Origin of the sequence: Streptomyces sp. NPDC020681 (assembly GCF_044334895.1) — a bacterium.
GTDB lineage: Bacteria > Actinomycetota > Actinomycetes > Streptomycetales > Streptomycetaceae > Streptomyces.
On record NZ_JBIRTX010000008.1, the window covers coordinates 113007 to 170677 of the forward strand.

Sequence of the window (57671 nt, forward strand, 5' to 3'; positions counted from 1 at the left end):
GCCGGCCTTGACCGTGTACTCGCCGTCGCCCTTCTTGACCGGGGCGGCCGGGCGCTCGGAGCGGGTGGTCGGGACCTCGGCGCGCTTCGGGGCGGGCTTCGCCTGCTGCGTGGGGGCGGCAGAGGCGGTGTCGCCGGCGGAGTTGGCGGCGTTGGACAGGCCGACGCCACAGCTCGGCCACGCGCCCTTGCCCTGGCCCGCCAGGACCTTCTCGGCGATCGCGATCTGCTGCGACTTGGAGGCCTGGTCGGCGGTGGCGGCGTACGCGGTGCCGCCGTACGCGGCCCAGGTGGAGGCCGAGAACTGCAGACCGCCGTAGTAACCGTTGCCGGTGTTGATGGACCAGTTGCCGCCGGACTCGCACTGGGCGACCTGGTCCCACTCGGCGTTGGTCGCGGCGGAGGCCGAGGTGGCGCCGAGCAGCGGGGCGGCGACGGCCACACCGGTGACGCCGGCGAGCGTGGCTATACGAACGGCCTTGGACGGGCGACGGTGCTTGCCCTTGCTGGAAAGCAGCATGGAACTTCTCCTCACCGACGCCTACGAGGTGAGCTGTCGGGTTCGGGCCAAGTGAGTTGCCCGGCCGCGCGTCTGGCACGCGGCTTTACCCCTAGTCGGTCCTTGGCCGTTGCGTACGTCTCTCAACAGCCGGGCCCGGCGCTTACCTTGGTTCCCCCGCTCCTGCCTTCGGCGCTCTGAGCGACGAGTACTCCCCCCGACCGACGGCAGGATTCGGCGTGACGGTCGACGGTGCCCGCGGCGGCGAGCGGTCCGACCGTAAACACACGGCTCCCCGATGTTCAAAGGCGGAACATCGGGGAGAAATCGCCCATCCCGCCCCTTAGGTCACCTGCGTTTCCGCAGGTGAAGTGCGGAATTCCGGATTCGGCCGGGCGAGATGGGTCAGTTGGGACAAAGAGACCCTTGTCTCACTTTCACGAAACCGGACAAAGGGTCCCTAAACGCCGCCTCAACTGCCGTTACTTCAGGCCGAGATCGAGGCTCTGGCCAGGAAGGATGAGGTCCGGGTCAGCGCCGACGGTCTCCTGGTTGGCCTCATAGAGAGGCTTCCAGCCGCCGGTGAGCTTCTGCTCCTTCACGATGCCCCAGAGGGTGTCGCCGGGCTGGACGGTGTACTCGCCGGCAGCGGCTTCGGACGAACCGTCCGCGTTGTCGGAATTACCCGCGTCTTCGCGCGCACTGTCGTCACTTCGCGAGGCATGACGACCACTTTCGCGCTCATTGTCCGCATTGCCCGACTCGGCGGTTTCGGAGTCTTCGGGAGCGGGCTCGCCGCGGTGCTTGCCGCCGGCGGAGTCCGCGGCCTCGCCGCCGGTCGCCGGCTCGGCGGGCTTCCCGGTCGCGTCGCCGGCCTTGGTGGAGTCTGCGGGCTTCGACGCATCCGAGGCGTCCGAGGTGTCCGACGCCTCCGGGTCGGCCGATTCGGCGGGGGCGCTCGGCGAGGCCGAGGGCGGGATCGAGACACCAGGGTCGACACCGGTGTCGGCGCCGTCGTTCCGCAGCCCGGCGAGCGCCGAGCAGGTGGCCCACGCCTCGGGCCCCTGTACGTCGAGGACCTTCTCCGCGATCGCGATCTGCTGCGAGCGGCTGGCGAGATCGGCACGGTCGGCGTACGCCGTACCGCCGAAGTCCTCCCAGGCCTCCTGCGAGAACTGCAGCCCGCCGTAGTACCCGTTGCCGGTGTCGGCGCTCCAGGCGCCGCCGCTCTCGCACTCCGCGACCCGGTCCCAAGTGGCGGCGTCGGCGGCGGAGGCAGAGCCCGCGCCGAGGAGAGGTATCGCGATGGCCGATCCCGTCACCCCTGCCGCGACAACTATCGCCGGAGCCTGGCGGGGTCGTCGGTGTCGACCATTCCCGGAGAGCATGCGGTGACCTTTCACGTGTGACTGCAGATGTACGCGTGTGACGGCAGATGACTGCTGAGACGAGCGTGAAAGTAGTCGCAATCGATCGCACATCACAAGTCGATGCAGCGGAGATCACGTGAAAGTCACAGACTTGACAGAGCGTCAGTTCTGTCGAGCGGTGAACTCAACGGGCAGAGTGCGCAATCCGCGCATAATGAGACCCCCACGCCACCGCAAATCGGCCGGATCGGCCGCAAGCCGCAAGTCCGGCATTCTGCGGAGCAGAGTCGCGAGCGCTGTCTGCCCCTCCAGCCGCGCGAGCGGTGCGCCGAGGCAGTAGTGGATGCCATGTCCGTAGCCGAGATGCTGGTTGTCGCGCCGGGACAGATCGAGGACGTCCGGCTCGGCGAACCGCTCGGGGTCGCGGTCGGCGGCGGCGAGGACGACGAGTACGGGATCGCCGGCCGCGATCCGCTGCCCGCCGATGACCAGCGGCTCGGTCGCGAACCGCCAGGTGGCGAGCTCAACAGGCCCGTCGTAGCGCAGCAGTTCCTCGACACCGGTCTCCAGCAGGCCGGTCTCACCGGCGGCGAGGGACGCCTGAAGCCGCTCACGCTGCTCCGGATGGCGCAGCAGCGCGTACACGCCGTTGCCGATCAGATTGACCGTGGTCTCGAACCCGGCGAACAGAAGAATGAAGGCCATCGCGGCGGCCTCGTTCTCGGAGAGATGCTCACCGTGGTCGCTGGCCCGGATCAGCCCGGAGATCAGGTCGTCGCCGGGATCCTCCCGCTTACGGTGAATCAGCTCGGCGAGATATCCCCGCATCCTCTTCACGGACCGCGCGACGCCACCACGGGGCCCGCCGCCGTGGCGGATCATCATCCCGGCCCAGTCGCGGAAGTCGTCCTGGTCCTCGCGCGGAACGCCGAGGAGGTCGCAGATGGCGTAGATGGGCAGCGGGAAGGCGAACTCGTGGATGAGGTCCGCCTCCCCTTTCTCCGCGAACCCGTCAATGAGCCGGTCCGTCAACTCCTGCACACGCGGGGCGAATTCGGCGACCCGCCGCGGAGTGAACGCCTTGGAGACCAGCCGCCGCAGCCGGGTGTGGTCCGGCGGATCGATGTTGAGCAGATGCGTCATCAACTCGGCCTTGCGCTCGCCCGGAATGCCCGTCTTCCCCTTGGCGTGCGCCGGCTCGTCGTGATGCGCCGGATTCTTCGACAGCCGCGGCTCGGCGAGCGCCTGCTTGGCATCGGCGTACCGCGTCACCAGCCATGCCTCGACGCCGCTGGGCAACCGGGTCCGGTGGACGGGCGCGTGATCGCGCAGCCAGGCGTAGGCGGGGTAGGGGTCGGTGGCGAACTCCCAGGTGAACAGCTCGGGCTGAGCGCTCACTCCCGCGCCTCGTGCGCCTCGGACCCCTCGTGCCCTTCCGCTGCGAGAATCGCGTCGCGGTAGGCGCGGGCCGCGGCGCGCAGAGCGGCTTCCGGGTCGGCGCCGGAGGACTCCGCCTTCAGTGCGAGGGCGAGCAGCTCGTAGCCGATGCCGTCGCCGGACGGCACGGGCACGGTGAGCCCGGACGTACGGACGCGGGAGGCAAGCTTCGCCGCGAGCGCCAGGCCCGGCTGGCCCAGCGGTACGCCGTCGGTGACCGAGTCGCGCTGCTTCTCTATCGCCTTCGTACGGAGCCAGTGCTCCTTCACGTCCTCCGGGGTCTCGGCGTGCTCGTCGCCGAAGACATGCGGATGGCGGTGGATCAGCTTCTCGACGATCGTCCCTGCGACATCGTCGATGGAGAACGGCGCGGCCCCATCCTCCTCGCTGCCTTCCTGCGCGATGCGCGCGTGGAAGACGACCTGCAGCAGCACATCCCCCAGCTCCTCCCGGAGCTCGTCGCGGTCGCCGTCCTCGATCGCCTCGACGAGCTCGTACGCCTCCTCGATGCCGTACTTGGCGAGACCCTTGTGGGTCTGCGTGGAGGACCAGGGGCACTCGTTGCGGATGCGGTCCATGACCTGGACGAGGTCGAGGAGACGGGCGCCGGGAAGGTCGTACGACCCGGGCAGCAGCTCCAGGTCGGGCATCTGGACCCTGCCGGACCCGGCCATGCGCGCGAGCCCGTCGGTCAAGGCTTGGTCGCCCTCGCCGGCGGGGACGACCACGATGGTGGTGCCGCCCTCGCAGGCGCGGACGAGTTCCTCGGCGCTCGGCGCGGTGATCTCGACGGTGATGCCGGCCTCGCGGAGATACGGCAGCTGAGGGTGCCCGTCGTCGGCGCACAGCACCCGGCCGGCGGCGTGCAGCGTCTGCCACGCGGGCCAGGACAGCAGTCCTGGCGCGACGCGGTGGCTGGCGGTGAGCAGGACGATACGGCCGGGAGCGGGTGCTTCTGTGGTCACCCTCCGAACCTACCTCGGGCTAGGCGCCCGACTCGACGGGCTGCTGTTCCTCGGTGACCTGCGCGATCCAGGGGGCCTTGTAGTCGCCCAGCACCAGCTTCCTGTCGTCCCAGGTGCCGAACCGCGGGTTCACGTCGATCTTGAGCGACTTGGCGGCGGCGATGAAGGCGTCGTTCAGCTTCTGCTGGCCCTCGGGGGTGTTGGTCGCACCGAGGGAGGCGGCGAGCTTGCTGACCATGACGTTCCGACGGGCGATGTCATTGAGCTGGTCGGGAGTGACACCCTGTTCCAGATACATGGCGGCGAGCTGCTCCTCCCCACCGGACTGCTGCACCAGGGCCGCCCGCTCGTCCTGGATCTCCTTGCGGCTGACGGTGACGCTCGCGTCGTCGGCGGCGCGCTGGACGACCTCCGCGACGATCATGTCGTACAGCTTGGCGCGGCTGAGCTGCCCGCTGCCCTTGATCAGCTGCGCGGCCTGGGGCGAACGCTCCTGGGCGGTGCGCACATCCTCCGCCTCCGCCTGAACGGTGGACACCTCGATCCGCTCCCCGCCGACGACGGCGGCCGCGCCGGGGTGAGCCTCGTTGCCGCAGGCGGCGAGGAGGGGCGCGGCGACGAGGAGCGCGACGGAGACGGTGAGGGCGGTGCGACGGCGGCGGTGCAAAGGAGCCTCCCGGCGTGATTGTGCTTCGGTGCACAAAGTGCCTGCGGTGATCGATGTTAGGCAGTCTCAGTGGTGGCGGCCACTGATTCACCAAACGATTCGCCCACGGTTGCCGATGCGCCCCGTAGCGGTCAGGGGGCCGCGCACCGGCGTCCACGGCCCCATTCCCCGTCCGTCGAGCCGCTCAGGGCACGACCGACCACGAGACCACGCAGTCGATCGCCGCGTCCATCGAGGCCACCTCACGCTCGGACCCGCTCAGCTTGGTGGACCTGACGCGAAACGCTCCGCCGGCCAGCGGGACGATCCAGAACTCCTCCGAGGCTCTGTCCTGGGCATCCCGTCTGAGGACCAGCGATCCGTGGCTGACGACGGGGAAGAGCACGCGCAGCCGATCTTCGGCATGCGCGGCCCGCAGCAGCGGGCGTTCCTTCTCGAAGATCTCGCGCGAGAGCAGGCGCTCCCACTGGACCGTGACCGGATCCCCGGCTTCGTACGCCTGGGCCAGTGCGGTGTAGCTCATGAACGGGAACCCATCGTGCAGTTCCCTGAGCGTGGCACCGCCGCGCCAGGCGCCCGCCATCCTGACGACCTGCGCGAGATCGTCCGTACTGCCCTCCGCCCACGCATGCACATCGTTGGCGATGCTGACAGAGAACAGCCGTCGGTCCACCCCCAGGCGCACCGAGATCGCTCCCCTGTCTGTCGCCACATCAGCTGCGATGAAGCGGCCGTGACCCCACCGGCCGGGGGTGGTGCGGATCTCTCCCAGGGCGACATCGTCGGACCCCGCGATCCGGCTCATCGCCGCAGCGAGACCACCGAACCGGATGAGGTCGGGGTACAGATCACCGTCCAGGACGTCCGAGGCTCCGGGCCGTGCCGGTTCCTGATCTTCCGCCGCCATACTCGGGAACTCCTCCTTGGCTATCGCCGGCGCCCACAGCCGCACGACGGGCTCGAGTCGGTGACGTGCGGGCGGAGACGAACACCCTGATCCTTCTTGGGGTTGAAGGGGAACCGGCTGCCCCAGTCCGGTTCATCGATCCGCACGCTGTCTCCGGCCTTGTCGTACCACTTGATGCTGTTCCAGTCCCGCTCCCCACTGACAACTGCTCTGGCAATCATCAGCATTTCCTCTTCCGTCGCCTTCGGGGAAGCTCCATGGCGTCCGAGCGCCCTCTCCACCGCTCCTTCGAAGCCATCGGCGGAGAACCCCTTCATGTTCACATGCAGAGTCACGTTCCTGTCCCTGATGGCGTTGTCCACCGGCCCACGCCACGTATCGACGTGCTCGTCCAGGAAGTGCTTGAAGCCTCTGTCCTTCGAGAACTGCCTGTGGTCACCGTCGTCACGCATTCCGAGCGCGACGTCGCAGTTGTGGACGAGGACCGCCGCAGCCCCGGCCGCCACGAAGTACGTGTGCGCCGTGTCCACCGTCAGGTTGTAGACCGCTGCCTGCTGCGTCCACGCCCGGACCGCGTCCACCTGGACCCAGGTGCCGCTGGACGTCTGCAGCCACTGGCCCGGCTTCAGTTCGCCGGCCTTGAGCCACTTCTTCAGGGACGGGGACCAGAAGGGGTGGCCTTCCGTCGCGGTGATCTTGGAGGTGGCGGTGCCTCGCTTGCCGTCCGTGTCGACCGTCAGCTCGACCAGGTGCTTCTCGCCCTTGCCGACGATCGTGTCGGTGACCTCCTCCTTGGAGGTCTTGCCGGTCGTCGGGTCCGTGGCCAGGACCTCGTCACCCTCTTCGACCTGTTCGATGGGTTTGGACGAGCCGTCGGCCATCGTGACCAACGTTCCGGCGACAAAGCTGTTCGAGGCCAGGCACTCCGCCACGCCGACGGCCGTCTCGACCTTCTCGACCGTGTCCTCGACCTTGCCGATCTTGTCGGCGTACTTCGCCGCCTTCGTCGCCATCCGCCCGGCCTTCGCCGCCCGGACCAGCCCCGCACCGACACCTCCCAGCGCCGCCCCCGCCACCGTCGCCACCGCCCAGGCGCATGCCTCCATGTCGCCCTTGGTGACGCAGTTCTTGATGTCGTTGTAGCCCGTCACCTCGGCGACCACGTTGCCAACCGTCTTGACGCCTTCCCAAACCTCGCCCCAGTCGACCGAGTTCTTGACGTCCTCGACGATCGCGCCGACCTGTTCGACCGCCGCCTGGCGGATCGAGTCGACCGCCTTCGCCGCGTCCATGATCACGTCGCGGGCCGAGCTGAGCAGCATGGCGGGGAGGCGGGGGTCGGCGGTGACCACCATCGCGGCGACCGTGATCAGCGGTTTCACCGCGGCGACGATTTCCGGGATCGGGTTGTGCTTGGCGACATAGGCCGCCGCGTCCTTGGCCTTGCGGGTGATCGTCGCCTTCATCTCGTGGACCGCCTGCCGGGCCTGGGCCGCTTTTTCTCTGGCCCATTGGTTGAAGCCCTGTCTGCGGATGTCCTTGGCGATTCTGATGCCCGCGTCGACCACCCGCTTCAGGCCGGAGGCCTTGTACGCCCACTTCAACCCCGCGCCCGCGAACCTCGTGGCGATCCTCAGCGCGGAGAGCGGGTGGCGCACCGTGTAGACCACGGCGCGTCCAACGGCCTTCGCGCCCTTGACCGCCGCGCGGACGTACTTGTTCTTCTTGACCTTGTTCCAGGTCTTCTTGCACCAGCCGCAGCTCGGCCAGTGGCCGTCCGGGTCGGTGTAGTCCATCGGCGCGCCCGCGCCGTAGGTGTAGCGGTTCGCCAGGATCGAGGCGCCCGACGCGTAGTTGTACGAGTCGCGCGAGTCGAAGACGCCGGTGCCCGGGTCGTACCAGCGCGCGCCCATGTTCACCTGGTCGGTGTCCGGGTCGGTCCAGTCGCCCTGGTAGCCGGCGTTGCCCGGCATGTCCGTCTCGGCCATCGCCGCGCCGAACGGGTCGAACGCCGTCGACGTCGTCAGCGAGGTCGCCGCGCCGTTGGTCGGCGACATGTTGCCGACCACGTCGCCGTGCTTGTCGTCGAGCGTGAGCTGCGCGGGACCGGAGCCTTCGGAGACCGAGAGGAGCTCGTCCGCCGCTCCGCGCCCGTACGTGGAGCCGTTGTCCTTCACCGGGTCGGGCGTGAAGCCCGCGTAGGCGAAGTCGACGCCGTTGCGCGCGGAGACCCGGTCCAGCGAGTCGTAGGTGTACTCCGTGCCGGACTCGCCCGCCTTGGTCATGCGGTCGAAGGCGTCGAACGTGAAGTTCTCGGTGAGTCCGGAGCTGGTACGCGTGGACAGCGTGCCGCGCGCGGTGTGGTCGTACGTGTAGTCCCCGTCGGAGAGCAGCCGGTTGCGTTCGTCGAACGTCGCGGTCTTGTCGCCGTTCTTGACCCGGTTGCCGCTGTCGTCCCAGCCGTACTCCGTCGTCTTGCCGTCGCCCGTCCAGGACGTGAGCCGGCCCGCGTCGTCGTAGTCGTAGGTGTTCGCCCCGGCCTTGGCCGTGCCGACGGTCGTCTTGGAGGTGAGGTGGTCGTCCGAGTCGTAGCCGTAGTCGACGGCCGCGACCGTCGTGCCGCCGCTGCTCTTCGTGGTGTCGGTGTCGATGCGGCCGAGGTCGTCATAGGTGAAGGAACGCGACTGTCCCGCACCGTAGTTGACGTTCTTGACCGCGCCCGCGCCGTCGTAGCCGTAGCTCTGCGAGGTGCCGGTGAGCGGGTCCTTCGCCGAGTTCAGCTGCTGCTTGACATAGCCGAACTGTGCCGTGCCCGCCGCGTCGGTGCGGCTGGTGAGCTGGCCGTCGTTGTTGTAGTCGTAGCTCGCCGTGCCCGAAGGGCCGTCCGCCTTCAGCAGTGCGCCGCGGTCGTTGTACTCGTAGGTGTTGTCGCCCTTCGGCGACGACGCCTTGGTGAGGCGGCCCGCCGGGTCGTACTGGAACCGCTTCTCCGGCGTCGTGGTCTCCGCGCCCGAGCCGGTCTCGCGGACCAGCTCACCGGCCTTGTCGTACTCGCGCTCGCGCAGCACGCCGCCCGGTGCGGTCAGCTTCACGGCCTGGCCGGCCTTGTCGTACGCCGTCGTCCAGGTACGGGACTCGGGCGCGGGGTCGCGCGCGGTGGACGGTTCGATCACCGATTCGGCGAGGCCCAGGCTGTTGACCGTGTAGACGGTCTTGTTGCCGCGGCCGTCGGTGTACCGGGTGCGGTTGCCGAGCGCGTCGTAGCCGAAGGACGTGGTGATCGACTTGGTGTCCGAGACCGGTTCGGTCTGGCCGGTGAGGCGGCCGAGCGCGTCGTACGCGTAGCTGGTGGTGCGGTTCAGCGGGTCGGTCGACGTGGTGAGGTTGCCGACCGTGTCGTATCCGTAAGTGACCTTCCGCAGCTGGCTGTTGGTGGCGTCGAGGTCCGCGTCCTGGACCAGCCGGCCGAGCCCGTCGTAGAGCTTGGACGAGGTGCGGCCGAGTCCGTCGGACATCCGGACCTGGCGGCCGATCATGTCGTAGCCGAGCTGAGTGCTGACACCCGACGGGTCGACCGAGCGCGTCAGCTGGCCCAGCGCGTCATAGGTGAACTGGGAGACGCCGCCGCCGGGCGCGGTCTGCTTGACCACATTGCCCGAGTCGTCGTACTCGTGGCGGGTGGTGAAGGCTCCCGGCTGCGGCTTCCGCTCGATCTGGGTGGAGGTGACCGGGCGGTCCAGGTCGTCGTAAGTGGTCTCGGCGCGCGAGCCGTTCGGGTCGGCGACCGAGAGGACCTCACCGGTGCGGGTGTAGCTGTACTTCCACTGTGCGCGCTCGTCGCCCGTGCCGACCGGTGTGTCCTTGACGGTCATCCGGTTCTGGCGGTCGTAGCTGAACTTGGTGACGCGGCCCAGCGGGTCGGTCGTCTCGGTCACATTGCCGAGCGCGTCATAGGTGTTGGTGACCGTCGGAGTGACGGGCTGGGCCGAGCCGGGCGCCGTGTAGGCGGGCGCGGTGCTCGTGACCGTCCGGCCGAGCCGGTCGTAGGTGGTGCGGTTGACGTTGCCGAGCGCGTCGACCGACTCGGTGACGGCGCCGAACGTGTCGTAGCCGGTGTAGGTGGTGGGCCGGGACGAGACGGGCGCGGAGCCGTTCGACTCGGTCTGGACGGCGGGCGCGGTGACGGACAGGGAGCGGCCCAGTTCGTCGTAGGCGTACTCCGTCTTGTTGCCGCCCGAGTCGGTCTTGGACTTGATCAGGCCGCGCTGGTCGTACTCGTAGACCGTGGAGCGCGGGCTGGCGCCGTTCTCGACGGTCTCCTGCTTGGCGTTGCCCGCGTCGTCGTAGACATAGCGGACCGTCTCGGCGGTGACGCTGGTCGGCCACGGCACGTTGGACGGCTGGCCGCTGGATGCCGTGGTCTCCACATTGCCGGCGAGGTCGTAGGTGAAGGTCGTCCGGCGCGCGAGCCCGGTCGGGTCGGTGACCGTCGACTTCTCACGGCCCACGGCGTCGTAGGTGTGCTCGGTGACCAGCTTTCCGTTGTTCGACGTCTCGGTGAGGACGTTTCCGGCGCCGTCGTACGTGTTGGACTCGATGACGATGTCGCGCTTGCTGCCGTCGGGGTTGTGGAAGTCCTTCATGGTGATCGACTTGATGAGGTCGTCGCCGTAGTACTGGTAGAGCAGCGTGCGGCCCATCGAGTCGGTGTGCCGGGCGACCCGGCCGCCCATGTCGTACGCGTACGACTGGAGCACCGTGCTGTCGTCGTCGCCCCCGTCGTCCTCCCAGTCGCGCAGCCGCGTCTCGGCGAGCATGTTGCGCGCGGTGTAGGCGTACGAGAAGTGGTTGCCGTTGGCGTCGACCATCGAGGTCTTGTTTCCGAGGACGTCGTAGGTGTACGTCGTCTCGCTGCCCTCGGCGTCGATCGCCTTCTCGGGACGGCCGCGGTCGTCGAGCTCGAAGGTCATCACGCGCGACGGGTCGCCGCCGAGGAGGTCGCTGATCTCCGTGCGCACCACACTGCCGTCGGCGTCGTACGTCGTGACGGTCCGCTGCTGGTGCCTGGCCTGGGTGACGGCGTTGGTCGCCGCCGGGTCGGTGGTGGAGACGACCCGGGAGAGCTTGTCGTACGCGAGCGTCACGGTGATGCCGGACGGCTGGGCGTCCGTGACCACGGTCTCGGTGAGCTTGCGGCCCAGCGCGTCGTAGGTGAACTTCGAGACCTCACCGGACGGTTCGGTCACCTGCGCGAGGTCGCCGCTCTTGAAGTACTGGTAGCGGGTGATCTTGCCGCGCGGGTCGGTGGTGGTCAGCGGCAGCCCGGTGGGTGTGTTGCCGCCGCCGATCGCCGGCTCGGCGCCGGTGGTGTAGGTGTGCCTGACCGAGCCGCCGTCGGGCGAGGTCTGCTGCTGGAGCGCGCCGCTCGGGAAGTACTGGTACGTGGTGCGGAAGCGGTTGTCCGTCGGGCCGGACGAGCGGCCGTCGCGGGTCTCGGTCGGCTGGTCCGCCTTCAGGTCGAAGTCGTCCGTGGTCGCCGGGTAGGTGGTGTACGACGTCTGGCAGTCGTCCTTGGCCCGGCAGGTGGTACGGCTGGTCACATTGCCGCGGTCGTCGTAGCCGAGGCCGACCTTGTCGCCGTTCTCGCTGACGATGCCGGTCTGGAAGCCGTTGTCGTTGTACTCGAACAGGCGGATCGCGACGCCGTCCACCGGATGCCGGATGAAGTCGGGCTCGCTGCCGCCGTCTCCGGGCGGATTGGTGCAGAAGGCCGGGTCGCCCGGATCCGGCTGCGTGCAGATCTCGTCGGGCGGGGTGGTGCCGGACGGCGAGGGCGACGGGCCCTCGCGGGCGACGAGCGCCATCGGCTCGCCGTAGCGCAGCATCCGCGAGGTCATGCCGTCGTACTCGTAGAAGTACGGGGCGTCCAGCGGGTCGTGGACCTCGACGGTGCGGCGCAGGTCCTTGTCGTTGCCGAAGACCGCAGGCGTGCCGATCTTCCAGGTGCCGCCGTGGGTGTCGGTGTACTCCTCGACGCGGTCGCGGGAGGTGTCGTACTGCACCTCGGAGGCGACGCGGCCGGACGGCAGCGTGGTCTTGGTCAGGACGTCGGCGGTGCGGGTGCCTTCGAGGTAGTGGTTGGCGGCGGCCGCGGAGCCGAGCGGGTGGTGGTAGACGGAGACGTCGTCGATGGTGCCCGCGAAGGACTTGGCGCCCGCGGTGCCCCAGCCGGGCCAGGACGCGGGGGTCGAGGCGTGGGCCGCACCGATCTGGTTGAACGTCAGGTCGGTGCCGACCAGCTGCTTTCCGGTGATGGTGCCCGACAGCTTGCCGTCCAGGTACATGGACTGGGTGGAGCCGGAGACGGACAGGACCGCGTGGTGCCACTTGCCGTCGTTGACGTTCTTGGTGATGTCGGTGATGGGCGCGACGGTGCCGGTCCAGAACTGGCCGCGCAGTTTGCCGTCCGTGCCGACGTACAGCGCGGGCACACCGACGCCGGGCGCGGTGCCCCACGCCTTGTTCTGGTAGCCGATCAGCGGTCCGCCGACACCGGTCGAGATGGTCTTGAACCACACCTCGACGGCCGAGTCGCGGCTCTTCTTCAGCGTGCCGGACGGCAGATCGACGCGTGAGCTGGTGCCGTTGAAGGTCGCGGCGGTGCCGGGGTCGCCGGTGATCGCTCCGGCCGCTCCGAGCGTCACATTGGAGTAAGTGCCGCGGTCCTTGCCGAGGTTGGCCTCGATGGTGCTGTTGGCGGCGGCGCCCTCGTCCTCGCCGAGGCGCCAGTACGACTCCGGGCGGGAGTCCAGGACGGCGGTGCGGTAGTGGCTGCCTGCGCCGTAGCCGTACTGAGTGCAGCCGGTCAGCGGGTCGCAGACCTTGTTGAGCACATCGCCGGTGTAGGTGTAGTTCCAGCTCAGCGGAGCGCCGTCGACGGCGTTCGTGGACACCTTGGTGACATGCGCGCCGGTCCAGGTGAAGGTGAGCGAGCGGGAGTTGCGCGGGTTGACCGCGGTCTGGAGCTTCCCGCCGGAGTACGTGTAGTTGACGATGTTGGAGTACTTGTCGGTGATCTTCACCAGCAGGCCGGACGAGCTGAAGTCGTAGGTCGTACCGGACTTGTCCTGGAGCTTGTAGGTGCCGGCGGTCGCGTCGAGGGTCAGCTTGGAGAACCGGCCGGGCGGCGGCGCGAAGGTGCCGTCGGCGTTCTTGCCGAAGCGGACGTCCTGGCCGTCCGGGTAGCGGATGACCACATTGCCGCTGCCGTCGTCGTCCGGAGTGAGCCGCATGTCGTAGCGGGTCGACCAGCCCGCGCCGAAGGCGAGGTCACGCCGCGGGTCGAGGCTGTTGTACGTCCGCAGGAGATGGAGCTCGGGGCCGACACCGCTGATCGAGGCGTCGATCGCCGCGGTGGTGAAGTTGCCGACGTTCGGGTCGAACTCCTTGCCCTGCGCCTCCGAGAGCCGCGAGGTGATCTCCGGCTGCGGGACGGCGGCGACCAGGGCGACCTGCGCGGTCGGCACCTCGTTGGAGGCGTCCTTGACGAAGCCGCGCCAGAGATAGGTCTTGCCCCACTTCAGCCGTCCGGCCGGGACCGGATAGGCGGAGCTCGTCTGGTAGGCGGACGTGGTGCAGCCGGTCGGCTTGCCGTCCTTGTCCGCCTCGCATATCTCCCACTTGTACTGGAGCGTGGAGCCGGGCGGCGCGTCGATGTCGATACCGGCCGCCCACAGCTGCGGGGTGAGCGTCTGCGCCTGGTAACCGTTCGGCGGGAACTGCTCCTTGACCACCGGCGCGATGTCGAAGACCTGGAGCGTGAGCCGGCCCGGCGGCACCTGCTCGTCGGTGAAGACCTTGCCGCCGTGGCGGACCATCGTGAAGTCGAGCATGTACACGCCGGGCGGCAGAGCCTTGATGGTGGCGTCGACCGTGGTCTTCGCGCCGTACGCGACATTGCCGGTGAGCGTGCCCGCGCGCTGCTGGGTGACCAGCTTGCCCTTGGAGTCGTACGCCCGGTACGCGAGGTAGTACGTGCTCGGGGTCCAGGTCTCCGCACCCTTGTTGGTGACGTTGGCCTTCACCTTGCCGGCCTGGTTCTGCAGGACCGGCGGGTCCGGGACGGGCTTGGGGAAGGAGTACGTCGCGCTGTACGGCGAGTGCGTGACGAACAGCTTCGGCGGGTTGGCCGTGCTGTGGCCGGTCAGCTTCTTGAACGAGAGCGAGTCGGACGCCGAAGCCCGCAGCGACAGACCGTTGTTGGCCTGTGTGCCGTCCACCCAGCGCTGCACCAGCTCGCGGCCGCCCTTGCCGAGGTCGAACAGCTCACCGGCCGCCGGGCAGGCGGACTGCGACTGGCCGAAGCCGACATGGCCGTACGCGAAGGACTTGGAGGCGAGCGAGGCGCCCACCGAGGGACCGGGGAAGGAGGTGCCTGTGCCGGCCGTCCAGGACCCGGTCACCGGGTGGACGGAGACGGAACGCGGCTTGCAGGACGCCGAGTCGAAGTTCACGATCTGCAGCTGCGCGCCGAAGATCCGGTGCCGCCGCAGTTCCGTGTCCAGGCCCGGGAAGCCGAGGAAGGAGTAGGTGGCGCCGGTCGGGCTCTTGCCGACATGGAGCTCGCTGGAGCCGACGACGGAGGGGCCGCCGTCCCTGACGTACATGGAGGTGGAGGCGGCGGTGGTGTCGACGGACGGGTCGAGAAGGACCGGGAAGGCACGGGCCGGGTCGTTGAGCCAGCCGCGGTCGACCGACACCTTGAGCGCCTGGCCGCCGTCCTGCTCGACGAGTTCGTACCGCACTGCGTGCGAGACCGCGCCCTTGGCGTCCTCCATGAAGCCGGCCGGGACGACGGCCTTGGTGCGGCCCTCGGCGTCGGCGAGGACGATCCCGCCGTTGCCGGCGCGGGCGGTCAGACCCTTCAGGGTGAGCGGGAAGACGAACCCGGAGGGCGCGTCGGCTGACTTCAGGACCAGGGTCTCCTTGACCCCGCCGGCCTGCGAGTCCAGCCAGACATCGGTGCCGGGCAGGACCTCCTCGTACGCGACCCTGTTGCCGTCCGCGCTGCCCTTGGCGGCGGCGGCGCCGCTCACGCCGTAGCCGAAGGACTCACCGGAGGGGAAGGTGACCGCGGCGAGCTGCGCGGCGTCCGCACGGCCGGCGATCTTCACATTCACGGAGTCGGCGGCGTTGTCCCAGCCGCCGTCCTCCTCGACGAGAGCGGCCTCGATGGGACGCCAGATGCCGCGCGCGTCCTGGTAGTTGATGGGCGTCGTGGACAGCTCGCTGGTGCGGGTGCCGTCCTCGTTCTCGTACGTACGGCTGCGCTGGTCGCGCTCGGAGACGATCTCCTTGCTGGTCCTGCGGTCGAAGCCCTTGAGCTTCGGCGCCGGGGCCGCGCCGACCTCCGCGGTGTTGCTCCGTGCGGCGGGCCGGGCGACGGCCGGGCTCTTCAGCGGGTACTTGGCGCGCAGCGACTGCGGGGCCTCGGTGTTGCCGGGCCCGCCGACGAGATGACCGCGCCCCTCGGCACTGCCCCAGCGCTGGCCGGGGCCCTTGGCCGCGTCGGGCGCGTCGGGGAGGAACGGGAAGCCCACGCCCGCGATGGCCAGCGAGCCCACGGCCAGCACCATCGCCACTGCGACGCCGATGACCTTGGCCCAGCGGCTGCGAACCAGCCTGGCCATACGGAAATTGCGCGCGAGTCTCCGGTACACCGGCGTCCCCCCACAGAACGTATTCGAATGAGCACACGAATCCTGCCGGGTTGTGATGACCATGTCGACTAGGTGCGGTGACCATTCACCCGAGGTTCACCGGACCGTGATCAACTGTCCACGATGTCTGTGACCGGGCTCACCAACTGCCGTGCTGTCGCGCCCACTTGACGTCGTTTCTGGTGATCGTCTGGCTAATGTGTCGATGCCAGGAGACCGATCCAACGCTCCTGGCTCATGAAACTGCCAAAGGGGGGCACTTCATCATGTCGATCACCACGTCCCGCGCCCGTCGGCGCTGGATCACCGCGGCCGCGACGGCCGCCACCGCGCTGCCGCTGCTCGTGGCACTCCCGGGCACGGCACACGCCGCCGACTCGGCGACCTGCCCGGCCAACGGACGCACATACGTCACCAACGCGGCCGGCGATCTTCTGCAGTACAAGATGGCGAACCCGCTCGCCGGATCGACGTTCTCCGGCTACGAGAAGGTCGGCGCGGGCTGGGGGGGTTACGGCAAGGTACTCGCCGGTCCGAACGGCGAGTTCTACGCCTTCAAGTCGGACGGCACCTACTACGGACACCGCACCGAAGCAGGCACCTGGGACGTCAATCCCAAGAGAGTCAGCACGGCTCTCGGCTGGCTCGCGAACGCCGCGGACCGCGAGCAGGCCACCGTCGACCGGGCGGGCTGGCTGTGGGTGGCCGACAACCTGGGCCAGCTGTACGCCTACCGGTACGACTCCACGATCAACGGTCTGAAGTCCCTGAAGATCCTGGACAAGGGCTGGGACCGGTACAACCTGATCACCGCGGGCGACTCGGGCGTCCTGTACGGCCGGGCGACCGACGGCAAGCTCTACCGCTCCCGCTACGACTTCACCAGCCAGCGCTGGATCGAGCGGCATGTCCTCGTCGGCTCCGCGGCCTGGGGCAACTTCAAGACCATCACCGCGGGCGGCGGCGACACCGTGGTGGCCGTGGAGACCTCCGGCGAGGCGCTGTACTACCGCTACGACGAGAACACCCGCACCTGGCCGGTCGTCGCGAAGGAGGTCGCCGCCGGCGGCTGGCAGAACTTTCCCAACGTCACGTCCCGGCCCGACAATTGCAGCCTGACCGGCAACCACACGCCCGCTGCGCCTTCGGTCCCGCTGGAGAACTACAGCCGCACCACGGTCGTCCAGGGTTCCAACGGAAAGCTGGAGCTCGCCTACACCGACAACATCGGCCGCCTCGTGCACGGCCGCATCGCCGACCCGTCCGATGTCAACAGCGTCCAGTGGACGACGATTTCGGAGAACGAGGCCTTCACGGGCCGGCCGACGATCAGTGAGCAGCCGGACGGCCGGGTCGTGGTCACCGCGCACAACACCTCGGGCGGCATCTGGCAGCGCACCCAGAAGGACCCGGGTGGCGTCGACTGGTCCGCCTGGACCGACCTGGCCGGGGCCATGGCCCAGCACGCGGTCACCGCCAGGACGTCGTCCGGGCTGCTGGTCCAGTTCGCCGTGGACGCGAGCGGCGCGCCCTGGTACCGGATCCAGCAGAAGACCAACGCGGAGTTCCTCGGCTGGATGCCGCTCTCCGGCACCAGCTTCACCGGTCCGCTCAGCACCGTTGCCGTACGTGACGGCATCCAGCTCTTCGGCAGGAACGCGGACGGCACGCTGTCCACGGCGCTGTTCAAGGAGGACGGAACCCTGTCGGCCTGGACGGCCATCGGCGGCCAGACGTTCAGCGGCACTCCGGCCGTCGTGATCTACCCCGGCTATCGCATCCGGATCTTCGCGACCGACGCCGCCGGCAAGCTCGTCACCACCACGCAGTCCGCCGAGGCCGGTCCGTACGGCGAGTGGACCCACGTCGGCGACTCGGCGCAGGAGAACGGCTCCCCGATCGACCCGCTGACCGTCGAAGGGTCCCCCAGCGCGGTCATCTCACCGGTCACCGGCAAGACGGAGATCGTGGTCCGCGGCGCCGACGGCCATGTCTACAACACCGGTGAGACCGCACAGGGCAGCGGCTCCTGGCGGACCTGGCAGAAGGTCGGCCAGGAGACCGCGGCCACCGAGCCCACCGCCTTCACCTACACGAACGCCACCGGTCCGACCTGGGCCTACGTCTTCCGCACCACCGACAACCAGACGCGCATCTACCAGGTCTCCTGAGCGTGCCCCTTCGTCCGGGGGCGGCCGGACCGGCCGCCCCCGGACGTCCCACGACACCCACACACCAGACACCAAGACGGGGAGAACGCATGACCGACGCGAGCCGGGACCGGCTCAGGCGCAGGACCTTCATCCGGCTGGCGGGAGGCGCCGCGACCGGGGCCGCCCTGGCGTTCGGCGGCCCCTTCGCCGTGCCCGCGCACGCCGACGACGTCCCCACCGCCCTGCCCTTCGACTTCAGGACCAGCGGCTACACCTGCGCGGCGGACGTGCCGGACGTGATGCAGCCGTGGCGGGACCGGAAGGCCGAGCGCGTGGACACCGCGCCGCACGACGCCGACGGGGTCAGGATGTTCGAGGTGGACGGGGTGCTGTACGACCACCCGGTCGGCCAGATCCAGTTCGGTCTCCAGAACATCACCAGCTACCGGCAGACGAACGACGTCTTCTACCTCGACCGGGCCAGGGCCCAGGCCAAGCGGCTGATGGACCGCCGTACGGAGGCACGCGGCGCCTGGTACTTCCCGTATCCCTTCGACTGGGCGCATGCCGTGCACACGGGGATCGCCTACCAGGCACCGTGGTATTCGGGCATGGCCCAGGGCGAGGCGCTGAGCCTGTTCGCACAACTCGTGCAGCTGGACGGGGTCTCGGAGGAGGAGCGGGCCGGTTACCGCATGGCGGCCGACGGTGCGTTCGCGTCGCTGCTGCGCGGGGACGACGCAAAGCCCTGGGTGGTCGCCAAGGACGGTGCCGGGTATCTGTGGATCCACGAGTACCCGATGGACGCGCCGGGCACGTCGGACTACACGTACAACGGCTTCATGTACGCGGCGCTCGGCCTGTGGGACTACCACCGGCTGACCGGGAACCTGCTGGCGCAGCAGCTCTTCGACGGCGCGCTGACGACGTTCGACGCGTACTTCGGCGCCATGCGCAACAAGAGCTGGATGTCGGACTACTGCCTGACCCACAGCATCCCGACCGCGTCCTACCACCCGGTCCACATCAATCTGCTGCGCCAGTTGCACTGGCTCTCCGGCAGCGTCCGGCACGCCTACCTGTCGGACGTGCTGATGGACGACTATCCGCACCCGAACCTGGGCACGGACGGCGGCACGGTCGCCTTCGCGGCGGGGCCGTACTCCTTCTACAAGTTCGACGGCGCGGGAGCGGTCACGGCGACGAAGGACGTGACCTTCGCACGCGACACGCAGGCGCCCGCCTCCCTGCGGGTGCGCATCGAGGGCCGTGGCGTGCACTACCTGATCAAGGAAGGCGCGTACACGGGCTGGTACGTGCCGGAGTACTTCCCCAAGGTGTATCTGCTCGGCGAGTGGTTCCGGTCCGTGTACCGGCCGCAGCGCGTCGCCACGTTTCCCGCGAACCAGAGCATCACCTGCTACAAGGTGGCGGCGGACGGTGCGGTGGAGGCCACGAAGACGGTGGAGTTCGCCAAGGACTCCAACGCTCCCTTCGACCGGAGGTCGATCGTCAACGGCCGGCCCATGGTGCAGATCACCGCCGGCGCGCTCACCGGCTTCTGGGCTCCGTGCGCCCAGGTCCTCACCGACGGACGCTGATCCTCAACGCCGGACGCCGACCGGAGCGGGCTCCTCGCGGGCTCGCTCCGGCTCCGGTCGCAGCATGATCGTCCGGGACACCACGAACGTGATCGGGATCGCCGCCGCCGCCGCGATCAGCGGCGCGTACCGGCTGCCGAAGTGCAGCACGTCCACCAGCAGATAGACCCCGGTCGTCGTCACCACGAAGTTCGCCGCGTTCGTGAGCGGGAACAGCAGGAACTTCCGCCAGGTCGGCCGGGTCCGGTAAGTGAAGTACGAGGTCAGGAAGAAGGACCCGACCATGCTGAGCAGGAAGGCGATCACATGCGCCGCGACATACGGCAGCCAGGTCAGCAGGGCCAGATACAGGCCGTAGTACGTCCCGGTGTTGACCACTCCCACCAGGGCGAATCTGACCATCTGGACCCGGACCGTCATCGTCTTACGAGCTCCCCGTTGTTCTTCTGCCGATCGTCGCCCTGCTGGCGCGGAAGGCCCACGTTGGTGGCCTTCACCAGGAAGTGCGGCCGGCGCTTCACCTCGTAGTAGATACGGCCGACATACTCGCCGACCACCCCCAGCATCAGCATCTGTACGCCGGCGAGTGCGGTGACCACCACGAGAAGGGTGACATACCCGGGGGTGTCCACGCCGTTCACCAGGGCAACACCCACGATCCAGGCGGCGTACGCCATGGCGATGGTGACCAGCAGCAGGCCGAGATAGACCGCGGCGCGCAGCGGCTTGTTGTTGAAGGAGAGCAGGCCGTCGAGGCCGTAGTTGAGCAGTTTGCCGAAGCTCCATTTGGACCGGCCCTGCTCACGCACCGCGTTCTCGTACTCGAAGGTCGTCGTGCGGAATCCGACCCAGGCGAAGAGACCCTTGGAGAACCGGTTGTATTCGGTGAGTTCCAGGATCGCGTCGACGGTGCGGCGCGACAGCAGCCGGAAATCGCCCACGCCGTCGACGAGTTCGACGTCGACGAGCCGGTTGATCAGCCAGTAGTAGGCGCGCGCCGTGAGCGTGCGGGTGACCCGGTCGCCCTTGCGCGTGCGGCGGGCGATGACCTGGTCGAAGCCCTCCTCGTGCAGCTTGAGCATGCGCCGCACCAGCTCCGGCGGATGCTGGAGGTCGGCGTCCATGATGACCACCGCGTCACCGTCGGCATGCTGGAGGCCGGCGAGCATCGCCGCCTCCTTGCCGAAGTTGCGGCTGAAGGACACATAGCGGGTACGAGGGTCGGCCTCGGCGATCTCCTCGAGGAGAGGGAGCGTCCGGTCCTGGCTTCCGTCATCGACATAGACCAGCTCGAATTCCTGCCCCAGCAGGACGAGTTCCGCGGTCACATGGTCGTGGAAGCGGCCGATGATCTCCTCTTCGTTGAAGCACGGGACAACTATCGAGATCAGCACGGAAGAACAACAACCCACCCGCATGTCAGCGGTGGATTCCCCACGTTACTTATAGGCGACCATTTCGTGAACTGAGCGGCCCATGTGATGTTTTGCCGGAAGTCGCTGGCATATTCGAGGAATCATGTCGACTCTGCATTCCGTGCGCGGCCGTGCCGCCGCCCTCGCCGCGCTGATCACCGTGACGGCCGTGTGCGCCGGTGACGCCGTCGCCCGCAGCTTCCCCTTCGGGGAGAAAACCCGCAGCGTGAACGACCTCGGCAATCAATTTGTGCCGTTTCATGCGCATCTATGGGATCTGCTGCACGGGCGGGCCGACGGCGGACTGCTGCTGAACTGGCAGTCCGGATACGGCACCAGCTTTCTGCCGGACCTCGGGACCTATCTGACCAGTCCCTACTCGGTGCTGGTCGGCGTGTTCCCGAGAGACCGGATCGATCTCGCGGTCTATGTGGTCACACTGCTGAAGATGGCCACGGCGGCCGCGGCCATGGCCTGGCTGCTGCTGGCCCTGCGCAAGGACAGCGGCGGCCGCTGGTGGATGGCCGGGGTGCTCGGTGCCTCGTACGCGTTGTGCGGCTGGTCCGTCGTCGAGGCCTCGTACAACCCGATGTGGATGGACGGCCTGGTCGCCTTCCCGGTGCTGTGCCTGGTCGGCGAGTGGGCACGGACGGCTCGGCGGCCGGTGCTCGGGCCGCTGCTGGTGGCCGTGGCGTGGATCGCCAACTTCTACACCGCGTACATGGCGACCATCGGCGCCGCGCTGGTGCTGGTGATGCGGCTGCTGCTGGAGGAGCCGAACGCACGGATGCGGATACGGGCACTGCTGCGGGCCACCCGGACCGTGCTGCTGGGCATCGCGCTGGCCGGGCCCGTGCTGATCCCGGTCTTTCTCGGCTCCAAGCACGCCTATCCGGGCTGGACGAAGGAGTTCGCGCCGGCCGGCTGGGCCGATGTGTTCGCGCGCACCCTGCCCGCGACGTACAGCTTTTTCACTCCGGCGATGTTCATCGGCGGCGGCGCGCTGCTGCTGGCCGCCGCGCTCGCCTTCAACGGCGCGGTGCCGCGGCGCGAGCGCATCGTGTGGACTTCACTCGCGGTGGCGACCCTGCTGTCGCTCCAGTTCGGGCCGACCCATCTGGTGTGGCATGTCTTCGCCACTCCGAACGGCAGCCCCTACCGGCAGACCTTCGCCTTCGCCGGAATTCTGGTGATCGCCGCCTGGACCGGAGTCTCGTACGAGTGGCCGGGGCGGCGCGCCCTGCTCGGCGGCGGGGCCGTGGTGGCTCTGATCGCGCTCGGGGCGTCCGGCAGCGACCTGGTCACCGGCTGGACGTTCCCGCTGTTCGCGGCCGGGCTCGCGGCGGTGGCCGGCGGTCTGGTGCTGGCGCGGCGCGGACGGTTCGCCGTGCTCGCCGCGGTGCTGCTGGCCGGTGCGCTGGTCGGGCAGGCCGCGGCCACCACCGCGTACGCCGACCGGCAGAAGCTCGGCAGGCTGGACGACTACCCGGCCTGGGGCGCGGCGCACGACGAGCGGGCGGCGGCCGTGGCGAAGGCGGACGGCTGGCCGGAGTACCGCACCGATGTGGGCCGCGACCAGATCACCGGCAACGACCCGATCCTGCTCGGCGGCCAGGGCGGCGGCTACTACAGCAGCCACACTCCGGACGTCTTCACCCGCACGATGGCCGCGCTCGGTGCCGGCTGGACGTCCAACGGACGCAGCATCCAGTCGCTGGACAATCCGGTCACCGACGCGATCTTCTCGGTCGGCGCACGCGGGCGCACCGCGCCCGGCAAGGACCCTCAGGTGACGCGGGCGGCGGAAGTGCCACCGCTGGTGACCGTGCGGCCCGCGGGCCCGGAGGCTCCGTACGACTGGAACCCGTTCCGCAACCAGGAGTTGCTGCTCGGCTCGGACGTCTACGGCGATCCGGTGGACGGCTCCTGCCCGGTCGGCACCGAGGTCTTCCTCTGGGCGCCGAACTTCACCGGCAAGGCCAGGCTCGGCGACTCCGGCTGGGTCACCCTGCGCGGCGGTCAGCCCAAGCGGCGGGCCGCGCTCACCTCGCTCGGCACGGTCGACTCGCCGGGCGAGAAGGTCGGTTACAGCAAGGACCCGAACCGCACGACCCTCGGCTGCCTGGACCACAACAGGCTCACCGCCGCCGTGGACGGGCTGAAGAAGACCGGCGCGGTGTCGGTCGACGTCGGAGACAGCGGTGTACGGGCGGAGCTGCCGCCGGGATCCACCGGCCGCGCGGTCCTCGCCGCGCCCCGGATCGCGGGCTGGAGCTGCAACGGCAAGCCGGCCGACTCCTACCAGGGGCTTGTCTCCGTGCCGCTGGACGGGAAGACGACCACGGTCGACTGCTCCTTCCGCCCGCCGGGCCTGAAGGCGGGCGCGGCGATGGGCGGGGCCGGACTGGCGGTGCTCGCGCTGATCGCGCTGCTGCCGAGGTTCCGTCAGCGGACGCGGCCGCGGAGCGCGGACGGCACCGGGACCGCGACCGGGACCGGGACCGGAGACGAGACCGGCACCGGTAAAGGTGGCAATGCCACACAGATCGCCGGGAAGTCCAACGAACCGGCAGGTCAAGCTCACTGACTGTTCATCAACAAGTGACCTTGCGATGGATCTTGTTCATGTGAAGGCCACCGCACCGTTCACCGTACGACGCCTAACGTCCAGTCCATGACGAGGACTTCACCGCGTGCCCACATAAGACGCACGTCTCTCACCGCTGCTCTTGCCGTCGCCCTTCCGCTGCTTGTCGCGCTGCCCGCGGGCCCTGCGCACGCGGCCGCGGCCCCGGTCACCTGCAACGGCATCGGCCCGACCTACATGCTCGACACGGCCGGCAAGCTGATCCGGTCGGACATGCCCGACCCGCTGAACGGCTCGGCCCTGCCGGCCGGTGGCGTCATCGACACCACCTGGACCGGCTACGGGCACATGCTCGCCGGTCCCGGCGCGTCCTTCTACGGGATCAAGTCGGACGGCCTCTACTACTCCCACCGCATCACCGCCACCACCACGTGGGACGTGCACCACCGCAAGATCAGCACCGGCTTCGCGGAGTTCGACAACGCGGGCCGCACGGACGACATCACCATCGACCGCGGCGGCTACATCTGGACCCTGGCCGGCGACACCCTGCGCTGGAACAAGTACGACGCCGCCACCCAGACCTTTGTGACCGGCAGCGGAAAGATCGTCGCCCAGGGCTGGGACCGCTACAACGCGATCTACGCCACCGACAAGGGTGTGATCTACGGCCGTTCGGCGACCGACGGCAAGCTCTACCGCTCCCGCTACGACGTGACCAGCCAGCGCTGGATCGAGCAGCACGTCCTGGAGTCCGCCGCCGACTGGTCCGACACCAAGTGGCTGACCTCCTACGGCGGCGACACGCTCTTCCGCGTCAAGGGCGGCGGCGCGGTCACGTACTACCGCTTCGACGAGGGCATCCGGGACTTCCCGGTCTACAACAAGCAGGTCGAGGCCAGCGGCTGGGCCGCCTACAAGGCCGTCTCCGGTGCGCCCGACGGCTGCCGGATCGATGTCAACCACACCCCGGCCTCGCCGTCCGTGCCGCTGGAGAACTACAGCCGCACCGCCGTCATGCAGGCGGCCGACGGAAAGCTGGAGCTGGCGTACACCGACAACATCGGCCGCCTCGTGCACGGCCGGATGGACCCGGCGGACCTCAACAGCGCGCAGTGGACGGCGATTTCCGGCAACGAGGCCTTCACCGGCCCGCCGTCGCTGTCCGAGCACACCGACGGCCGTGTCGTCGTCACCGGCCATCTCACCTCCGGCGCCGTCTTCCAGCGCAACCAGACCGCCAAGGGCTCGGCCGACTGGGGCGGCTGGATCAACCTCGCGGGCGCGATGGCGCAGCACGCCGTCACCGCCAAGACGCCGACCGGGCTGATGACCCAGTTCGCCGTCGACGCCAACGGCAAGCCCTGGTACCGCATCCAGCAGCGCGCCAATGTCGACTTCATGGGCTGGATGCCGCTGTCCGGCTCGGGCCTCAGCGGTCCGCTCACCGCCGTCACCGTGCGGGACGGGATCCAGCTGTTCGGCACGAACGCCGACGGCACGCTGTCCACCGCCCTGTTCAAGGAGGCCGGCACCCTCTCGGCGTGGGCCTCGCTCGGCACGCAGGCCGTCACCGGCACGCTCTCGCCCGTGGTCTACCCGGGCTACCGCATCCGCGTCTTCGCGACCGACGCCAACGGCAAGGTCGTCACGGCCGTCCAGGCCGCCGAGGGTGGCGCGTACGGCGAGTGGAGCGTCCTGCCGGACGTGGCCAAGGAGCCCGGCGCGCCGGATCCGCTGCCGGATCCGCTGGTCGCCAACGGCTCCCCGAGCACGGTGATTTCGCCGCTCACCGGCAACACGGAGCTCGTCGTCCGCGGCAGCGACGGCTACATCTACAACACGGGTGAGACGACCCAGGGCAGCGGCGAATGGCGCACCTGGCAGCGGCTCACCTTCGACACCTCGGCCACGGATCCGGTCGCCTTCACCTACTCCGTCGGCGGCGGCCTGACGTGGGCGTACGCCTACCGCACCGCCGACAACCAGGTCAACATCGCCAAGGTCGGCTGACCCGCGTCCCGCCCCGCCGCCGCCCGGTCCCGTCTGGACCGGGCGGCGTTCGGCGTACTGCCCAAGAGAGAAAGGCATCCAGCCCTGTGGCTCCCACCCCTGAGGCACTCGTACGCACGCGTATACGCACCCGGCTCAGACCTGCCGTCGCCGGTCTGAGCCTTCTGCTGGCGGCCACCGCCGCCCCGGTCGTCACCGCACCGCCCGCCGCCGCGAGCGGCACCCAGAAGTCGGCGGACGCCCTGACCGGCGACGAGCAGATCCTCTTCCGGTCCGGCACCGCCGGCTACGGCTGCTTCCGCATCCCCTCCCTCGTCCGCACCAAGGCGGGCACCCTGCTGGCCTTCGCCGAGGGCCGCAAGTCGCCGACCTGCGCGGACCGTGGCTCGATCGACGTCGTGGTACGCCGTTCCACCAACGACGGCCGCACCTGGGGCCCGGTGCGCGTCGCGCTCGCCGGCAGCCCGGCCGATCCGCACGCCCCCTACACCCGCGGCAACGCCACGCCCGTCGCCGACGAGACGACCGGCGAGGTGTTCCTGCTCTCCACGTCCGAGCCTTCGACCGGCGAGCCCGGCGGCAAGCGGCTGCCCTGGCTGCAGCGGAGCAAGGACGACGGACTCAGCTTCTCCGCGCCGACTGCGCTGCCCCGGTTCAGCGGCGCCGACAAGGGCTGGTACGGCACCGGGCCCGCGCACGGCGTCCAGCTCAGGAACGGCAGCGCCAAGGGCCGCCTGGTGGTCGGCGCGTACGAGAGCCCCACCCCCACCACGCAGTACGTCGGCGTGCTCTACAGCGACGACCACGGCGACACCTGGAAGACTTCCGCCACCGAGAACACCTACGAGAAGGACGTGCTGCTGCCCGGCGAGCCCGCGGTGGCCGAACTCGACGACGGCGGCCTCTACATCGCCGCCCGCAACAACACGGCCGCCGGTCACCGCACCCACGCGGTGAGCACCGACGGCGGCACGACCGTGCCCAAGCAGCGGATCGTCCCCGGCCTCGTCTCGCCGCAGGTGCAGGGCTCGGTGCTGGCGCTGCGCCAGACCTATCGCGCGACACCGGGCGACACGCTCGTCTTCGCCGCACCGTCGCATCCCACCAACCGGCAGTCCATGCGCATCCGTTACTCCATGGACCGCGGCACGACCTGGCGCGTCGCGTCGGCCGGACTGATCAACGACAAGCGCGCGGGCTACTCGGACATGGCCGAGCTCGGCGACGGACAGATCGGCCTGATCTACGAGGGCGGTGCGGACTTCTCCGCCGCGAGCCTCTACTTCAACCGGTTCACTCCCGGCTCGGTCGGCGTGCCCGGCACATTCACCGGAGCCGTCCGTCCCCAGCCGTCACCGGCTGCCGGACCGACCACGCCCGACTCCGACCCGGAGGCCAACGACGCCTACCTGGCGGGCAGTTCGTCCCTCGGGCCGGGCCGCTTCGGCCAGGGTCTGGTGCTGGACAAGGCGGGCGACCACGCGAGCCTTCCGTACACGCCGTCGCTCGACCCGGGCGCCGGTGATGTCACGTACTCCTTCTTCTTCCGCTACTCGGCGACCACGAGCAGCCCGCAGCAGGCGCTGATGTGGGCCTACGGCTTCGGCTCGGGCAAGCCGCAACTGTGGGTGCGGGCGCAGCCCGCGCAGGATCGGCTCCTCGCATGGGCGGAGACCGACACGGGCGCGGTCGGCATTCCGCTGACCGACCCGGGCGCTTCGACGGCGTACGGAGACGGCGCGTGGCACCAGTTGTCGCTCGTGCGCTCCGCCGGGCAGCTCACGCTGTCGGTGGACGGCGGTGTCCCCGCACTCGCCACCGGCGTGACCGGCTCGCTGACCGACTCGCGCGCCAAAGGTGTGGAAGGCATCCGCATCGGCGCGAAGCCGGACTCCTCGGCGGGCGATCCCTTCACCGGCTCCATCGACGAATTCCGGGTCCACCGCACAGCACTGACGGATGCTCAGCTCTCCGCGCTGCGCACGGCGAACAGCGCGCCGGACGCCGAGGCCACCCAGTCCGTGCGGCTGCCGTTCCAGGTGGTCGACACGGCCGAGGTGCCCGCGCTCACCCAGGTCGGCGTCGAGGACGACGTGTCGGGCCACTGCGCCGACGGCACCCTGCTCGGCGGGCTGCCGCCGGAGACCGCGGGCCGGATCGGCAGGGGCGCGATCACGGTCGGAGCGACCAGGCCCGGCGTCGAGGTCCCGTACGTCCCGACGCTCGACGTCGGAGACGACGACTTCACGTACACGCTCTGGTTCTCGCACTCGGCGACCGCGGCCACCGCGCAGTCGGCGCTGATGTGGGCGTACGGCTCCGCCTCCGGGCAACCGTCGCTGTGGGTGCGGGCGCAGCCGGCGCAGGACCGGCTGTACGCCTTCGCCGAGACCGCGTCGGGCCCGGTGCAGATCGCGCTGCCGGACACCGGGACGTCGGTCGCTTACGGCGACGGCGCGTGGCATCTGCTGGCCGTCAGCCGCAGCGGCAACACACTGCGGGTGAGCGTGGACGGGGCACCCGCGGCCGAGGCCACCGGGCTGACCGGCTCGCTGACCACGGCGGCGAACCCGGAAGGCGTCCGTATCGGCTCCAAGCCCGGCAGCCTCGACATCCTCACCGGCCGGCTCGACGACTTCCGGCTGCACCGCCGGGCGCTCACGGACGCCGAACTGCTCAAGGTCGCGCAGTCCGCGGCCGGTTCGACCGGCGGCTATCCGGCCGACCCGGCCGTGCTGTGGTGGTCCATGGAGGGCGGTCACACCGAGGTCCACCCGGTCGCGCGGCCCGCCGCCGGGCCCGCGACCCCGGACTCGTCCGCGCACTGCAACCACGCCTTCGTACGCGGCGGGACCCAGCCCTCGCACTGGCAGGGCGGCGGCCGGTTCGGCTCGGGCCTGCCGTTCGACGGCACGGACGACGGCGTGGAGCTGCCGTACGGCGCGGAGGAGGCGCTGGGCGGCGGTGACTTCACCGTCGCGACCTGGCTGAAGTACACCGCGAGCCCGACCACGGGCAGCCAGGTGATTCTGTGGGCGTACGGAATGGGCGCCGCGGAGCGGCAGGTGTGGCTGCGGGCCCAGCCCGGGCAGGACCGGCTCGCCGCGCTGGTGCAGACGGACACCGCCACGACCATGCTGTACGCCGCCGACGGCGGTGTGTCCGCCGGCTTCGGCGACGGGGCCTGGCACCACGTGGTGCTGAAGCGGTCCGGGGGCGTGCTGTCGCTGTCGGTGGACGGGCAGAGCCTGGACGACGCACCGGTCCCGGCCGGATCGGTGACGTACGGCGACAGCTTCGCGGTGTCCGGCATCCGGCTGGGGACGCGGCCGGACGGCCTGGAGCACTTCAAGGGCTCGATGGACGAGTTCCGGCTGGTGCGGCGGGCGCTGAGCGAGGCGGAGCTGACCTCGCTGCGGTCCTCGAACGCGGACACCGGGACGGCGACGACGGTCCGGCTGCCGTTCGAGACGGTGACGACAGGGGCCTACGCCCGGATGTAGTGCCTGTCGCAGACGCCGGACGGGTTTTTCCCCGTCCGGCGTCTGCACCGCGTCCACTGCGCATTCGCCCCGGTAGCAGGCGTTCCGCCGTGACAACTTCACAGCTCCGCCCCCGCCGGGTCATCAGGACTTCATCTACGAACCATCCGGCCTTGGCCCGCCGCGCGGCCTCCCGGGCGTAGCGTCCCCGCATGTCCCCTCTCCTTCGGAACCGTGTGGCGAAGCGGGTCCTGAGCCCGGCACTCGCCTTGATCGAACGGCGCATCGAGCAGCAGGTGAAGCGCTCCACCCAGAGCTTGCAGAGCGATCTCGACGCTCTGAAGCAACAAGTGGCCACTCTCAAGAGCCCGCAGTACGGACTCAGCCTGCTCGTCGACTCGACGGGCCGAAGCGGCCACCGCATGCCCACCGCCGCCCAGATCGACACCCTCGCGCGGCAGATACAGGGTGTGGCGGACGGCAGCGACCACGCCCTGCGCAATGTCACCGTCGCCTACCGCACGGTGATCGCCCTGGAGTCGCTCGGCGTGGGCAGGCTGGCCGGGTCCACCTCCAACGTGTGCGGAAAACTCGCCACGGTGCCGCTCCTCGCCCCGCCGAACGGCAATGTCCTCGAAATCGGCACGCTGTACGGCATGTTCGCCGCCGGGCTGATGCGGATGCTGCACCGCTCCGGGGTCGAGCCGAACCTGACCATCGTGGATCCGCTCGCGGGCTCCCAGCTGCAGCCCGGCACCGTGTCGGAGTACAAGGACCCCACCGGCACGCCGGTCCGCGAGGACGTCGTACGCGCCAACCTGGCGCTCGGCGGCGTCGGCACCGTGATCGACGCCCGGATCCAGCAGGGCTTCTCGGGCGACGACGAGGTGCGTGACGCCGTCTCGGACCGCGAGTACGGCGTGATCATCGTGGACGGCGACCACTCCATGGACGGCGTGAAGGCCGACCTCGAGTGGGTCGAGAAGATCGTCGCCCCGGGCGGGATCGTGGTGCTCGACGACTACGGCGACAAGGCCTGGCCCGGAGTGCAGGACGCGCTGGACAAGCATCTGGCGGCCGGCACGTCGCGGCTGACCATGCTGGGGCGGGTGTCGACCTCGGCGTATCTGCGGGCCGGCTGACCGCCCGCGCTTTCACCCGTTGTGGAACTGCCGCTGCCGGTCGAGCGCACGACGCAGCTCGACCGGCAGCTGGTGGTACGGCCCGTACACGCGCTCCGTGTCGTAGAGCAGGGCCTGCAACTGATGCCGCGCGCCCGTGTGGTCGCCGACCGCGAGCAGCAGATTGCCGATGCGGTGGCGCACGTCGAAGGCGCGGGCCGGGTCCGCGCCGCCGGACTGGTGGTTCTCGAAGTGCGGCAGGACGGCCCGGTACTCCGCGAGCGCCGCGGCGGCCTCGCCGAGCTGCTCCAGGCACAGCGCGGTGTCGTAGCGGAACTGGAGCGTCTGCGGATCGGCGGGGCCCGCCTCCGCGGTCCGGTCCTCGGCGAGCCGGCGCAGCTCGGGCAGCGCGCGGCGGTACTGGCCGTCGTCCATCAGCGTCGTCGCGTACTGCTTGCGCAGGATCCGGACGACCGGGGAGTGCTCGCCGTGCTCGGCGGCGGCCGCCGGAAGGATGCCGCCCAGGATGTCCACGGCCTGCGTGATGCTGCCTTCGCCGAGCAGCCGCTTGACCTCGTCGACGGCGGCCGCGACATCGGGCCGCGGCGCGGAGGGCGGCTGCGGCGGCACGACGGGCGGCGGGGCCGCGACGCGGTCCGGCCAGGGAGCGTGCGGGCGCAGGAACGGGCGGGTCGGATCCAGCGGACCGCCGCCGACCGCACCGCGCACCGGCAGCAGCGGCACGAGCGCCTCGTACACCTCCTGCGCGTCGGACGGCCGGTGCTGCGGGTCCTTGGCGAGCAGCCGCAGGACGAGCGCTTCGAGCGGCTCGGGTATCTCCGGCCGCAGCCGGCGGACCGGGAGCGGCGGCTCGTACAGATGGCGGTGGAGCACGCCGAGCGCGGTGGAGCCGACGAACGGCACGTTCCCGCTGAGCAGTTCGTGCAGCAGCACGCCGAGCGCGTACAGATCGGTGTACGGGCCGACCGCGCCGCCCATCGCCTGCTCGGGAGCCATGTAGGCCGGGCTGCCGATCGGCGATCCGGTGTGGGTGAGGCGGGTCGTGTCGGTGTCGATGACGGAGGCGACGCCCAGGTCGAGGACGGTGACCGTGCCGTCGGGCTTCACCATCACATTCCGCGGCTTGAGGTCGCGGTGCACGATCGGCACGGCATGCACGGCCGCGAGCACCGCGCACAGCTGGGCGGCCACGGCGACGGCCCAGGGCCACGGATAGGGCTCGTGCTCGGCGAGATGGTCGGCGAGGTCCGCGCCCTCGACGTACTGCATCACCAGATAGAGGTCGTCGTCGTCGTTGCCCGCGTCGTGGACGGTGACCAGGCCCGGATGCGAGACCTGCGCGGTCACCCGGCACTCGCGGACGAAGCGGCGGCGCATCTCGGCGGCGGCGGTGGCGGCGGCCATGTGGTCCGGGCGGAGCAGTTTGACGGCGACCCGACGGTCGAGCCGGTTGTCGTACGCCGTCCAGACCTGGCCCATGCCGCCCTGGCCGATGACAGCCGAGAGCTCGTAACGGCCCGCGATGACGCGTCCGTTCACCGGTCCTGCTCCCCGCGGTCTCTGCGGAGGTAGTCGCTGAGCTCGTCGAGCTCGGCGCGGACCTGGTCGATCCGGGGCTGCGGCGGGTGGGCCGTGGGCTGCGGCTGCGGTGGTACGGGCGGGTAGCCGTAACCAGGAGGTGTCTGCGGGGCTTGCGGCGGCATGCCGTACGGCACGGTCGGCGCCGTGTACGGCGAGGGCGCGGGGCTCCAGGCGGCCGGGCGCGGCTTCTGGTAGTGGCGTATGTCCGCCACCAGATAGTGGATGGGAACGCCGATCGCCAGCCCGAGCAGCAGCGGCAGGAACACAAAGTCGACGGCCGTCGTCTCGTCCTCCGCGAACTCGCCGATGATCACGAACGCGGCGATCGCCAGCGCAAGGCTGATCCAGAACAGCACCCAGTCGAGACGGCGTCGGCGCATGATCGCGATCCGCAGCATCGTGCCCCAGGCGAGCAGGCCGAAGGTCAGCAGCGCGAGACCCACGCAGAGCACGCGGACCGTGACGAGTACGGCGGTCGACGGTCGCGTGGGCTGCGGCGGGCCATAGCCGTGGCCGTGCATTGCTGCTCCTGGGGGCCTGGGGACGAGGCAGATCAGGGCATGAGCGTATACACCGTCACCCGGGGCGTCACTCGGGTCGGACGGTTCCGTCCGTCAGCCCGTCGTACAGGCCCTGCACCAACTGCTCGCCGAGCCGTCCGGCCAGCCGCAGCGCGTCCTCGAACGCGGCGAGCGCACGGAAGCGTTCGCCGTACCGCCGCTGGTCGGCGAGCGGCAGCCGCGGCAGCTGGAGCCTGCGTACGTCGAGCCGAGTCGCGGTGGACGCATAGCTGCTGGCCTGCCGGTTGTTGGCGGTGCCGCGCAGAAAGCCGGCGAGGAACCAGGAGTCGAGCGCGGCCGGGTCGGGATGCAGCAGCTGGAGATTGCGGCCGAGCGCCGCGCCCGCGGTCGCCTCCTCCACGACACGTACGGCCAGGCCGCCGCCGAGCACGGGCACGACGACATCGCCCACCTCGACGCGTACGGGTTCCTCGTCCGGGCCTTCCGGCAGCGTGCCCGAAGGAGCCGTGCCGGCGAGGACGTCCTGTTCGGTGAGTACGGGCACGGGTGCGCCGGATGTCGCGCCCGAGCCGCCCGCGCGGAGCACCAGCGCGCCCGCGCGGGCGAGTTCGCCGACGGTGGTGGCGGGCCAGGGCGCGGGCGGGGCATGTCCGGCGGCCGCCGGAGTGAGTTCGCCGGCCAGCCGGAGCGTGTCGGTGAGCCGCTCCCGTACCCGCTCCAGCTCGTCGGCGTCGCCGCCCGCGGCGGGCGGCCGCACATGCCGGGCCGGGGCCAGGTCCACCTCGTCGTCGAGGAGTTCGATGACCGGCACGGACCGGCTGACGCCCGGGCGTTCGTCGACCGTGCCGCGCTGGTCGAAGGGCCGCCAGGCGTCGAGCACGGCGGCCTGCACGGCCTGCCAGTCGAGCCTGTCGCGGCCACCGCCCTGGGCGCCCGCCCCGGCAGGCTCGGCGGTGTCCACGAGCAGCAGTTCGGGCACGGCCGGCTGGCTCGCGTCGGGCCTGCGCAGCACCCAGAGGTGCAGCGGGATGCCGTACGGCGGTGCGGCGCCGGCGGGCAGCGCGACGACGGCCCGCAGCGCTCCACGGCGCAGCAGCCCGGCGCGGATACGGCGGCCGGAGCGGCGCGACGCGGCGGCCGGCGGCATCAGCACGACGGCGGTGCCGCCGGGCCGCAGACGGGCCAAGGCGTGCTGGACCCAGGCCAGTTCGGACTCGGTGCGTGCCGGGAAGCCGTACTCCCAGCGCGGGTCGTAGGCGAGTTCGTCGTGGCCCCAGTTGCGCTCGTTGAACGGCGGGTGGCAGAGCACGGCGTCGACGGCTGCCCCCTGGAAGGCGTCGGCGCGCAGGGTGTCGCCGGAGCGGGAGCGCACAGCGGCGTCGGAGTGCAGGGCCAGACGCAGTGCTGTGAGAGCGGCCAGGTCGGGGTCGGAGTCCTGTGCGTACAGCGTGGCCGGGCGCTCGGCGGCACGCAGCAGCGCGCCGGTGCCGGCGGCCGGGTCGAGCACGGTCTGCGCAGGTCCGGCGAGCGCGGCCATCAGCTGGGCGGGCGCGGGCGGGGTCAGCGTGTACTGGCGCGGGTTGGCGTCGAAGAACCGGCCGAGCAGGAACTCGAAGGCCTGGGAGGCGCCGACGAGTTCCTTGGACAGCTCGCCGACGGCACGCAGGAGCGGCACGACGGCGGTCCTTGCCGGGGCTCCGCCCCGCAGGCCGCTCCTCAGGCTGCGCAGCGGCTCGCTCTCCCGGCTCTCCGGACCGTCCCGGCCTTCGTGGCTCTCCCGCCGTACGCGTTCGTCGCCGAAGCGTGCTGTCAGGACCTGCTCCAGCGCCGTCGGCAGCAACTCGGCCATCCGCTCGTCCGGCTGTGCCGTCAGCTCCCGCCAGAGGCTCGGCCGCTCCTGTACTAGCAGCAGCGCGCACCCGGCCTGGATCAACGCGGTGGCCGCGCCCGCCGGATGGTCGGCGATCTGCTGCCAGACCCGTTCACGCAGCGGGACTACGGCGAGCTTGCCCTGGTCGCGGAGCCACTGCTCGACCTCGGAGAGCGCGAACGAGGGGCTGGCCTCGGTGCCGCCGACGGGCCGGGGGAAGTCGGGGTGCCGACGCCGCCAGTTACTGACCGCGGCCCGTCCGACGCCTGCCAGCCGGGCGATTCCGGCGGCCGTCACCTCGCTTGCGTTCTCCGGCACCTGGCTGACTCCTTCATCCGCCTGCTGTGGCCCTGAGCATACCGGCGCGAGCAAGAGCGCCCTCTTCACAGTGTGAGTTAGCTCCGGTCCCAAACTCCTTGTTGACTCGGTTCACAGGCTCTGCTCTTATTGACTCGTCGCCATACGGGGTTCTCGACAAACGGTTCTCGACAAACCCCGACCACACTCCACGCCCAGGGGAAGGCCGCCATGTCTGCCACCATTTCCGCCCGCCGACGTACCGCAGTCGCCGTGCTGACCGCCGCCCTCGCGCTCGGCGGCGCTGCTTGCGGCCCGCTCGACGATGACGCCAAGCCCTCGAAGAGCTCGAAGAGCACCGCGAAGGCAAAGGGAGGATCGGCGTCCGGGAGCGAGCCGTTCGCCGGCCAGTCCGGCCCCGACGTCGTCAACAAGGCGGTCAGAGCCACCAAGACGGCCACATCCCTGACCCTCGACATCGCTCTGAAGTCGGCCGACGGCCCCACCAAGGGCCGTCTGTCCATCAACACCAAGGGCGAGTGCGCCGGCACGCTGTCCCTCGGCGCGACCGGAACCGCCGAGCTGATCAAGACCGGCAAGACCGCCTATATGCGCTTCGACGAAGCCTTCCTGCGCGAGCAGGGCAAGGGCGAGCCGGCCGAGGAGACGGAGGCCGTGCTGAAGATGCTGAAGGGCCGCTGGGTGGAGACCGACGTCTCGGACCCCGACTCCAAGGAGAGCCTTGAACTCTGCGATCTCAACAGCCTGCTGGCGGAACTGGAGGCCAACGACAACGCCGCCCGCCGGGCCGGTGAGGCCACGGTCGACGGCCACAAGGCGCTGAAGCTCACCGAGTCGGACGGGGATGCCACCTACACGCTGTACGTCGCCGCGGAAGGCCAGCCGTATCTGCTGAAGTTCGAGCAGGTGGGCGGCGACGAGCCGGGCACATTCACCTTCTCCAAGTTCAACGAGCCGGTCGGTGCGAAGAGGCCCGCGGCCAAGGACATCCTCGACCTGGACGAGCTCGGCCAGTAGTGACGCCGCACAAAGAGACGGGCCGCCCAGGGACGGGCGGCCTGCTGCCCCGGATCAGCCGCCGCACTGCGCGAGGAGCGCCTTCTTGTCCGGCGGCGTCACCGGCAGTTCGTACTTGAGGGCCACCTGCGAGACGCGTACGGCGTAGGAGCAGCGGATCCGCTTGTCCGGCGGGAGCCAGGACGCCGGTCCCGAGTCGCTCTTCGAGCTGTTGGTCCGCCCGTCCACGGGCAGCAGATTCAGCGGGTCGTTGGCGAACTGCTGCCGCTTCTCCTTGTCCCAGCGGGCCGCGCCCAGCTGCCAGCCGTACGAGAGCGGCACGACGTGGTCGATCTGCACGGCGGACGCCTTCTGCTTGCGCCAGTCGATGACCGTGCCGGTGTACGGGTCGTCGAGGGTCATCGCGATGACGACGCAGTCGGAGCCGGAGCGGTAGCGCAGCGCCTTGCCGTCGCGTGCGAGCAGGTCGTTCCTGGTGTCGCAGCCGTTGCGGGCGAGCGGTACGCCGTCAGCACTGTCCATCCAGGCGTACCCGAAGCGGTCGCGCTCGTAGCCGGTCTTGGGCCCGCGGCCTTTGGTGGCCACCTTCTCGATCAACTGGCGGGCGGCGGCGCGGTCCTGGTCGGAGGTGATGGCGGCGAGACCGGGTTTGGTGCCGTCGGGGTTGGCGAGCGGACTGGTGCCGCTGCCGGAAGTCCTGGCAGCACCGTCACTGGACAGTGCGCCGCCGTCGCATCCGGTGAGCACGGCCGCGGTGAGGCCTGCCGCCAGGACGAGCGATATTCGTTCCCCGAGTCTGTTCACGCCCGTACCTTACTGACTCCAAGTCCAGTACGAGTCAGCCCATATGGCGGAGCGCGTGCGGATGCCGACGGGTGCGCGTAACGTCGGAAGTGTCTGCAATCCACCTCAATCGAGGAGCGAAACAGCGATACGCATACAGAGACACACCTACGCACAAGCACCGCCCGCGGAGCCGAGCCGGCCCCCGCGGGCGGTGTTTCAGATCTTGCCGATGCCGAGGGTGTTCTCGCGGGGCATCAGCCCCGAGCCCAGCACCTCGACCCAGAAGGGCCCGAGCAGCTCGGCGAGCCGGTCTCGGTCCGCGTCGCCGAGCGCCGTCCAGGGTGCCGCTGCCAGCTCGTCCGTACGTCGCTCGACCTCGGCCCGCAGCGCCCGCCCGGCGTCGGTGACCGCTCCGCCGGCGTCCAACACCCCGCGTTTGACCAGCCGTTCGCGCGCGTCGGCCCATTCGGCCTCGCTCCACCCGCGACTCGCGAAGGTCTCTTCCGGAGCCGCACCGACGGCCGCGAAGGAGACCAGCGCCTCGGCAGGATCGAGCCCGGCGGTCAGCAGCGCGGCGACATGCCCGTCGCCACGGTGCTCACGCAGGATGGACGCGGCCTGCCAGAGGACGAGATGCGGCTCGTCGGGCCACGGCAGCGCGGCGTTGGCCGCGGCGAGCGGCCGGCCCGCGGTGTCCAGGGCCTCGGCGGCCCTGCGCGCGAGCACGGCGGCTTCGGTGATCTCCGCACTCGCGGCCTTCTCGCCGAAGATCGCGCGGTACGCCCGGCCGATTCCTCGCAGCCGGGCGGCGAGCACCGCGTCCGGCGAGGCGATGTCCCAGGCGGCCGGGACGTGTTCGGCGACCTTGCGCGGGCTGAAGCTGTAGAAGGCGGAGGCGACCTGCCGGGCGCCGGGCGCTCCGAGGGGTGCGGCGCGCAGCGGGAAGTACGTCGGCCAGCGCTCACCGGTGCCGTACCCCAGCGCGGCGAACTCCTCGAACACCTCCGGCGCGTAGTAGACGACCGCGTGCAGCGGCTCCAGGAGATGCCACATCTGCCGTACGCGCCCGAAGTCCTCGCCCATGACTGAATTCCTTCCTCGCATCCACCCTTATCTTGCCACTGACAAGATTGCGCCCGTCCGACAAACTTGTCAATGACTAGATTCCGCGTAGTCTGCTGACCATGACCAGTGAGCGCACCTACCACCACGGCGATCTGCGCCGGGCCGTCCTCACCGCCGCCCTCGACGTGATCTCCGCCGAAGGCCCGTCGGCCCTGAGCCTGCGCGACCTGGCCCGCCGTGCCGGCGTCTCCCACGCGGCCCCGGCCCACCACTTCAAGGACCGCGCGGGCCTGCTCACCGCGATCGCGGTGGAGGGTTTCGACCTCCTGGGCACGACCCTCGCCGAGGCATCCGACCTGCGCGGCATGGGCCTCAACTACGTCCGCTTCGCCGTCGGGCACCCCGCGCACTTCCAGGTGATGTTCCGCCCGGAACTCCTCCGCCCGGACGACCCGGACCTCCTCGCGGCGAGGGACCGCACGCGGTCCCTGCTCCGTACCGCGGTCGCGTCGAAGTCCGCGGACCCGGACACGGCCTTCCTGGCCGCCTGGTCCATGGCCCACGGCTTCGCGACGCTGCTGCTCACCCACAGCCTGGACCGGACCCTGGACGGCCGGGACCCGGAGGAAGCGTTCCGGGCGTTCGCGGAGGTCATGTTCGGCCGCTGACAGCGCCGTCGGACGGCAGCGGCCCGGTGCGGTCGCCCGGCACCAGGTGCATGAGGCGGCGGTACACACCTACGACGCCCAGGAGACCGCCGGACGCGCGGAGCCTGTGCCCGCACTCGTCGCCGTCGACGCTGTCGACGAGTGGCCTACGACCCGAGGATCGTCGTCAGGAACTCACCCGTCCACCCCAGCAGTTCCCGCCCCACCACCGGCTTCCCGCCGATCTTGCCCGCCGTCGGGCGCGGCACCAGGATCTGGTGGATCGCCGGCTTGATCACCGTCCGCGGGTACAGGCGCTTCAGGCGCAGCTCCTGCGATTCCCGCAACTCCACCGGGGCGAAGCGGATGTTGGAGCCCTGGAGGACGATCTCGCCGACGCCGCACGCGCGGGCCAGCATCCGCAGGCCCGCCACGAGCAGCAGGTTCTCGACCGGCTCCGGGAGCTTGCCGTAGCGGTCGGTGAGTTCTTCGCGGACCGCCTTGATGTCCTCTTCCGAGTTGGCCGAGGCGATCGCGCGGTACGCCTGGAGCCTCAGCCGCTCGCCGGGCGCGTAGTCGTGCGGGACATGCGCGTCGACCGGGAGCTCGATCTTGACCTCGAGCGGGGGTTCCTCCTCCACTCCGCCCTCGACCGCGGCGCGGTAGTCGGCGACCGCCTCGCCCACCATGCGGATGTACAGGTCGAAGCCGACGCCCGCGATATGGCCGGACTGTTCGCCGCCCAGGAGGTTTCCCGCGCCGCGGATCTCCAGGTCCTTCATCGCGACATACATGCCCGCACCCATCTCGGTGTGCTGGGCGATCGTCGCCAGGCGCTCGTGGGCCGTCTCCGTCAGCGGCTTCTCCGGGGGGTAGAGGAAGTACGCGTAGCCACGCTCGCGGCCACGGCCCACCCGGCCGCGCAGCTGGTGCAGCTGCGAGAGACCGAAGTTGTCGCCGCGCTCCACGATCAGCGTGTTCGCGTTGGAGATGTCGATGCCGGACTCGACGATCGTCGTCGAGACGAGCACGTCGAACTTCTTCTCCCAGAAGTCCACCACGACCTGTTCGAGCGCCGACTCGGGCATCTGGCCGTGGGCGGTCGCGATGCGGGCCTCCGGCACGATGTCGCGCAGCCGGGCCGTGGCCCGGTCGATCGACTCCACCCGGTTGTGGATGTAGAAGACCTGGCCCTCGCGCAGCAGTTCACGGCGGATGGCCGCGCCGAGCTGCTTCTCCTCGTACGGGCCGACGAACGTCAGCACCGGGTGCCGCTCCTCCGGCGGGGTCGTGATCGTGGACATCTCGCGGATGCCCGTCACGGCCATTTCGAGCGTACGGGGGATGGGAGTGGCCGACATCGTCAGGACGTCGACGTTCGCGCGGAGCTTCTTCAGCTGCTCCTTGTGCTCGACGCCGAACCGCTGTTCCTCGTCGACGACGACCAGGCCCAGGTCCTTGAACCGCGTCTCCGCGGAGAACAGCCGGTGCGTGCCGATGACGATGTCGACCGTGCCGTCGCGCAGGCCCTCCAGCGTCGCCTTCGCCTCCAGGTCCGACTGGAAGCGGGACAACGCCCGTACATTCACCGGGAATTGGGAGTAGCGCTCGGAGAACGTGCCGAAGTGCTGCTGCACCAGCAGCGTCGTCGGCACCAGGACCGCGACCTGCTTGCCGTCCTGGACCGCCTTGAAGGCCGCCCGTACCGCGATCTCGGTCTTGCCGTAGCCGACGTCGCCGCAGACCAGCCGGTCCATCGGGACCGTCTTCTCCATGTCCTCCTTGACCTCGGCGATCGTGGAGAGCTGGTCCGGCGTCTCGACGTACGGGAAGGCGTCCTCCAGCTCGCGCTGCCAGGGCGTGTCCGCGCCGAAGGCATGGCCGGGCGCCGCCATGCGGGCGGAGTAGAGCTTGATGAGGTCGGCCGCGATCTCCTTGACCGCCTTCTTCGCGCGCGCCTTCGTCTTCGTCCAGTCCGCGCCGCCGAGCCGGTGCAGCGTGGGCGCCTCGCCGCCGACGTACTTGGTGACCTGCTCCAGCTGGTCGGTGGGGATGTAGAGCCGGTCGCCGGGCTGGCCGCGCTTGGCCGGGGCGTACTCGACGAGCAGATACTCGCGGGTCGCGTTCTGCACCGTGCGCTGCACCATCTCGATGTAGCGGCCCACGCCGTGCTGCTCGTGGACGATGTAGTCGCCCGCCTCCAGCGTCAGCGGGTCGATCGTCTTGCGGCGCCGGGTCGGCATCCGCTGGCCGTCCTTGCCGGCCGCCTTCTGGCCGGAGAGGTCGGTCTCGGTGAGGACGGCGAGCCGCAGGGCGGGGTCGACGAAGCCGTAGTCGATCGAGCTGCAGGTGACATGGACGACGGACGGGGAGATCTCCTCGAGGTCGGCGTCGAGGCGGGCCGCGATGCCTTCGCCGCCCAGGACTTCGACGGTACGGGCCGCGGGGCCGTGGGCCTCGGTGACGAACACCGTGCGCCAGCCGTCCGCCAGCCAGCCCTTGGTGTCGGCGAGCGCGCGGGCGGTGTCGCCGCGGTAGCTCTCCGGGGCGTGCATGCCGAGCTTCAGGGTGTCGGCGGACAGCTCCTCGTCGGCGGCGAACGGCGAGACCGACCACCACATCATGCCGAGTTCGCGCGCCCGCTCCCGTACGTCCGCGATGCCCCACAGCGAGGCCGCGCCGACGTCGATCGGCGCATGGCCGCCGCCGGCGGTCGCGGCCCACGACGCCTGGAGGAACTCCTGCGAGGTCGCGACCAGGTCCGCGGCGCGCGTACGCACCCGCTCCGGGTCGCAGACCACGGCCATGGAACCGGCCGGCAGCACGTCGAGCAGCAGCTCCATGTCGTCGACGAGGACCGGCGCGAGGGACTCCATGCCCTCGACCGCGATCCCTTCGGCGATCTTGCCGAGCAGTTCGCCGAGCTGCGGGTGCTCCTCCGCGAGGGCCGCGGCCCGCTGCCGTACGTCATCGGTCAGCAGCAGCTCGCGGCAGGGCGGGGCCCACAGGCCGTGCTCCGCGATCTCCAGCGAGCGCTGGTCGGCGACCTTGAAGTACCGGATCTCCTCGACGTCGTCGCCCCAGAACTCCACCCGCAGGGGGTGCTCCTCGGTCGGCGGGAAGACGTCCAGGATGCCGCCGCGCACCGCGAACTCGCCGCGCTTCTCGACCAGCTCGACCCGGGAGTACGCCGCTGCCGCGAGACCGTCGACGATCGCGTTCAGATCGGCCTGCTGCCCGCTGCGCAGGGCCACCGGCTCCAGGTCGCCGAGGCCCTTGACCTGCGGCTGCAGCACGGAACGGATCGGCGCGACGACGACGGAGACCGGGCCGGTCGCCGGATCGTCCTTCGTCGGGTGGGCGAGGCGGCGCAGCACGGCGAGCCGGCGGCCGACGGTGTCCGAACGGGGCGAGAGCCGCTCGTGCGGCAGCGTCTCCCAGGACGGGTACTCGGCGATGCCTTCCTCGGGCAGCAGCGAACGCAGCGCCGCCGCCAGATCCTCCGCCTCCCGCCCGGTCGCGGTCACGGCGAGCACCGGCCGTCCCGCCTCGCGCGCCAGCGCCGCCACGGCGAAAGGCCGGGCCGCGGGGGGCCCGACCAGGTCGACATGCATCCGGTTCGCTTCGCGGGCAGCCTGCACCGCTTCGGCGAGTGCGGCGTCCTTGGCGACGGCGTCGAGCAGACCGTGCAGGCTCATGAAGGGATCCATCCCGGGGAGTGGGCAACGCGAAGGGCCCGACACGTGTGACGGGCCGGGGGTCTCCAGCGTACGACGCGCCGGGCGGGGACGCGGTCCCAACGGTCTCCTGCGGCCGGCGGCCTCCGGGAGCGGGCGGCCCGACCGGACATGGCTCGGGCCCAGAGGCAGAAGCACCCCTGGGCCCGAGCCCCCGTTCCCCCGTTCTTCCCCCGTTCCCCCGTGACCGCCACGCCCCCTATTCCGTGGCGATCGCGTTCAGGACGTTCATCCGCCCCGCCCTGAACGCCGGCACCAGCGCTGCGAACAGGCCCACGAAGGCCGAGGCCACGAAGACCGTCATGATCGTCGGCCACGGGATCTCCAGGACCCCCAGTCCCTCCAGCGCCAGCAGCTTCTGGGCCGCCGTGCCCCAGCCCATGCCCAGGCCGAGGCCCAGCAGGGCGCCGAAGAGGGCGATGACCACCGATTCCAGGCGGATCATGCGGCGCAGCTGGCGGCGGGAGAGGCCGATCGCCCGCAGCAGGCCGATCTCGCGGGTCCGCTCGACCACCGACAGGGCCAGCGTGTTCACCACACCGAGCACCGCGACGATGATCGCGAGCGCGAGCAGGCCGTAGACGATGTTCAGCAGCTGACCGATCTGGTCCTTCAGGTCCTGCTTGAAGTCGGTCTGGTTCTGCACCTTGTACTGCGGGTAGTCGGCGATCGACGCCTTGAGCGCGGTGTACGCCTCCTTCTCCTTGCCGTCCGCCGCCTTCGCGAACATGATCATGTTCTGCGGCAGCTTGTCGGCCGGGATGTACTGCGCGGCCGTTGCCGTGCTCATGTACTTCGCGCCCTTGTCGATGCTGCCGTCGTCCGAGGTGATGGCCGCGACCTTCAGCTTCGCGGTCTCGCCGTTCTTGAAGGCGACCGTGAGGGTGTCGCCCACCTTCACGGCATGCTCGTCGGCGTAGCCCTTGCCCACGGACATCGCGTTCTTGCCGTACGCGGCGGACAGGTCGCCGGCGACGGTCTCACGGCGCAGGTCCTGCGCGTACGTCGGGTCGGCGGCGACGAGTTCGTCGTCCTGCGTCCTGCCGTCCGGCGAGGTGACCTTCGCCTCGACACCCTTGTACTCGGTGACGTGCTCAATGTCCGGCGACTTCTTCAGCGCCTCCTCGACCTGCGGAATGATCGGCTGGCCCTTGGAGGACTGGATGATGAAGTCCGCGCCGACCGACTTGTCGAGCTCGTCCGTCGCCGACGCGACCATCGAGGAGCCGACCACCGACAGGCAGGCCACCAGCGCGAGGCCGATCATCAGGGCCGCGCCGGTCGCTCCCGTACGGCGCGGGTTGCGCAGCGCGTTGCGCTCGGCCATCCGGCCGACCGGACCGAACATCCGCAGCACGAGAGCGCTGATCACCCGGACCACCACACTCGCGAGCAGCGGGCCGATCACCACGAAGCCGATGAGCGAGAGGACCACGCCGAGGCCGAGGAACATCGAGCCCTCGGCGGCCTTGTCGGCCTGGGTGGCGGCGAGCAGCGCGGCCGCGCCACCGCCGGTGAGCAGCAGGCCGATACCGGCCCGTACCCATCCGGCCCGGCCGTCCGCCGGGGTGCCGGCGTCGCGCAGTGCGGCCATCGGCGAGACCTTGCCGGCCCGCCGGGCCGGGACGTACGCGGCGAAGACGGTGACGATGATGCCGAGCGCGAGTCCGACGACCGGAGTCGTCCACTTCACGGTCAGATCGTCGGTGGACAGCTCCATGCCCATGGAGCCCATCAGTTTCATCAGCCCGACGGCGAGGCCGACTCCGGCCGCGACGCCCGCGATGGAGCCGACGATGCCGAGGAACAGCGCCTCGATCAGTACGGACGCGTTGACCTGGCGGCGGCTCGAGCCGATGGCCCGCATCAGGCCGATCTCGCGGGTGCGCTGGGCCACCAGCATCGAGAAGGTGTTGACGATCAGGAAGATGCCGACGAGGAGGGCGATCCCGGCGAAGCCGAGCATCGCGTACTTCATCACGTCGAGGAACGAGCCGACGTCCGCGCGGTTGGCGTCCGCGGACTCCTTCGCGGTCTGCAGCTTCAGCGGGGTGTCCAGCACGGTGGCGACGTTCTTCTTGAGCTGGTCGTCGCTGACGCCCGCGGCCGCGGTGACGAGGATATGGGTGAACAGGCCTTCCTTGCCCAGCAGTTCGCGCTGTGCGGTGGCGGTGTCGAAGTAGACGACGGCCGCGCCGGGGTTGGTGACCTTGAACGAGGCGATGCCGGAGATCTTGGCAGTGAAGTCGCCGGTGACGGCGATGGTGCGCAGTTCGTCGCCGAGCTTGAGGTTGTGCTTGTCGGCGGTGTCACCGTCGACCATGACCTCGGTGGGCCCGCGCGGGGCGTGACCGGAGGTGATCTCCATGGCCTTGAGGTCGTTGCCGGTCCAGTTGCCGGCGATCGTCGGGGCGCCGGTGCTGGAACCCATGTCCTTGTTCTTGGAGTTGACGACGGTCACGCTCATGCTGGAGACCGCGCCCTGGGCGGACTTCACGCCGTCGGCGGAGCCCACCTTGTCGACGAGCGAGGCGGGCAGCGACTCGGGCTTGCCGGTCTGCGGGTTCTCCTCGTCGTCCGAGCCCTTGGGGCTGACGGTGACATCGGACGCGGTCGCGGCGAAAAGCTTGTCGAAGGTGGTGTTCATGGTGTCGGTGAACACGAGCGTGCCCGACACGAAGGCCACCGACAGCAGCACGGCAATCGCCGAGAGCGCCATCCGGCCCTTGTGCGCAAGGAAGTTGCGCCTGGACGTCTTGAATACGGTCACGACGTCCGCCCCCGCGCGTCGAAGTCCTTCATGCGGTCGAGTACGGCGTCGGCGGTGGGCCGGAACATCTCGTCGACGATCCGGCCGTCGGCGAGGTAGAGGACGCGGTCGGCGTAACTGGCCGCGACCGGGTCATGGGTGACCATGACGATGGTCTGGCCCAGTTCGTCCACGGACCTCCGGAGGAAGCCCAGCACCTCCGCTCCCGCACGGGAGTCGAGGTTTCCGGTCGGCTCGTCGCCGAAGATGATCTCGGGCCGGGCGGCGAGCGCGCGGGCCACCGCGACACGCTGCTGCTGGCCGCCGGAGAGCTGGGTGGGCCGGTGCTTGAGGCGGTCGGACAGGCCCACCGTCTCGACGACGCGGTTCAGCCACGCGGCGTCCGGCTTGCGGCCGGCGATGTCCATGGGGAGCGTGATGTTCTCCAGCGCGTTGAGCGTCGGCAGCAGGTTGAACGCCTGGAAGATGAAGCCGATGCGGTCCCGGCGCAGCTGGGTGAGCTTCTTGTCCTTGAGCCGGGTGATCTCGGTTTCGTCGAGGTAGATCTCGCCCGAGGTGACGGTGTCGAGGCCGGCCAGGCAGTGCATCAGCGTCGACTTGCCGGAGCCGGACGGGCCCATGATCGCGGTGAACTGCCCGCGGGCGATGTCGACATCGACTCCGTCGAGCGCGACGACCCGGGTCTCCCCGGCGCCGTACGCCTTGACGACCTGCCGCCCACGCGCGGCGACGGCCGTACGCCCTTCCGTGCCCCCGTGCTGGGGAATGGTCACAGCCGTTGTCACGGTATGTCTCCTAAATCGCTGATGAGTGAGTGTCGCCGCGTACGGTTCGAGTCTTTCGGCGGAGGCGGTCCGGCGCGATGGTGCGGGGCGCAGTCTTGATCCGGGGGTTTTCCCCACCCCCGGCCTGGTGCTGCGGCCACCGGCGCGGTCCGGTGCGGCCGTAAGAACAACCTAAGGAGTCCGCACCCGCCGCTTCGTCGTCGCCAAGTACGAACGTCCCCTGGCCAGAAGTAGGGAGGAGCCCCTAGGGGCCTCCACCCGCGGGTGGAGACCTTCGGGTGGATGCCCGCGGTCAGAGACTGCGCCCTGCCGTTGCGTGAGGCTCAAGTGAGAAGGTGTCCCGGGCGAGATGCATGCATAGGGAAAGGACCTTGGGGTGAGCGCCGACGACGGCATACCCGGGCCAGCGGCTCGCGGGCACGGGGCGCGGGAGCCGGGGGCGGCGCAACGGCCGCCGGGGTCGGTCCAGTCCGGAGGCGGGGCAGCGGCCGGGCCGCCCGCGCGGGAGCACCGGGACGGAGCGGGGGCCCGGGGCCGGCGGGCCGTCGTCGCCGCGCTCATGCTCGGGATGGCGCTCGCCGCGCTCGACGGGACCGTCGTCTCCACCGCCGTACCGCAGATCGTCGGCGACCTCGGCGGCTTCTCCGTCTTCTCCTGGCTCTTCTCCGGCTATCTGCTCGCCGTCACGGTCACGCTGCCGGTGTACGGAAAGCTCTCCGACACCTTCGGCCGCAAGCCGGTCCTGATCGCCGGCATCATCCTCTTCCTGCTCGGCTCACTGCTGTGCGCCGGGGCCTGGAACATGGCCTCGCTCATCGCGTTCCGGGTCGTCCAGGGCTTCGGCGGCGGCGCACTGCAGGGCACGGTGCAGACCATCGCCGCCGATCTGTACCCGCTCAAGGAACGGCCCAAGATCCAGGCCAGGCTCTCCACGGTGTGGGCGGTGTCCGCGGTGGCCGGCCCCGCCATCGGCGGACTGCTCGCCAGCTACGCGGACTGGCGCTGGATCTTCCTCATCAACCTCCCCGTGGGCGCGGTCGCACTCTGGCTGGTCGCGCGCCATCTGGTGGAGCCGGTACGGGAGAAGGGCCCGCGCCCGCGCATCGACTGGCCCGGCGCGCTCGCCGTCTTCCTCACCGGAACGCTGCTGCTGACCGCCCTGGTCCAGGGCGGGGTGGCCTGGCCCTGGCTGTCCGCGCCTTCCCTCGGGCTCTTCGCGGGCAGCGCGGCCGGTGCGGTCGTGACCGTACTGATCGAACGACGGGCCGCGGAACCGATCATCCCGGGCTGGGTCTGGCGCCGCCGCACCATCGCCGCGGTGAATCTGGCACTCGGCGCGCTCGGCCTCCTCATGGTCGCCCCGACGGTCTTCCTCCCCACCTACGCCCAGTCGGTACTCGGCCTCGGACCGATCGCCGCGGGCTTCGTGCTGTCCGTGATGACGCTGAGCTGGCCGGTCAGCGCGGCCCTGTCGCAGCACGTCTACACCCGCATCGGCTTCCGCCGCACGGCGATGGTCGGCATCACCCTGGCGGGCCTGATCCTCGCGGCCTTCCCTCTCCTCCCCTACCCCGGCGCTCCCTGGCAGCCCGCCCTCCTGATGCTCCTGCTCGGCGCGGCACTCGGCCTGTTCCAACTCCCCTTGATCGTCGGCGTCCAGTCGACGGTGGGCTGGGCGGAACGGGGCACGACGACGGCGTCCGTCCTCTTCTGCCGCCAGGTCGGCCAGAGCATCGGCGCGGCGCTCTTCGGCGCGATCGCCAACAGCGTGCTCGCGTCCCGCCTCGGCGACGCGGGCGACCTGGACTCGATCGCCCACGCTCTGGCGGACCCGTCCTCAATGACGTCGGAGGCCGCGGACCACCTCCGCCGGGCGGTCGCGGCGGCGGTCGACCATGTCTACGTGGGCGCGGCGGTGGCGGCGTTGCTGTCGCTGCTGGTTCTGGTGTTCGTGGCGCCGCGGCGCTTCCCGGTGCTCGACGACAGGCAGGAGTAGTCCGACGGCCCGGAGCAGTCCGACGGACCGGAGCAGTCAGGACGGACCGCGGACCGGAGTGTCCGTCGGACCGGACCAGAACCCGACTCCGGCCCTACCCGTCGTCCTCGGGCAGTCGGAAGCCCTCATTGACGTCGTCGAAGACGTGCTTGTGCTGCTGCCACTCGGCCTTGGGGGCCGACAGGTAGATCGAGTACTCGTTCCCGCCGGGTCGTCCGAACGCGAGGTCGTACCCGCGCCACTCGCGCGCCGAGCCCTGCCAGGTGAACTCCCAGATCGCGGCCGGCAGGTCCCGGAAGCTCGTGCTCTGCATTCGCAGCTTCCGGTAGTCGGGCACCTTCCCCTCCTCCACGGAGCTGGCCTCGTCGTCCTTCATGTGCTGAAGAGGATCGGAGCTCCCGAAGTCGAGCACGGAGACCCGTATTCCGACCAGTCCGTTCGGGGAGACGTAGGCGACCTCGTTCCGCTCCTCCGCACCGGACGGCAGCGTGCGGGTCCACCCGTCCGGTACGGGGAAGGAGACGCCGAGCTCGTCCTCCTTCACGAGGTGGTAGCCCTCGGGGACCGGTGACGGGGACGAACTCGCCGAGGGCGAGGGCGAAGCGGAGGGCGAGGTCGAGGGTGAGGGTGAGGTCGAGGGCGTCGGCTTTCCGCTCGCCGAATGGTTCGAACCCTTGTTGTCACCGCCGCCGCTCAGGTTCAGGGCCACCGCCGTCGTACCTCCGGCGACCGCGACGACCACCGCAGCGGCCACCCATACACGCGCGCGGCGACGCCGCGGCGGAGCAGCGGCCGCGGGAGGCAGCACCGCTGTGGAGCCGCGGGTCGGCGCGGGGCTCGGTGACCTGGGCGATTCGTCGGGGAACAGCAGCTTCGCGCGGTCCACCGGCGCCGTCTCCGCTTCCGCCCCGGACTCCCGCAACGCGCGCTCCGCGGCCTCCGCCGACGGCCGCTGCTCCGGGTCCTTCACCAGCAGCGCCTCGATCAACGGAGCGAGCGACGCGGCCCGCTGCGGCGGTTGCAGTTCGTCGACGGCGATCGCATACGCCGTCTCGAGCGCGGTGGCCCGGCGGAACGGCGGCCTGCCCTCCACCGCCTGGTAGAGCGTCGCGCCCAGCGCCCACAGATCGGACGCGGGCCCCGGCGTCCCGCCCCTGACCCGCTCCGGCGCCACATAGTCGATGGACCCGACCATCTCGCCCGTCTTGGTCAGGGTGGAGGTGCCGGTGGCGACGGCTATGCCGAAGTCCGTCAGCACCACACGGCCGTCGTCGCCGAGCAGCACGTTCCCCGGCTTGACGTCCCGGTGCAGCACACCGGCCGCATGCGCGGCCCGCAGCGCCCCGACCATGCCGCGCCCGATCCGCGCCGCCTCCTGCGGCGACACCGGTCCGCTCTCCTTGAGCACATCGCCGAGCGTCAGCGAGGGCACGTACTCCATGACGACACAGGGCAGCCCCTCGTCGTCGACGACGTCGTGCACCACGACCACATTGGGATGGCTGATACGGGCGGCGCTACGGGCCTCTCGCCGGGTGCGTTCGTAAAGCGTGGCGAGCTCGTCATCGGCCAGATGCGGCGAAGCGTGCAGTCTCTTGACCGCGACCTGCCGCCCCAGGAGCTCGTCCTCGGCCCGCCACACGGTGCCCATGCCGCCATGGCCGATGCGCTCCAGGAGCCGATATCTCCCGGCAACCTGCCGCCCTTGCTCCGCCGACACCACGCGCCCCTCTACCGCCTACCTGTCATGGAGCCGACACCATAACCGGCACCCACCTGATAGATGGTTCTGGCCATGGTGGCGGTTCCGCGGAGGGTAAAAGGCTGCTGAAGAGGACCGGGCGACACCGGCGACCGCTCCCACTTCACCCACCTGCTGCACTCCGCCAAGGTGATGGCCGACGCCTTCGACTGCCAGAACAAGCCGGTCGTCCCGGCTGAGCCGCCCGCCTCCGTGACGTGACTCCGGCGGCGGAGGCTCCTCAGCCCTCCGCCGCCGCACGGCCCGTCAGGGTCGTCAGGCTGCTCTCGACGTGGGTCATGTGCGCCTGCATCTCCTCGCGGGACTCGTCGTGTTCCCGCAGCACCCCCTCCGTCTCGCGCTCGATCCGCTCCTCCCGTAGACGCGCTTCCGCGAGCAGCTCGGCCGCCCGGGCCTCCGCGTCCTCCTGGCCGTGGCGGGTGTACTCCTCCGCCTCCGCGAAGGTGCGCTTGGCCTCCGAGAGCGTGGCTTCGGCGTGGGCGGTGAGTTCGGCGTGGTATGTGTCCAACGCCGCCTGGCGGTCGGCCAGTTCGCGCTCCAGCGCATCGCGGCGCTCGGCCTGCTCCGCCGCCAGTTCGGCCAGCAGCGCGTCGGCCCTCCGGCGCATCTCCTTCCAGGCGGAGATTGCCTCGCCGCGCTGTTCCTTGATCTCCAGGCGGGCCTCCATCCGCGCCTCGTCCGCCTCGGCCTGCGCCGCGAGGAGGATCTGCTGCGCGCGGGCCTCGGCCTCCGCCCGTACCGTGTCGGCCTGTTCGCGAGCGGTGTCGCGCGTCTGCCGGGCCGCGGTCTCGGCCGCCTCGATCGCCGCGTACGTCTCGGCCACCGCGGTCGTACGGACCTCCTCGGCCTCCTCCTCCGCCAGCGCCATGATGTACGCGGCGCGCCGGCCGACCGTCTCGTACGTCTGCGGGGCGAGCGTCGCCACCACCTCACGCAGCTCGGCCGCATCCGCCTCCATGTCCTTGGCGAGGACGGTGAGCCGGGCGGCCCGTTCCCAGGCGTCGTCGCGGTCCTGGGACAGGGCGGTGACGTAGGCGTCGGTCTCGTCCACCGGGTAGCCACGGCCACGTACGGCGGCGAAGCCGTGAGGTGACACCGCTGCAGCACTCATCCTTCAAGCCCCTCTCCGACCCACAATGCGACATTGCCGACATCCTGCTGGATCGAAGTGAAGCGCTCATAACGCGACACTCCCCGCGTGCATAACGGTCAAGGATGAGCCTCAAACGGCCGGAGCGCCCGGCCTGCCGTGGCAGACCGGGCGCTCCGTACGGACACGACCTAGAGCAGTCCGTCCCACATCTGCTCGAGCAGCACCGACCACCAGCTCTCCGGCGACGCCAGCGCCGCCGGGTCGATCACGGCCAGCTGCGCCTGGAAGTCGACCGTCCAACGGCCTGCCTGCTCCGGGTTGAGCCCGAAGCGCAGCCGCCACATCCGGCCGAGCAGCGCCAGGGAGCGGGTGAACTCCGGCAGCCCGCTGTTCACGAACTGCGGCGCCACCGGCTGACCGCCGGGACCCGCCTCCACCGGCACCGCCACGATGTGCGCCGTGCCGTACTGGACGCAGATCGCGCGACCGAAGTCGCTGCCGACCACCAGATAAGAGCCCGCGTCCACCGCGGGCTGCACCTGCCGCTGCGCCGCCAGTTCCGCCAGCGTCGGGACCACCGGCTGCGCGGGCTGCGCCCAGAAGAACGGGTTGAAGTCGCCCGGCAGACCCGCCCACACCAGCGTCGCCGCAACGATCTCCGGCACGCCCTGCCGCGACACCGCGCGCTGGTCGAACCGGCAGATGCCCTGCGGCCCGAACGCGGCCACCAGCTCCTGTGCGATCGCCTGCGGCGGGACCGGCGGCGCGGGCTGCACCGGCGGCAGCGGCGCGCGAACCGGCGCGGGGCGTGCCGGACCGTCCGCGACCTGGTGCAACTCGCCCTGGTGCGTGATCAGATGCTGCATGCCCTGTTGCCGGCTGGCGTGATCCTTGCCGTACGGGGCCACGGACGTGATCCGCACCTGCGGCCAGGTCTCCCGGATCATCCGGGCGCAGTAGCCGCCGGGCAGCTCGCACGACTCCAGCTCGGTGTGCAGCTCGAGCACCTGCTGCGGCGGCACGTTCATCGCGCGCAGCTCATGCAGGATCTGCCACTCCGGGTGCGGAGTGCCGGGCGCCGAACGGCGGATCAGCTGGGCCTCGGAGCCGTCCGGCGCGCGGTAGCGCAGTACGGCCTGATAGCCGGGGCCGACGGTCGGCACGCCGCCGGGCTGCGGCGGATAGCCGTACGCGGGCGGCTGACCGACGGGCGGACCGGGAGGTACGACGCCGGGCGGCGGGCTCTGAGGCGCACCGGGCGGACCGGGAGGCTGAGGCGCGCCGGGACCGCCGGGGCCCATCTGAGCGGGACCGGCGAGCATCGTCGCGGCATGGTGTACGCCACCACCGGGAGGACCGGGAGGCTGCGGAGCCCCGGGAGCACCAGGAGCACCGGGCGGGCCCGGAGGCTGCGGAGCACCGGGACCGGCCGGACCCATCTGGCTCGGGTCGGCCAGCATCGTCGCCGCATGATGAACACCGCCGCCACCGGGCGGAGGCGTCCCACCGGGAGGACCAGGCGGCCCAGGCGGACCAGGAGGCTGGGGAGCCCCGGGGGCCCCAGGAGCTCCGGGCGGACCAGGAGGCTGGGGAGCGCCGGGACCGGCCGGACCCATCTGGCTCGGATCCGCCAGCATCGTCGCCGCATGGTGAACACCGCCACCAGGCGGAGGCGTCCCACCCGGAGGACCAGGAGGCCCAGGCGGACCAGGAGGCTGCGGACCCTCCGGCCCTCGCTGCGGAACCAGTTGTGTCGGCAGGTAGCCGCCCGCGGGAGCACCGGGCGCGCCCGGACCCGACGGCGGCGGAGTCGCACCGGGGCGAGCCCCTGGAGTGCCGGGAGCGCCGGGCGGCGGCGGAGTCGTGGAGCCGCTGCCGCGCGAACCCCGTGGCGGCACGGCCGCCTTGCTCGTTGCCGCATCCGCGATGTCACCGGCCCCGCCGCCCTGCGACGGCTCGTTCAGCGCCGGAGCGACCGTGGTCCGCGGCAGCCCGCTGCCGCCGGACATCAGCGCGGTCGGCGCCTCCGCGCCCACGACCGGCGGCGGAGTGTCTTCGTCGTCGGCGCCGGAGATCGGCGGCGCGAAGACCGTCTCGGGCAGCGGCACAGACGCGTCGTCCGGTGCCCCACCGCTGGTGTCCGTCCACGGCGTGGCACCGGGCGGCGTGGCGGGCACACCGTCCTTGGCGGTCGGCTCGTGCTCGCGGCCGCCCGCGCTCGGCCATACGGCCCCGGACGCCCCGGCCTCGGGCCACGCGGACCCACCCGCGGACGAACTCCCGCCCGCCTGCGAGGCGTTGGCCCCGCCGGGCCCGGCCGCGGACCAGTCGGCACCGGCCGCGGGAGCACCGGCACCCGCACCGGCCGGCGCAGCCGCTCCCGCACCCGCGCTCGCGCTCGCAGGCGAAGGAGACGGCGCACCCTCACCACTCGCCGAAGGCGAAGCCGAAGCCGCACCCGAACCCGCAGCCGCCGGCCTCCTCCGGTCCGGAATCCCCAACTTGTCCGCCGCGTCCTGGAGCCACTCCGGCGGGCTCAACAGGAACGACGTCTGATTCAGGTCGATCCGCTGCGGCGGCTCCGGCGTCGCCGGCGCCTCGTCCTGGATCCCGTACTCCTCCTCGTACCGGCGGATCACCTCACCCACCGGCAGCCCGGGCCACAGCGTCGCCTCCCCGCTGTCCCGCGCGATCACCAGCCGCTGCTGCCCGCCGCCGGTCCGAGCACCGCCCTCGCGGTCCTCCGCCCACACCACGAACCCCAGCTCGAACTCCCGCACCCGCACCTCACGGTGCTGATACGCGGGAACATCGCCGTTGACCCATTCCTCCGCGCGCTCCTGCGCCTGCGCGAACGTCACCACCGGACCGTCACCCCTCGTCCGAGACCGGGACGGCGCGCGCGAAGCCGCCGTCCACCATCAGATTCGCCACGGTCTCCAGCTCCGGCGGATTGCCCGCGAGACGCTGCAGAAAGGCGTCGAAGTCGTCGCCGCACGGCAGCAGCAGCCGTTCCACGCGCTCCTGTACGTTCCAGCCGTCCTGGTCACGCGCGTCGTCATAGGCGCAGAACCAGACCGTGCCGATGCCGGAGCCCTTGACCTTCACCGCCAGGATCCCGCCCTGCACAAAGGCCACACCCAGGTAGTACTTCGTCAGGTGGTCCCGCAGACACTTGTTGATGTACACCAGGTCGTTGACCGCCGCCTCGTCCCGCACCGTGAAGAACGGCTGGTCCACCAGCAGTCCCAGCTCGGCGTCGAGCGCCGCGCCGACCGGCGCGCAGCCGCCCGCCGCCTTCAGGAAGGAGCGGTACGCGCCGGGAAGCCGGTAACCCAGGTCCTCCTCGACGCCCAGCAGCTGCTGCTCGGTCACCGACACCACACCCTTCGGCAGACCGAAGTGTGCGGGCCGGGTCTCCTGGAGCGGCCGCGTGCCCCGCTTGCTCTGGTCCACGCGGGTCGTCGCGAGGCCGCCGTGGTGCCGCAGCAGCGCCTTGACCTCGACCGGGACCAGCTCGACACGGCGCGTGCCCGGCACGTGGTGCCAGGTCCAGCCGTGCGGAGTGGCCACCGCCGGAATCGTGTCCCACAGCTCATGGCCCTCGGCGTGCAGCGCCGCGTTCGCCGACACGTAGTCGGTGAGCCGCAGCTCGTCGACGCCGAAGCCCTCCGGGGGCTCGGCGATCTCGGCGGCGGCACGCGCGTACGCCGAGAAGTCCGGGTAGCCGTGCGAGTCCACCCGCACACCTCTGGGGTGGCGCGAGGCCCGTACGGGATCCGGGAAGGTCACGACCTGACCGGCGTAGGCCGCGTTAGGTGGCGCGACGTGTCCCCCGGCCTGGGGGCCGGGAGGTGCCCCCAGCCCTTGCCGACCTGTCGTCATGGCGATCTGCCCCCTGCTGCATCTGGCTGGTTCAGGACAGCCTATGCGGTGCCGCAACAGGGAGTGCGGACGCTCCGGTTCGGTCACCAAGTGTCACAACCGAGTGACCAATCGCCGACGACACGACACGTTTCAGTGCCCCAGCTTCCGCACCACCCACCCCATTTGGCAGGCTGTCCGCAACTCGGGGGCGTGCACGGGAGGGGACGACAGCACCATGCACACAGCGCAACCAAGCACATCGGACACCTCGGGTGATCCTCGTCTCAGCTGGAGCAGCACCGAAGCCATCCGCCCGCCGTCACTGGGCCACCGCCGCGACGGCATCCTGCCCACGGTCGCCGCCGCCCTGTCCGTACGCGGCGAAACCCTCACGAGCACCGCCGGAAAGGGTGACCAGCCGCCCGTACTCCACCCTCTCGTACAGGACTTCCTCGACACCCTCACCAGCGGCCAGCGCGAACGCTTCACCGGCCGCTGCCCGGAGGCGATTCTGGTGTCGCGCCATCTCACCGCCGCGGACGGCCAGCGCTCCAAGCGGGCCCAGCGCAAGCCACTGACCCACAGCGAAGCCAAACGCACGCTCAAGCAGGCCAAGTTGACGGCACGTAGGATCAGAGAGGCCGGCGACCCGCTGCACGGCAGCTACGCGCCGCCCTGCCGCTCCTGTACGGCGATGCTCGACCACTTCGGCGTACGAGCCGTCGACCCGACCGCGACCGAGAACGGCTGAACCCGCACCGATGCCCGCCGACCACCTCAGCACCACCCGGTTCCCGGTCGCCGTCGACGCCGCGCTGCGCGAGGCGGGCTGGCAGCCGGGCCGCTGGGACATCAAACTCGCGGAGCACTGGGCCGACAGCCTGCGCTCGTACGCGTCCCCCGCGGGCCACCGGCACTCCGTGTTTCCCTCGGCCGTCGAAGCCTGGGCGGAATTCGGCGGACTGCGGATCACCGCTCCCGGCCCCGGCCGCCAGACAGCGCCGACACCGGTGCGGGTGGACCCGCTCGCCGGACTGCATCTCGCCCGCACACTCGCCGACCTCGGGCGGGCGCTGGACACCGAGGTGTCACCGCTCGGCGAGGAGGGCGACAGCCAGGCCGTACTGGCCATCGACACCGAAGGCCGGGTCTACAGCCTCGACCACACCGGCGACTGGTATCTCGGCCGGGACATCGACGCGGCGCTCACCACGCTGGTCACCGGCATCCAGCCGACGCGCCTGACGTTCGGCTGATCGCCTCAGAGCTGCTGGGCGGTCTCGACGGAGACCTCGCGGTCCGGCAGTACCGCCGACACCCGGAAACCGCCCGCGTCCGTCGGACCGGACACGAACACCCCGCCCAGCCCCAGCACCCGCTCCCGCATCCCGACCAGCCCGTTGCCGCCACTGGGCAGATCCGCGTCGGCGGCTCCGCCGGCGGCGTCCGGGGCGCCGTTCTCCACCTGCATGGCGACCTCGGAGCCGCGGTGCGCGAGCCGCACCATCACCTTCGCGCCCACCGCGTGCTTGTGGACATTGGTCAGCGCCTCCTGAACCACGCGGTAGGCGGTCTGCTCGACCTCCGGCGGATACTCCCGGACCTCGCCCTGGACCGACAGCTCCACCACCATGCCGGCCTGCCGGGACTGCCCGACCAGGCCCTCCAGATCGGCGATGCACGGTCCGTCGTCGTCCGCCGCGGCCGCTGCCGCGGCTGCCGCCGCGGCGACCGCCGCGAGCGGTACCGGCGCCTTGTGCCGCTTGTCGCTGTCACCGGCCCGCAGCACTCCGAGCATCTCCCGCAGCTCGGTCAGCGCCTGCCGGCCCATGTCGCCGACCAGCGCCGCGTTCTTCACGGCCTTCTGCGGATCCTTCAGGGCCACGGCCTGAAGTGCGGCCGCGTGGACCACCATCAGACTGACCCGGTGCGCCACGACATCGTGCATCTCCCGCGCGATCCGCGTCCGCTCCTCCGTACGCGCCCACTGCGCCCGCTGCTCGGCACGGTCGGCCAGCAGCGACAGCTCCTGCTCCAAGCTGTCCGCGCGCTCGCGCAGGCTCTCCATCAGCCGCCGCCTGGCCCCTATGTAGAGGCCGAAGAGCACCGGCGGCGCGGTCAGAGCGAGCGACATGAAGCCGGCCATCGTCGGCACGTACCAGGCGCCGGGCTCCGGACTGAAGTCCGCGGACTGTACGTCCTGGCCGACCCGTACAAACGACACGATCAGCGTCGCGGCCAGCGACATCCCCGCGAGCGTCGCGGTGATCCGGCGCGGAATGTCGGACGCGGCGAGCGTGTACAGCCCGACGACGCCCATCAGAAAGCCCATCTCGGCCGGTGTGGTCGCGATCGACACCAGCACCACGGCGATCGGCCAGCGCCGCCGCAGTACCAGCACCGACCCGACGACAAGACCGAACAGCACCCCGATCGGCACGGGAATCGCGGCTTTCTCCGCGAACCCCACGCCCTCCAGCGCGCACTCGAAAGAGGAGGCCAGCGCAAGCCCCACGTCCAACGCGATACTGCGCCGCCGTCCCCACCACAGCCAGGAACGGGCGGGCCTGCCCGTGGAGTCCTGGTGTGCCCCCGTTGTGGTCATGTCTTCCAGCGTACGGGCGGGCGCGAGTCATTTTCCTGGGGTGCGGGCACCCTGCGCGTCGTGCGGTGCGGTGACGGGCCCCGGACAAGTCCCGTCGCGTCGAAGGCAGGTGGTACGGCATAGTGTGGGGTGCCCAGTCGGCGGCCCGGCAGCGATGCCCGGACCGCCCGGCTCAGCCATCCCCCGTGGTGTAATTGGCAGCACTGAGGCTTTTGGTGCCTTATGTCCGGGTTCGAGTCCTGGCGGGGGAGCTCTTCGTCCGGGTCCTGACCTCCACGGCCAGGACCCGCTCGCATTTCCGGCCTGATGGCCCCCGGTATCCTTCGGGTGTCCACCACTCGAAGCCGAAGGGCATTCCCGTGAGCGCCAACCGCCCGGCAGCCGTCGTCGTCCTCGCAGCGGGTGAGGGCACCCGCATGAAGTCGAAGACCCCCAAGGTCCTGCATGAAATCTGCGGGCGATCCCTCGTCGGACATGTCGTCGCCGCCGCGCGCGAGCTGGACCCCGAGCATCTCGTCGTCGTGGTCGGTCATGCGAGTGAGCAGGTCAAGGGGCATCTCGCCGAGCAGTACGCCGGCACCCGCACCGCTTTTCAGGCCGAGCAGAACGGCACCGGGCACGCCGTCCGGATGGCGCTCGAAGAGCTCGGCCGGACGCCCGAGGGCACCGTCGTCGTCGTGTGCGGTGACACTCCCCTCCTCTCCGGCGAGACGCTGACCGCACTCGCCGCCACCCACGCCGCCGACGGCAACGCCGTGACCGTGCTGACCGCCGAGGTCCCGGATTCGACCGGGTACGGCCGCATCGTGCGCGACAGCGCCACCGGCACCGTCACCGCGATCGTCGAGCACAAGGACGCGACCGAGACCGAGCGGGCGATCAAGGAGATCAACTCCGGGGTCTTCGCGTTCGACGGTCAGCTGCTCGCGGACGCGCTCGGCAAGGTGCGCACCGACAACAGCCAGGGCGAGGAGTACCTCACCGACGTGCTCGGGATTCTGCGCGAAGCCGGTCACCGGGTGGGCGCCTCCGTCGCGGGCGATCACCGGGAGATCCTCGGCATCAACAACCGCGTACAGCTGGCCGAGGCGCGCAAGCTGCTCAATGAGCGGCTGCTGGAGCGGGCGATGATGGCCGGTGTCACGGTCGTCGACCCGGCGTCGGTGCTCGTGGACGTCATGGTGACCTTCGAGCGTGATTCGGTCATCCACCCGTACACCCAGCTGCTGGGGACGACGCATCTCTCCGAGGGCGCCGAAGTCGGCCCGAACTCCCGGCTGAAGGACACCACCGTC

Annotated in this window: 34 protein-coding genes, 1 tRNA gene and 1 riboswitch (2 of these 36 cut by a window edge); of the genes, 13 read left to right on the forward strand and 22 right to left on the reverse strand. The window is 70.5% G+C overall.

What is annotated here, in order from left to right; all coding sequences use genetic code 11:
- From ACH4YL_RS20730 to ACH4YL_RS20760, 7 genes are all read right to left on the reverse strand, one after another.
- A protein-coding gene (locus ACH4YL_RS20730; RefSeq protein WP_398508845.1) for a transglycosylase family protein crosses the window boundary here: on the reverse strand, positions 1-519 show its 5' portion. 129 nt of this gene lie to the left of the window's left edge; 519 of the gene's 648 nt are visible here — the first part of the coding sequence; the start codon lies at positions 517-519; its stop codon lies off the left edge, out of view.
- Between the two features lie 3 nt (positions 520-522).
- A riboswitch (cyclic di-AMP (ydaO/yuaA leader) is annotated at positions 523-703 on the reverse strand.
- Between the two features lie 277 nt (positions 704-980).
- The gene (locus ACH4YL_RS20735; protein WP_398508846.1) at positions 981-1886 is read right to left on the reverse strand and encodes a transglycosylase family protein; all 906 of its coding nucleotides are present in this window, start codon (positions 1884-1886) and stop codon (positions 981-983) included.
- Between the two features lie 144 nt (positions 1887-2030).
- Positions 2031-3266, reverse strand: coding sequence for a cytochrome P450 (locus ACH4YL_RS20740; protein ID WP_398508847.1), 1236 nt, complete (start codon positions 3264-3266; stop codon positions 2031-2033).
- Positions 3263-4270, reverse strand: coding sequence for a nucleoside triphosphate pyrophosphohydrolase (locus ACH4YL_RS20745; RefSeq protein WP_398508848.1), 1008 nt, complete (start codon positions 4268-4270; stop codon positions 3263-3265). The genes ACH4YL_RS20740 and ACH4YL_RS20745 overlap by 4 nt, the downstream gene beginning before the upstream one ends.
- A 19-nt stretch (positions 4271-4289) precedes the next feature.
- The gene (locus tag ACH4YL_RS20750) at positions 4290-4937 is read right to left on the reverse strand and encodes a SurA N-terminal domain-containing protein (RefSeq protein ID WP_398508849.1); all 648 of its coding nucleotides are present in this window, start codon (positions 4935-4937) and stop codon (positions 4290-4292) included.
- Positions 4938-5121: 184 nt separating this feature from the next.
- Entirely contained in the window at positions 5122-5844 is a 723-nt protein-coding gene (locus ACH4YL_RS20755; protein ID WP_398508850.1) for a DUF6193 family natural product biosynthesis protein, read from the reverse strand.
- A 20-nt stretch (positions 5845-5864) separates the two neighbouring features.
- Positions 5865-15533 (reverse strand): polymorphic toxin-type HINT domain-containing protein, encoded by a 9669-nt coding sequence (locus ACH4YL_RS20760; protein ID WP_398508851.1) that lies wholly within the window; start codon positions 15531-15533, stop codon positions 5865-5867.
- A 296-nt stretch (positions 15534-15829) separates the two neighbouring features.
- Here ACH4YL_RS20760 and ACH4YL_RS20765 point away from each other — a divergent pair, with 296 nt between their 5' ends.
- Positions 15830-17734, forward strand: coding sequence for a tachylectin-related carbohydrate-binding protein (locus ACH4YL_RS20765; RefSeq protein WP_398508852.1), 1905 nt, complete (start codon positions 15830-15832; stop codon positions 17732-17734).
- A gap of 89 nt (positions 17735-17823) precedes the next feature.
- Positions 17824-19317 (forward strand): D-glucuronyl C5-epimerase family protein, encoded by a 1494-nt coding sequence (locus ACH4YL_RS20770; RefSeq protein WP_398508853.1) that lies wholly within the window; start codon positions 17824-17826, stop codon positions 19315-19317.
- 3 nt (positions 19318-19320) lie between these two features.
- Here ACH4YL_RS20770 and ACH4YL_RS20775 read toward each other — a convergent pair whose 3' ends face one another.
- Complete coding sequence (locus tag ACH4YL_RS20775) at positions 19321-19737, reverse strand: GtrA family protein (RefSeq protein ID WP_398508854.1); 417 nt, start codon at positions 19735-19737, stop codon at positions 19321-19323.
- Complete coding sequence (locus tag ACH4YL_RS20780) at positions 19734-20711, reverse strand: glycosyltransferase family 2 protein (protein WP_398508855.1); 978 nt, start codon at positions 20709-20711, stop codon at positions 19734-19736. Before ACH4YL_RS20780 ends, ACH4YL_RS20775 begins: the two co-directional genes overlap by 4 nt.
- 124 nt (positions 20712-20835) lie before the next feature.
- On the opposite strand from ACH4YL_RS20780, the gene ACH4YL_RS20785 reads away from it, so the two are divergent.
- The 4 genes from ACH4YL_RS20785 to ACH4YL_RS20800 all read left to right on the forward strand — a co-directional run bounded on the left by ACH4YL_RS20785 (position 20836) and on the right by ACH4YL_RS20800 (position 29956).
- Positions 20836-23319: a YfhO family protein gene (locus tag ACH4YL_RS20785; protein WP_398508856.1), complete on the forward strand. Its 2484-nt coding sequence runs from the start codon at positions 20836-20838 to the stop codon at positions 23317-23319.
- An 87-nt stretch (positions 23320-23406) separates the two neighbouring features.
- On the forward strand, positions 23407-25332 hold the full coding sequence (locus ACH4YL_RS20790) for a tachylectin-related carbohydrate-binding protein (RefSeq protein ID WP_398508857.1): 1926 nt from the start codon (positions 23407-23409) through the stop codon (positions 25330-25332).
- An 86-nt stretch (positions 25333-25418) separates the two neighbouring features.
- The gene (locus ACH4YL_RS20795) at positions 25419-28835 is read left to right on the forward strand and encodes a LamG-like jellyroll fold domain-containing protein (RefSeq protein ID WP_398508858.1); all 3417 of its coding nucleotides are present in this window, start codon (positions 25419-25421) and stop codon (positions 28833-28835) included.
- A 191-nt stretch (positions 28836-29026) separates the two neighbouring features.
- On the forward strand, positions 29027-29956 hold the full coding sequence (locus ACH4YL_RS20800; protein ID WP_398508859.1) for a class I SAM-dependent methyltransferase: 930 nt from the start codon (positions 29027-29029) through the stop codon (positions 29954-29956).
- Positions 29957-29968: 12 nt separating this feature from the next.
- Here ACH4YL_RS20800 and ACH4YL_RS20805 read toward each other — a convergent pair whose 3' ends face one another.
- From ACH4YL_RS20805 to ACH4YL_RS20815, 3 genes are all read right to left on the reverse strand, one after another.
- Positions 29969-31495, reverse strand: a complete 1527-nt coding sequence (locus ACH4YL_RS20805) for a serine/threonine-protein kinase (RefSeq protein ID WP_398508860.1) — start codon at positions 31493-31495, stop codon at positions 29969-29971.
- Positions 31492-32058: a hypothetical protein gene (locus ACH4YL_RS20810; protein WP_398508861.1), complete on the reverse strand. Its 567-nt coding sequence runs from the start codon at positions 32056-32058 to the stop codon at positions 31492-31494. The genes ACH4YL_RS20805 and ACH4YL_RS20810 overlap by 4 nt, the downstream gene beginning before the upstream one ends.
- Before the next feature lie 67 nt (positions 32059-32125).
- Positions 32126-34246 (reverse strand): N-6 DNA methylase, encoded by a 2121-nt coding sequence (locus ACH4YL_RS20815; RefSeq protein WP_398508862.1) that lies wholly within the window; start codon positions 34244-34246, stop codon positions 32126-32128.
- 210 nt (positions 34247-34456) lie between these two features.
- Between ACH4YL_RS20815 and ACH4YL_RS20820 the strand changes: the two genes are divergently transcribed.
- The gene (locus tag ACH4YL_RS20820; protein ID WP_398508863.1) at positions 34457-35263 is read left to right on the forward strand and encodes a hypothetical protein; all 807 of its coding nucleotides are present in this window, start codon (positions 34457-34459) and stop codon (positions 35261-35263) included.
- A 54-nt stretch (positions 35264-35317) separates the two neighbouring features.
- Here the strand turns inward: ACH4YL_RS20820 and ACH4YL_RS20825 are convergent, their stop codons facing one another.
- Both ACH4YL_RS20825 and ACH4YL_RS20830 read right to left on the reverse strand, forming a co-directional pair.
- A complete protein-coding gene (locus ACH4YL_RS20825) occupies positions 35318-36067 on the reverse strand; it encodes an HNH endonuclease family protein (RefSeq protein WP_398508864.1) in 750 nt (249 codons plus the stop codon).
- A 198-nt stretch (positions 36068-36265) separates the two neighbouring features.
- Positions 36266-37132, reverse strand: a complete 867-nt coding sequence (locus tag ACH4YL_RS20830; protein WP_398508865.1) for a hypothetical protein — start codon at positions 37130-37132, stop codon at positions 36266-36268.
- Between the two features lie 101 nt (positions 37133-37233).
- On the opposite strand from ACH4YL_RS20830, the gene ACH4YL_RS20835 reads away from it, so the two are divergent.
- Positions 37234-37782, forward strand: coding sequence for a TetR/AcrR family transcriptional regulator (locus tag ACH4YL_RS20835; protein ID WP_398508866.1), 549 nt, complete (start codon positions 37234-37236; stop codon positions 37780-37782).
- Positions 37783-37928: 146 nt separating this feature from the next.
- Here the strand turns inward: ACH4YL_RS20835 and mfd are convergent, their stop codons facing one another.
- The 3 genes from mfd to ACH4YL_RS20850 form a co-directional block, all read right to left on the reverse strand.
- On the reverse strand, positions 37929-41459 hold the full coding sequence (mfd, locus tag ACH4YL_RS20840; protein WP_398508867.1) for a transcription-repair coupling factor: 3531 nt from the start codon (positions 41457-41459) through the stop codon (positions 37929-37931).
- A gap of 238 nt (positions 41460-41697) precedes the next feature.
- On the reverse strand, positions 41698-44268 hold the full coding sequence (locus tag ACH4YL_RS20845; protein WP_398508868.1) for an ABC transporter permease: 2571 nt from the start codon (positions 44266-44268) through the stop codon (positions 41698-41700).
- The gene (locus ACH4YL_RS20850) at positions 44265-45053 is read right to left on the reverse strand and encodes an ABC transporter ATP-binding protein (RefSeq protein ID WP_398508869.1); all 789 of its coding nucleotides are present in this window, start codon (positions 45051-45053) and stop codon (positions 44265-44267) included. The genes ACH4YL_RS20845 and ACH4YL_RS20850 overlap by 4 nt, the downstream gene beginning before the upstream one ends.
- 376 nt (positions 45054-45429) lie before the next feature.
- On the opposite strand from ACH4YL_RS20850, the gene ACH4YL_RS20855 reads away from it, so the two are divergent.
- Positions 45430-47049 carry an MDR family MFS transporter gene (locus ACH4YL_RS20855; RefSeq protein WP_398508870.1) on the forward strand — a complete coding sequence of 540 codons (1620 nt, stop codon included), beginning with the start codon at positions 45430-45432 and terminating at the stop codon, positions 47047-47049.
- A gap of 94 nt (positions 47050-47143) precedes the next feature.
- Here ACH4YL_RS20855 and ACH4YL_RS20860 read toward each other — a convergent pair whose 3' ends face one another.
- The 4 genes from ACH4YL_RS20860 to ACH4YL_RS20875 all read right to left on the reverse strand — a co-directional run bounded on the left by ACH4YL_RS20860 (position 47144) and on the right by ACH4YL_RS20875 (position 53789).
- Positions 47144-48769 (reverse strand): serine/threonine-protein kinase, encoded by a 1626-nt coding sequence (locus ACH4YL_RS20860; protein ID WP_398508871.1) that lies wholly within the window; start codon positions 48767-48769, stop codon positions 47144-47146.
- Positions 48770-49031: 262 nt separating this feature from the next.
- Entirely contained in the window at positions 49032-49922 is an 891-nt protein-coding gene (locus ACH4YL_RS20865; RefSeq protein ID WP_398508872.1) for a cellulose-binding protein, read from the reverse strand.
- A gap of 170 nt (positions 49923-50092) precedes the next feature.
- Positions 50093-52768, reverse strand: a complete 2676-nt coding sequence (locus tag ACH4YL_RS20870; protein WP_398508873.1) for an SUKH-4 family immunity protein — start codon at positions 52766-52768, stop codon at positions 50093-50095.
- A gap of 7 nt (positions 52769-52775) precedes the next feature.
- The gene (locus ACH4YL_RS20875; protein WP_398508874.1) at positions 52776-53789 is read right to left on the reverse strand and encodes an SMI1/KNR4 family protein; all 1014 of its coding nucleotides are present in this window, start codon (positions 53787-53789) and stop codon (positions 52776-52778) included.
- A 217-nt stretch (positions 53790-54006) separates the two neighbouring features.
- On the opposite strand from ACH4YL_RS20875, the gene ACH4YL_RS20880 reads away from it, so the two are divergent.
- Complete coding sequence (locus ACH4YL_RS20880) at positions 54007-54522, forward strand: YwqJ-related putative deaminase (protein ID WP_398508875.1); 516 nt, start codon at positions 54007-54009, stop codon at positions 54520-54522.
- Positions 54523-54532: 10 nt separating this feature from the next.
- A complete protein-coding gene (locus tag ACH4YL_RS20885; RefSeq protein WP_398508876.1) occupies positions 54533-55027 on the forward strand; it encodes an SUKH-3 domain-containing protein in 495 nt (164 codons plus the stop codon).
- A gap of 5 nt (positions 55028-55032) precedes the next feature.
- Here ACH4YL_RS20885 and ACH4YL_RS20890 read toward each other — a convergent pair whose 3' ends face one another.
- Positions 55033-56376: a sensor histidine kinase gene (locus tag ACH4YL_RS20890; protein ID WP_398508877.1), complete on the reverse strand. Its 1344-nt coding sequence runs from the start codon at positions 56374-56376 to the stop codon at positions 55033-55035.
- A 179-nt stretch (positions 56377-56555) separates the two neighbouring features.
- Here ACH4YL_RS20890 and ACH4YL_RS20895 point away from each other — a divergent pair.
- Together ACH4YL_RS20895 and glmU are read left to right on the forward strand one after the other, a co-directional pair.
- Positions 56556-56627, forward strand: a tRNA-Gln gene (locus ACH4YL_RS20895).
- A gap of 108 nt (positions 56628-56735) precedes the next feature.
- Positions 56736-57671, forward strand: partial view of a bifunctional UDP-N-acetylglucosamine diphosphorylase/glucosamine-1-phosphate N-acetyltransferase GlmU gene (gene glmU / locus ACH4YL_RS20900; RefSeq protein WP_398508878.1) — the 5' portion only. It continues 513 nt past the right edge of the window; 936 of the gene's 1449 nt are visible here — the first part of the coding sequence; the start codon lies at positions 56736-56738; its stop codon lies beyond the right edge, outside the window.

Coding starts and splice junctions, on each gene's coding strand:
- ACH4YL_RS20735 (WP_398508846.1), bottom strand. CDS start 1,886: ATGCTCTCCGGGAATGGTCGACACCGACGACCCCGCCAGGCTCCGGCG.
- ACH4YL_RS20755 (WP_398508850.1), bottom strand. CDS start 5,844: ATGGCGGCGGAAGATCAGGAACCGGCACGGCCCGGAGCCTCGGACGTC.
- ACH4YL_RS20760 (WP_398508851.1), bottom strand. CDS start 15,533: ATGGCCAGGCTGGTTCGCAGCCGCTGGGCCAAGGTCATCGGCGTCGCA.
- ACH4YL_RS20765 (WP_398508852.1), top strand. CDS start 15,830: ATGTCGATCACCACGTCCCGCGCCCGTCGGCGCTGGATCACCGCGGCC.
- ACH4YL_RS20770 (WP_398508853.1), top strand. CDS start 17,824: ATGACCGACGCGAGCCGGGACCGGCTCAGGCGCAGGACCTTCATCCGG.
- ACH4YL_RS20775 (WP_398508854.1), bottom strand. CDS start 19,737: ATGACGGTCCGGGTCCAGATGGTCAGATTCGCCCTGGTGGGAGTGGTC.
- ACH4YL_RS20785 (WP_398508856.1), top strand. CDS start 20,836: ATGTCGACTCTGCATTCCGTGCGCGGCCGTGCCGCCGCCCTCGCCGCG.
- ACH4YL_RS20790 (WP_398508857.1), top strand. CDS start 23,407: ATGACGAGGACTTCACCGCGTGCCCACATAAGACGCACGTCTCTCACC.
- ACH4YL_RS20800 (WP_398508859.1), top strand. CDS start 29,027: ATGTCCCCTCTCCTTCGGAACCGTGTGGCGAAGCGGGTCCTGAGCCCG.
- ACH4YL_RS20810 (WP_398508861.1), bottom strand. CDS start 32,058: ATGCACGGCCACGGCTATGGCCCGCCGCAGCCCACGCGACCGTCGACC.
- ACH4YL_RS20820 (WP_398508863.1), top strand. CDS start 34,457: ATGTCTGCCACCATTTCCGCCCGCCGACGTACCGCAGTCGCCGTGCTG.
- ACH4YL_RS20830 (WP_398508865.1), bottom strand. CDS start 37,132: ATGGGCGAGGACTTCGGGCGCGTACGGCAGATGTGGCATCTCCTGGAG.
- ACH4YL_RS20835 (WP_398508866.1), top strand. CDS start 37,234: ATGACCAGTGAGCGCACCTACCACCACGGCGATCTGCGCCGGGCCGTC.
- mfd (WP_398508867.1), bottom strand. CDS start 41,459: ATGAGCCTGCACGGTCTGCTCGACGCCGTCGCCAAGGACGCCGCACTC.
- ACH4YL_RS20865 (WP_398508872.1), bottom strand. CDS start 49,922: ATGAGTGCTGCAGCGGTGTCACCTCACGGCTTCGCCGCCGTACGTGGC.
- ACH4YL_RS20875 (WP_398508874.1), bottom strand. CDS start 53,789: ATGACGACAGGTCGGCAAGGGCTGGGGGCACCTCCCGGCCCCCAGGCC.
- ACH4YL_RS20880 (WP_398508875.1), top strand. CDS start 54,007: ATGCACACAGCGCAACCAAGCACATCGGACACCTCGGGTGATCCTCGT.
- ACH4YL_RS20885 (WP_398508876.1), top strand. CDS start 54,533: ATGCCCGCCGACCACCTCAGCACCACCCGGTTCCCGGTCGCCGTCGAC.
- ACH4YL_RS20890 (WP_398508877.1), bottom strand. CDS start 56,376: ATGACCACAACGGGGGCACACCAGGACTCCACGGGCAGGCCCGCCCGT.